This window comes from Rhizobium sp. HT1-10 (assembly GCF_049472505.1).
Lineage (GTDB): Bacteria > Pseudomonadota > Alphaproteobacteria > Rhizobiales > Rhizobiaceae > Rhizobium.
The window spans coordinates 676562-732294 of record NZ_JBCEBQ010000001.1; the positions used below are offsets into that span (position 1 = coordinate 676562).

Sequence of the window (55733 nt, forward strand, 5' to 3'; positions counted from 1 at the left end):
GTCGCTTCGCGTTGGCGGTTCCACATCGAGGCGTAGAGGCCGTTCTGCTCCAGCAGGCCAGCATGGGTGCCGCGCTCGGCGATTTCGCCACTCTTCAGTACGATTATCTCGTCTGCGCCAATGACGGTCGACAGCCGGTGGGCGATGACCAGCGTCGTGCGGTTCTTGGAAACCACGTCGAGCGCAGCCTGGATTTCCTGTTCGGTGGTCGTGTCGAGGGCCGAGGTCGCCTCGTCGAGGATCAGCACCGGTGGCGCCTTGAGGATGGTGCGGGCAATCGCTACGCGCTGTTTCTCGCCGCCCGAAAGCTTGAGCCCGCGTTCGCCGACCTTGGTCTCAAAGCCTTCGGGCAGCATGTCGATGAAATGGCCGATCTGCGCCACCTCGGCAGCGGCAAGAACCGCCGCCTCGTCGGCCTCGGGCCGTCCATAGCGGATATTGTAGGCGATGGTGTCGTTGAACAGCACCGTGTCCTGCGGCACCATGCCGATGGCCTTGCGCAGGCTTTTCTGGGTGACGCTGCGCACATCCTGGCCATCGATGGTGATCGTGCCGCCCTGGACGTCGTAGAATCGGTAGAGCAGCCGCGACAGGGTCGACTTGCCGGCGCCCGATGGGCCGACGACGGCAACCGTTTTCCCGGCCGGCACCTCGAACGAGATCCCCTTGAGGATCGGCCGCGCCGCGTCATAGGCAAAATGGACGTCGTTGAAGGCGATGGCGCCCTGACCGATCACCAGTTCCTTGGCATCTGGCGCGTCCGTCACCTCGGCTTCCACCTCGAGCAGATCGAACATCTCCTCGATGTCGGTCAGGCCCTGGCGGATTTCGCGGTAGACGAAGCCGATAAAATTCAGCGGCACGGCGAGCTGCAGCAGCATCGAGTTGACGAAGACGAAGTCGCCGACCGTCTGCGTGTGGTTAAGTACGGCGTAAGCCGAGAAGATCAGCATGACGGTGGTGCCGAGGCCGAAAATCACGCCCTGGCCGAAGTTCAGCCATCCGAGCGAGGTCCAGACATCGGTGGCAGCCTTTTCGTAGCGCGCCATCGACTTGTCGAAGCGCTTCGCCTCCATCTCCTCGTTGCCGAAATATTTGACGGTTTCGAAGTTGAGGAGAGAGTCGATGGCTTTCGTGTTGGCGTCGGTATCGCTCTCGTTCATCGTCCGGCGGATCGAGATGCGCCAGTCGCTCGCTCGGACGGTGAACCAGATGTAGACGGCGACGGTGACGGCGGTGATGGCGAGGTAGGAAAAACCGTAGCCCCACCAGAAGATCGCCGCCGTCAGCAGGAACTCGACAAAGGTCGGAACGGTGTTGAGGATCGTGAAGCGGACGATGGTCTCGATGCCCTTGGTGCCGCGCTCGATGACGCGCGAAAGCCCGCCCGTCTTGCGCTCCAGGTGGAAGCGCAGCGACAGCTGGTGCATATGCACGAAGGTCCGAAAGGCAAGCTGGCGGACGGCATATTGGCCGACGCTGGCAAACAGCGCGTCGCGCAATTGGTTGAGCGCCAGCTGGATGAGGCGGGTGACGTTGTAGGCGATGACGAGCGCGATGGCGCCCATCATGAAGCTCGGCAGCACGCCGCTCATGTCCATCTTGCCGTTCAGCGCATCGATTGCCCATTTGAAGAAGTAGGGGACGAGCAACAGAAAGAACTTCGAGATCAGCAGGTAGACCGAGGCCCAGACGACGCGCATCTTAAGATCCGTCCGGCCTGCCGGCCACATGTAGGGCCACAGGTTGAGGATGGTCCGGAACGGATTGCTGTCATCCGCCGAAATGGTTTTCTTGCCGTCTGCCATGCATCTCTCCAGCGGCACCGCGGATCTGGGAAGCCGGCAGGTCCGGCCGATCACGGTGTGCGATAAAACCAGCCGTACAGGCATGAATGCGATTGAAGCCGGCCTGGGCGAGTGCGGCACGCATATACTATTTTACATTGGTTCGAAAAGTTTCTTGTTCGCTCAAACGCAAAAGACCGGGCGGAATTTCCACCCGGTCCAGATTGCGCGCAATAGGTCTTGCCCGAGTGCTTAGAGATGCTGGCCCGACATGCGCTTGCGGTGAAGTTCCTCCGAATTCGGCAGGGCATCCTTCGGCAGGCCGAAGACCTGGCCGGGGAGGATCCGATCCGGATTGTGGATCTTGTCTTCGTTGGCAAGATAGATCGTCGTGTAGCGGACCCCGAGCCCGTAGGTGCGGCGCGAGATCTGCCAGAGCGTATCGCCCTGGCGGATAATAACCGCACTCTTGTTGACCGCGAGCGGCGTCTGCTCATATGTCGCGACCCCGGAAGCATCCGTCGAGGCGGAGGCCGGTGCTTGCATAGGGCCAGCGTCGGGCTTCAGCAGCGGCAAGATCAGTTCATCGAGGCGGCCAAGCGCCGCGCCGATGGCTATCGGGTCGCGGGGCAGCGGCTCGAGGAAAGCCAGCGCCTTGGCAGCCCCTTCCGAGGCCGACACCGCCGCCTGCTTCAGGGCGGCGCTGGCGTCGATGGAGGGACGGAAGCCGCTCAGTGCCTTCAGCGCGAACTCCGTGCCCGAACGGGCTGCGGCGAGCTCTTCGGCGCTCGGCTGCTTGCCGCCTTCGAACAGGCTTTTCAACAGCGCAAAGGCGCGGCCGGTGTCGTTGCGGAGCGTGCCAAGCTGGCTCTCGTCGGGCACCGCCGGCGCGCTTTTTTCGGCGTCGCTTGCGGCATTCGACCGGGCGGAGGGCGACTGGGCCGCAACCGTCACCTGGTTGCCGTCCGGTCGGTTGAAGTTGACCGCCGTGCGCAGGATGACCTTGCCGCTGGCATCGAGCCCATCGACCCGGATGGTGTGATCTCCGACCGACAGAGGCATCGGGCCGTCGACGACGAAGTGCCCATCGCCGCTCGCCTTGCCTTCGCCGATCTGCTTGTCGTCGGCATAGGCCCGGACCTTCAGGTTGGCACGGGTAGCCCCGGCAACGAAGACATGGTCATTCTCGATCTCGACAGCGCTGACGACAATGCCGGCCTGATCCGTTGTCGGCGCTGCGGGGACTGTCTTGCCGGTGGAAGGCGCCACCGCAGTTTCATTTGTCGTCGATGGCGACGGCGTCGTCGTTGCAGGCGCGTCTGCACCGGATGCAGCACTTCCAGAAGTCGGGGCCGTCGGGAGGGCTGGCGTCGCGATGCGCGACTGCTTGGCTTCAGGCGCCGTCATGATCCGGCTGGCTTCGCCGGGCTTGGTGACCATGGCGAGCAACTGGGTCGAACCGTCCTTCGGGACGGATACGGTAGCGGTCTCCTCCGACACGACGGATGTACCATCCTTGCTGGTCGCCTTGAGGACGATCTGATGGTCGCCTGCCGGCAGGGGATTATCGAGAACCACGGCGAAATCGCCTCCCGCGCCGACGTCGGTCGTGTTGATGACCTTGTCGCCGTCGAGGATCGACAGTTTCGAGCCAGGCTCCGCACGGCCGGCAATGACGGCAGAGCCGTCCGGCTCGACGCGGAGCACGTCGAATGTCGGCTTGACGGCTGCGACCGGGGCTGGCGGAAGCGGCGTCGGGCTGCCAAGCAGCACGGCGCGAGCGCGATCGATGGCGGCAACGGCATCAGCGATATTTTCGGGCAGCGCCTTGATGATCGTCAGAGCCTTGCCGGCGCCCTGATGGGCGGTATCGATCAGCGCCGATGTCGCCGGTTCCGCATTTTCTGGCTTGGCGAAATCGACGATCGTCTGCAGAGCGCCTGTCGTCTTCGACTTGGCGGCTTCGAAGACATCGCCCGTCGGTCCCTTGCCGTCGGCAAACAGGGCCTTGAGTTCGGCCAGAGCCGTCGTCGCGACGTCCTTCAGGCTGCCAAGCCTGGCGGCGATGTCGGCGGCGTTCGGCGCAGGTGTCGCGACCTGGGTGGCGGGGGCAGGCGCTGGTGCCTCCGCCGGCTTGGGCGCCGGATCGACTGGCTTCGGCGTGCTGTCGGCGATGATGTTTCCGACCTGCGAACTGGCCTTGTTGATCGCGTCGCCGATCGGCTTTTTAGCGGTGCCGATCAGCGGCAGCACGAAGAAGACCATCAGAATGGTCGCAATTACCAACACCAACAGTGCCAGCAAGCCGGCGCGGTTCTTCATCATCCATCATCTCCAGGCGGCGTCTTCGTCGCGCATGATAAAATTGCTAACGATTTCCGCTGCTTTTACAAGCTTGCTCAGTTATCTCAGAGGACTGAGCTACAAGTTTTCCGTTTAAATTTCTTGACTGGGCATCTGCCCCATTGTTGTTTGGCTCTATGAATAGAGAATCTTTGCCAATTCAATCCGTCTGCGTCTATTGCGGCTCCCGCCCTGGACGCGATCCCGCCCACATGGAAGCCGGCCGTGCGCTTGGCAAAGCCATCGCCGAAAGCGGCCTGCGACTCGTCTACGGCGGCGGCACGAAGGGCATCATGGGCGCCGTTGCATCCGGCGTGCTCTCCAACGGCGGGCAGGTGACCGGGATCATCCCGGAATTCCTCGTCGACATGGAGGCGACACGCCATTCGCTGGGCCAGCTCGACGAGTTGATCATAACCCCGGACATGCATACGCGCAAACACCGCATGTTCGAGCGGGCCGACGCCTTCGTCGCGCTGCCGGGCGGCATCGGCACGCTGGAGGAGATCGTCGAGATCATGACCTGGGCGCAGCTCGGCCAGCACGAGAAGCCGATGGTCTTTGCCAACATCAACGGCTTCTGGGATCCGATGATGGAACTGATCCGCCACATGACGGGCGAGGGCTTCGTCCACACCGCCCACCGCGTCCAGCCGATGGTGATCGACGCCATCGCCGACATCATCCCGGCGATCCTGGCCCACTCCGCCGATGCGGGTGCCGACCGCAGCGGCCAGGAAAGCGTCATTTCCAAGATGTGACCACCCCGCGGGCCTTAGCGCCCGCGGCTCTCTCTCAGCATCGACCATGTGTAGAGCAGCAGTCCCGCCCAGATCAGCGGGAAGGCGATCATGCGGGCAATCCCGAGCGGCTCGTGAAAGACGAAGACGGCGAGCAGGAAGACCATCGTCGGCACGATGTACTGCAGGATGCCGATCGTCGACAGCCGCAGCAGCTTGGCGCCGTTGGCGTAGATCATCAGCGGCAGGGCCGTGACGAGACCGCATCCGACGAGCAGGGCGGTGTCGCCAAGGCCGGTGGCATGGAGATGACCTTCGCGGCGGCTCTCGAGATAGACGATATAGGCCAGCGCCGGCAGGCTGAGCAGCAGTACCTCCAGGAAAAAGCCCTGGTTCGGCCCGACCGGCAGCGTCTTCCTGAAAAACGCATAGAGCCCCCAGGAGAAGGTCAGCAGCAAGGCGACCCAGGGCGGCCGCCCCGCATCGACGGCGAGGATGATCACCGCGATGGCGGCCAGCAGGATGGCCACCACCTGCGGCATCGTCATCTTCTCCTTGAGAAGCAGCGCGCCGAGCGCGATGCTGAACAGCGGATTGATGAAATAGCCGAGCGCGGCATCGAGCGAATGGCCGTTGCCGATCGCCCAGACATAGGTGCCCCAGTTGATCGTCACGAGCATTGCCGTCATCGAGGCAAGCGCGATGGTGCGGGGGCTCCGCAGCGCCGCCTTGAGGTCACCCGTCCGTCCAAGGAACAGCAACACCGCGCCGGCGACCGGAACCGACCAGACGACGCGATGGGCGATGACCTCGGCGGCAGGGATATGCGCCAGCGCCTTCATGTAAAGCGGCAGGACGCCCCAGAACAGGTAGGCGGTCAGCGCGAAGGCGAAGCCGCGCGGGCTATCTTCGTTCTTGCGCAGAGGAACAGTCGCATCGGCGGACATGGGGTGTTTCCATATTTTCTTGTTATGGCCCCATAGCCGAAGTGGTGCGCACGCACCAATTCATTTCCTTGACCCACCTATTCGTGGCTCTCACTCTGCGGCGATCTTGCCCGCCATCTGCCGGTTCTTCATCAGCTTGTAGACCACCGAATCCATCAGCGCCTCGAAGGACGCATCGATGATGTTTTCAGAAACGCCGACCGTCCACCAGCGCACGCCGTCGCTGTCGTTTGATTCGATCAGCACGCGGGTGATCGCCTCGGTGCCGCCATTGAGGATACGCACCTTGAAGTCAGCCAAGACGAGATCCTCGATGTCGGCCTGATACTTGCCGAAGTCGCGCCGTAGCGCCAGATCGAGCGCGTTGACCGGACCGTCGCCCTCGGCCACCGACATGATGGTCTTGCCGTCGACGATCAGCCGTACCACGGCCTCCGACACGGTCTTCACCCGCCCATGCGAATCGAAACGCCGCTCGACCATCACCCGGAAACCGTCGATCGAGAAGAATTCGGGGATAGTGCCGAGCGTGCGGCGCGCCAGCAACTCGAAGCTGGCATCGGCGCCCTCATAGGCATAGCCGGAGGCCTCACGCTCCTTGACGATCGAGATCAGCCGATCGAGCTTCGGATCGTCCTTGGCAACGGCGATACCGCGCCGCTTCAGCGCGTTGATGAAGTTGGCCTTTCCGCCTTGATCGGACACCATCACCTTGCGGAAATTGCCGACGCTTTCCGGCGGCACATGCTCGTAGGTGCGCGGGTCCTTCAGCAGCGCCGAGGCATGGATGCCGGCTTTCGTCGCAAAGGCAGAGCCGCCCACATAAGGTGCCTGGTAGTTCGGCGAGCGATTGAGCAGTTCGTCGAAGGCATGCGAGAGGCCGGTCAACCCGATCAGCCTCTCGCTGTCGATGGCGGTCTCGAAGCGGCTGTTATAGGCAGCCTTCAGCGCCAGCGTCGGAATGAGCGCCACCAGATCGGCATTGCCACAGCGCTCGCCGAGGCCGTTGAGCGTTCCCTGGATCTGCCGCACGCCGGCCTCGACGGCGATCAGCGAGTTGGCGATGGCCTGGCCGGTGTCGTTGTGGGCGTGGATGCCGAGCGCTGTGCCGGGCACGCCTTCGGCGATCACGGCCTCAACGATGGCGCGGATTTCAGACGGCTGCGTGCCGCCGTTGGTGTCGCAGAGCACGACCCAGCGCGCGCCGGCCTGATAGGCCGCCCGGGCGCAGGCGAGCGCATAGCCGGGGTTGGCCTTGTAGCCGTCGAAGAAATGCTCGCAATCGACCAGCGCCTCCTTGCCGGCGGCAACGGCCGCTTTGACGCTTTCGCTGATACAGTCGAGGTTTTCCTCGTTGGAAATGCCGAGCGCCACCTCGACATGATAGTCCCAGCTCTTGGCGACGAAACAGATGGCATCGCCGCTCGCCTGCAGCAGCCCCGCAAGCCCCGGATCGTTTGAGGCCGAGACGCCGGACCGCTTGGTCATGCCGAAGGCGACGAAGGACGCGTTTTTCGTGCGCTTCTGGCCAAAGAAGGCCGTGTCGGTCGGGTTGGCGCCGGGATAGCCACCCTCGATATAGTCGAGACCGAAATCGTCGAGCAGGGTCGCGATGGCGATCTTGTCCTCGACGGAAAAATCGACGCCGGGCGTCTGCTGGCCGTCGCGTAGCGTGGTGTCGAACAGGTAGATTTTTTCGCGTGTCATGGGGACCCTCCCGGGAATCGTGCTGCGTGCGGAGGGTTGCCCCCCTCTGTCGGCCGGGCCGACATCTCCCCCACGAGGGGGGAGATCAATCTGTGGTCGGCCCCTTGGCTGCGAGATCTCTCTATCACGAAGCAGCTTTGGGCCACGAAGCAACTTTGGGCTGACTGGAACGAGTTACGCCTTGCCTGCAAACCGATCCGTTGCGCGGATCAGCTGGTCGAGAATGCCGGGCTCGGAATAGGCATGTCCGGCGCCCTCGATCAGGTGGAACTCTGCCGTTGGCCAGGCCTTGTGCAGCGCCCAGGCGTATTTGGCAGGGCAGGGCATGTCATAGCGGCCATGGACGATGACGCCGGGAATATCCTTGAGTCGGCCGGCGTCGCGGATCAGCTGGCCTTCGTCGAGCCAGCCGGCATTGACGAAGAAATGGTTCTCGATCCGCGCGAAGGCGTAGGCAAAATCGTCGGCTTCGAAAGCTGTGCTGGTCGAGGGCTGCGGCAGCAGGGTGATGGTCTCGCCCTCCCAGATCGCCCAGGCCTTGGCTGCGGAAAGGCGAACGTTCTTGTCCTCGTGCGTGAGGCGTCGATGATAGGCGAACATCATCTCGTGGCGCTCCTCCGCCGGGATCGGCGCGATGAACCGCTCCCACTTGTCGGGAAACATTTCCGAGACGCCGAACTGATAATACCAGTCGAGCTCGGCCTTGGTCAGCGTGTAGATGCCGCGCACTACCAGCTCGCTCACGCGCTCGGGAAATTTTTCCGCATAGGCAAGCGCCAGGGTCGAGCCCCAGGAGCCGCCGAACACCAGCCATTTCTCCGCGCCTGCCATCGTGCGCAGGCGTTCGATGTCATCGACAAGGTGCCAGGTGGTATTGGCGTTCAGATCGGCCGCCGGCGTGGACTTGCCGCAGCCGCGCTGGTCGAACAGCGTCACGTCGTAGAGGTCAGGGTCGAACAGCCGGCGATGCGTGGGCGAGATCGTGCCGCCGGGACCGCCGTGCAGGAACACGGCCGGCTTGGCGCCCGGTGTGCCCACGCGCTCCCAATAGATGACGTGGCCATCGCCGACATCGAGATGGCCGGAGGCATAGGGTTCGATTTCGGGATAGAGGCTGCGCAGGTCTGTTGTCATGCTCATGCGTCCTTCGGCGGCCATTCCGCCGTATCGTGGTCAGGGTGTTGATAGCTCTCGACGGACGCAAAGAAGGCCTCCATCTCCGGGCTGCTGTGGGCGGGCTTCTCGAACAGGTGATCGATCCATGGAAGCCGCTTGTCGACGTTCACCTGAACTTGCGGCTCAAGCAGTTCCGGCTGGTCGAAGGCGCCAATCGCCAACTCGACGCCACCTGGATGGAGATAGGCGAGCGGCGTGCCGCATTTGCCGCAGAACCCACGTTTCACTTTTGCCGAGGATCGAAACAGGCTGGGCTGACCGCGCGTCCAGGTCAGGTGCGCCTGGTCTGCCGTGACGAAAGCCCCGAAAAAGTTGCCGAACTGCTTCTGGCACATGCGGCAGTGACAGATCGAGGGACGCCCGAGCTTTTCCGCCCGAAACCGCACCGCTCCGCATTGGCAACCACCGCTTCTTGCCGTCTCAGCCATTCTTCGCCTCCGCCGGCCATTGGGCCGTATCGTGATCGGGATGCTGGTAGGAGACGAGACCATCGAGGAACGGCTCGTCGTCGAGATCCTCGTCGGTCGTGCGCGCCGGCAAGGCATGGATGGTGTCGACAAAGCCGATCTTGCCCTCGGTGCCGAACTGGACGTTCGGTGGTATCGCCCCCGGATCGTCGAAGGCTCCGGCCGCAATGGCCATGCCGTCAGGCGCTTCGTAAGTCAGCGGCGTGCCGCAATCGCCGCAGAAGCCGCGCGCCACGACATTGCTGGACTGGTAGATCTTTCGTGCGCCGCGCGTCCACTGAAATTCGGTCTTCCGCACCGAGACAAGCGGCGCATAATAGGCGCCGAACGCCTTCTGGCACATGCGGCAATAACAGACCGAGGACGTCAGTTCACCCTCGGCGCGGAACCGGATGGCACCGCATTGGCAGCCGCCGGAAAGGCTAAGATGGGTCATCATGTCTCTCCGCTGGTGAGAACGATATGAAGGCAGACGGCGTCTATGTCCTTGAGGATGTCGTCGTTCCAGAAGCGCAGAACTGTCCAACCGTCTTGCTGCAGGCGGATCGTTCGCTGCTGGTCGTAGGAGACGGCCTCCGAGGCGCCGTGCTGGGAACCATCGACTTCCACGATCAGCCGATGGCTCGGGCAGGCGAAATCCACGATGTAGGTGGCGATCGGCATCTGGCGGCGGAAACTGAGACCCATCAGGCGATGGGCGCGCAGCTCGTTCCAGAGTTTCAGTTCTGCGTCGGTGAGGGCTTTGCGCATCTGGCGGGCATTGGCGCGCATTTTCGGCGGGATGGGCGTATGCGGCACGTTACCCCCCTCTGTCACTGCGTGACATCTCCCCCACAAGGGGGGAGATTGGCTGGCGGCACGGTCTTGCCCCGTCACTACCACTGGAGTTTCTGGCAATACTTGCCTGAGATCAAGAGAGGTTACCGTATCCGCATGGACGCTGCCGCACCCACCCAATCTCCCCCCTTGTGGGGGAGATGTCACCGAAGGTGACAGAGGGGGGTATGCCACGGCAGCAGCAGGTGTCACCGCTTGATCTCCCAACTCGTTACCCGCTCGCCTGTCGCAGCGTCCTTGCCGTCCTTCAATTGCACGCCCTTGGCAGACAACTCGTCGCGCACCCGGTCCGCTTCGGCAAAATTCTTTGCTTTCAGCAGTTCGAGCCGCATCTGCACCAGCGCATCGATCGCCGCCGTCAGATCGGCGCCGACGTCCTTTTTCTCGGGCAGCACACCGAGCAGCGCAGCGCTTGCGGCAAACACCGGCAGCACCGCCGGATCGGCATTGGCGGCCTGGGCAAGCGCATGCAATGCCTGGACGGCGGCAACGGTGTTCAGATCGTCGGCCAGCGCATCGACCACGGAGGCATCCGGTGCCGCGTCAGAGGGGCCTGCCACCGGCCACTTGGCGATCAGCCGCTCCGCTTCCTCCAGCCGCTTCACCGAAAAATCGATCGGCTCGCGGTAATGCGTCATCAGCATCGCCAGCCGCAAGACTTCGCCCGGCCATGTCCGACCGCCGAGCTTGTCGGTTTCCAGCAGCTCGGCGATGGTGACGAAGTTGCCGTCGGATTTCGACATCTTGCGGCCTTCGACCTGCAGGAAGCCGTTGTGCATCCAGACATTGGCCATGACAGATGTGCCATGGGCGCAGCGCGACTGGGCGATCTCGTTTTCGTGGTGCGGAAAGATCAGGTCGAGGCCGCCGCCGTGGATGTCGAAGACATCGCCGAGATAGCGGCTGCTCATCGCCGAGCATTCGATATGCCAGCCCGGTCGCCCACGGCCCCATGGGCTTTCCCAGCCCGGCTCGTCGGCATCGGACAGCTTCCACAGCACGAAATCGCCTGAATTCTTCTTGTGGACATCGACGGCGATGCGGGCACCGGCCTGCTGCTCGTCGAGCGGGCGCTTCGACAGCTGGCCATAATCGGCCATCGACTTCGTGTCGAACAGGACTTCACCCGCCGCCGCATAGGCATGGCCCTTCGTCACCAACGCCTCGATGATCTCGATCATCTGGCTGATGTTGTCGGTGGCGCGTGGCTGCACAGTCGGCTCGAGGCAGCCGAGTGCGGCCACGTCCTTTTGATATTGCTTGTCGGTCTTTTCGGTCACCAGTCGGATGGCGGCATTGAGATCCATGCCGGGATACTCGCGCAGCGCCCTCGCATTGATCTTGTCGTCGACGTCAGTGATATTGCGCACGTAGGTCACGTGGTCAGGGCCATAGACATGCCTGAGCAGCCGGAACATCACGTCAAAGACGATGGCCGGGCGAGCATTGCCGATATGGGCGAAATCGTAGACGGTCACGCCGCAGACGTAGAAGCGGACATTGTTCGCATCGATCGGCACAAACACGCTCTTCTCGCGCGTCATCGTATTGTAAAATTTCAGCTCAGGCGTCCCGCCCATGTCCACTCTCCCAGATGCACGATCGAAAAATCGTCGCGGCCGGCGGACCGGGCGTTTCTCATCTTTGCGCAATGGGGAGACGAAAACGGCCAGGCCAGCGGTGCGCTAGCGAATAATTTTCCGGCAGATGATGCAGATCGTCGTTTTCATGGCTGGCTTTATGGCGCGGGATCAGATTTCGGTCAAGAGGAGGGCACGCATCGCGGATGCGGTCGTGCATTTTACTGACGCCCCTAGCGCTGTCTCTGGGCGCTCACCGGTTTGGAAGTCCATTTGCCGCGCGTTCTCGGCGGATCTGGTCGGCGTTTTGACCGATCTGGAGGCTGAGCTTCTCCAGTCCGGATCGCGTAGCTTCCTTCGCCGCCGCTGGTATCGAAGAATCAGGATGCAGCCTGTCCCACTCAAGGACGGACGCAATTGTTCGCTGCAACTGGGGAATGTCGCCAAAGGCCCAGCCGTTGATCTCGGGACCTATCGTTTCGAAGAGGGCGCCGAACAACGCCGGGCCGCCCGATGGATCCTGGTCGGGATAGGCTTTCATGACGGCGCGCGCGCGGAGCTGTCCGGCGTAGTACCAGAACACGGCCTCTTCTTTCCGTCCTGCTTTGAAGAGTGGGGGCGCCTTCATCATCAGTTCGCTTGCCTGAAGCGTCGTCGCCTGCTCTGCACCTTCGGGAAAGCCGGTGTTGTCAGCCAAGGCGATGTAGGGACTGAGCGATAGTCCGGCACAGACGAACCAGATCAGAAGGCGGCGGTTCAGCATTGCGTTCCTTTGGACCGCAGGGCCTGGCCCCGCGTGAAGCGCTGTGACAATTCAACTTGCGCGTTAAGTCGGTAGATCGATCGGGTCTACTCAAAGTCAAGTGCATCGATCACCGTCTTCACGTCGCGGTATCGCAAGCGAAGTTTTCGTTCAGCGCCTTCGACAGCTTCGCATCTCAGCTTTGTCATGGCTGCGATGATCTCGGCCTCCCTGTCCTTGTCGTAGGGATCTTCACCGGCCCAATGGGTGCATTGCGTCCTTCGATCGAGAAAAGCTGCGACGTCGGCTGGATAGGCGGCGCTTTGTCCGGTGATGGCCACCCAGAATAACAGTGAAATCATAGGCGCTCCCGGCGGCAGGCGTGCTGTCAAGCCGCGCGCCGCTCACGATCGACAATGTCGGACGGAACCGTTTCTGTCGAGAGTCGGGCCAGACGCCGAATCCCAGAGATCTATTCCGGCAGCCTATAGTCCACCAGCTTGTTCTCGCGCACCACGAACAGCTTGCCCGTCTCCGTCACCGGGCCCGACCAGTCCCATGATGACATCAGCGACATCTCGGGGATGCTGCACGGTTTCCGGATCTTCGCCCTTGCCTACTAAATCCTTTCTCTGGGCACCTTTGCTTCACCTAGCAAACTACGGTCTTTAGAACTGCTGTTGGAGCCTCGTTCGACCTGACGCTGGACAAATGATCCAATAAAAGCGCCGAGCGTGAGTTTTGTGAGGTCCAAGAAGCTAGAACCGCCGATTATCGTCAGCACCGAAAAAAACAGGGTCAGAAAAATTGTCGCGAGGGGAAGGCCGGTCAGCCCAAGCTGGGTGAAGGTTCCCGTGAACTTCGTCAAGCTACTCAATCTTACATATTGATCGATGGATTCCGTCTTACCTTCGGAAATCAGCGGCGATAAGAGCTCATAATCTTGAGGCGGAATCACAGGAGCAGCTGTAGCGCCTGAGGCCACCGTTAATCTGTAGCCAATATAAGCAAAAATAAGGGCGCATAGCGTGAGTATAATGTAAATTATGTTTGGTACCAAAAGCCTGTAAATTGGTAAATCCCCGGCATTGACCGCGCCAAAAAAATGATTGCCGGTCATATTTTCAAAGGCAGCGAAGAAGCATATTCCCAATATGGAAATTAGAGATATGAAAAACGGTATCTTCGATGCCTTAAGCGTGTCTACATCAATATAGGTGTTTGGTATTTTTGATGATTTATCCGAATCCATAATAAATCTCCCAGTCAATTAAATGACAGGATCTATAGTATACATGAATTCGAATAATACTATCTATTCCGGCAGTCTATAGTCCACCAGCTTGTTCTCGCGCACCACGAACAGCTTGCCCGTCTCCGTCACCTCGGGCCCGACCAGTCCCATGATGACGTCGGCGACAGCGCGGGGATGCTGCACGGTTTCCGGATCTTCGCCCGGCATCGCCAGTGCCCGCATGGCCGTGCGGGTGGCTCCGGGGTCGAGGCTGGTGATGCGCAGCGGCGTGCCCTGTGTTTCTCCGGCCCAGGTCCGTGCCAGCGCTTCGACGGCAGCCTTGGATGCAGAGTAGGGGCCCCAGAAGGGCCGGCATTTGTGGGCGGTGGAAGAGGAGAGGATCACCGCTCGGCCGGCGTCGGAGCGCATCAGCAGCGGCTCGACGGAGCGGATGAGCCGCCAGGTGGCCGTAACATTGATCGTCATGACCTTCTCGAAGACCTTAGCCTCGACATGGCCGATCGGAGAAATCGTGCCGAGCACGCCGGCATTGGCGACGAGGATGTCGAGCTTGCCCCAGCGCTCGAAGATCGAGCCACCGAGCCTGTCGATGGCATCCATGTCGGCAAGGTCGAAGGGAACAAGCGTCGCCCGTCCGCCGGCAGCGGTGATGGCATCGTCCAGTTCTTCAAGCCCGCCGACGGTGCGCGCGCAGGCGATGACATGGGCACCGGCCTTGGCCAGCTCCAGCGCAGTGAAGTAGCCGATGCCGCGCGAGGCACCGGTGACCAGGGCGATCTTGTCCTGCAGGTTGACGCTCATGATGCCGAATTCCGTTTGCGATGTTATGGGCAAGTATATGCCCCATAACGGCAAATCGGTCAAAGCATCAAACGCGGCCCTCAGCCGTTGCCGGCGAGCACAGAGAGCTTGCGGACATTGTTGGTGCTTTCCCGGTCGAGCAGCCGGGTCGGATAGTCGCCGGTGAAATAGTGGTCGGTGAACTGCGGCGCATCCGGATTGCGCGGTGCACCGCCAACGGCGCGGTAAAGGCCGTCGATCGACAGGAAGGCAAGACTGTCGGCCCCGATGAAGGCGCACATGGCTTCCAGGTTTTCATACTGGTTGGCCAGCAGCTTGTCGGCGTCGGGCGTGTCGATGCCGTAGAAATCCGGGAAGTAGATCATCGGGCTCGCGACGCGGATATGCACCTCGCTGGCGCCGGCTTCGCGGATCATCTGGACGATCTTCACCGACGTCGTGCCGCGCACGATGGAATCGTCGACAAGCACGACGCGCTTGCCTTCGAGGATGGCACGGTTGGCCGAATGCTTCAGCTTGACGCCGAAGGCGCGGATGGACTGGGTCGGTTCGATGAAGGTCCGGCCGACATAGTGGTTGCGGATGATGCCGAGTTCGAAGGGGATGCCGCTTGCCTGGGCATAGCCGATCGCAGCCGGCGTGCCGCCATCAGGCACCGGAACCACGAGGTCCGCCTCGACAGGCGCTTCCTTGGCAAGATTGATGCCCATGTTGCGGCGAGCGACATAGACGTTACGGCCGCCGACGACCGAATCCGGCCGGGCGAAGTAGACATATTCGAACAGGCAAAGCCGTTCCGCTTCCGGCTGTTCGGCCTTGCGCGAATCGATGGTGATCGAGCCGTCCGACTGGATCTCGCAGATGATGACTTCGCCGTTTTCGACGTCGCGGATGTATTTCGCGCCGATGATGTCGAGTGCGCAGGTCTCGGAACAGAAGATCGGCTTGCCGTCGAGCTCGCCCATGACCAGCGGCCGGATGCCGATCGGGTCGCGGGCGGCAATGAGCTTGGTGCGCGTCATCGCCAGCATCGAATATCCGCCTTCCATCTGACGGATCGCATCGATGAAGCGGTCGGAGGAGGAGGGGTGCTTGGAACGGGCGATAAGGTGCAGCACGACTTCGGTGTCCGAGGTCGACTGGCAGATGGCGCCGTCGGCGATCAGCATGCGCCGCATCGTCAGGCCGTTGGTGAAATTGCCGTTATGGGCAATGGCGATGCCGCCGACCTCAAGTTCTGCAAACAGCGGCTGGACGTTGCGCAGGATTGTCTCGCCCGTGGTCGAGTAGCGCACATGACCGATGGCGCGGTCGCCGGGGAGGCGGGCGAGCGTTGCCGGATCGGTGTAGTGGTCGCCGACCAGCCCCATGCGGCGCTCCGAATGAAAGCGCTGGCCGTCGAAGACGACCATGCCGGCCGCTTCCTGGCCCCGGTGCTGCAGGGCGTGCAGGCCGAGCGCCGTCAGCGTCGCAGCGTCCGCGTGGCCGAGAATGCCGAACACGCCGCATTCTTCGTGCAGCGTGTCGCCGTCGATGTCGTTATCGAGTGCAGATGAGGGTGACAGGGTCATGGCTGAAGGCCTTTGCTCTCACGGGGTTCGGGCAGCGCGGGGGCTGGGATCCAAAATAACTGAAAATCCGGCCGGGCGAAATGCCGGGCCGGATAATGGTGTCGGGTTCCGTTCAGATGGCGATGCCAGCCGGGCGGGTCAAGGCTGTAAACTCAGTGTCAATTGTTCGTCGCCGGAGCGGCGGGCGTCGTGGTCGGCGAAGCGGGCGCGGCCGGCGTGTCGTCGGACGGAGCGGCGTCGCTGGGCGCCGTGCTGTCGTCGTTCAGCTGCTGCCGTTCAGGCTGGATCTTGTCGATGACGTTGGTGCGGATCATCTGCGCGAATTTCTCCGGCAGCGCGGCTTCCAACTTGACGACCAGCGAATCGAGGAAAGGCTTGGATTTGGCGTTGTTCACCCAGGCCGGGCGATGGGCCTCGTCGACCAGCCAGTTCCAGAAAGCGACGGCTACCACCAACAAGAGCACGCCACGAGCGGCGCCGAACAGGAAGCCGAGCGTGCGGTCGAGCGCGCCGATGCGGCTGTCGATGATGAAATCGGCGATCTTCATCGTAATGAAGGAGATGATGATGAGCGCCACGAGGAAGACCACGGCGGCCGAGCCGACGATGGCGATACGGTCATCGTCCGTATAGTGCTTGGCGTAAGGAACCAGCTTCGGATAAAGGTAGTAGGCCGCCACAGCCGAGCCACCCCAGCTGACGATGGACAGCACTTCCCGCGAAAAACCACGCACCATGGCGAGAACGGCGGAAAACAGCACGACGCCGATAACAATACCGTCGAAAATCGTAATGGGCATTTATAATCCACTCCAAGACCTGCCATGGGCGCCATGGCTACCGTCTGCCTGAATGCGTCTCGCTTCGTCGCCCGGGGCGACAAGAGCTCAGTCTTCGTCTTCCGTCTGCCGCAGCGCGCCCTTCGAACCAGCCACCCTGACGACCATGTCGGTCAGGCTTTCGATCTCGTTCCAGCGTCCGCCACTACCCTTGGGCAGCTCGGCCGAGCCGGAGGGCAGCAGCGCTTGCGCAAAGCCCAGCTTCTCGGCTTCCTTCAGGCGCTGTGCGGTATGACCGACGGGCCTGACGGCCCCAGACAGGCTGACTTCGCCGAAATAGACGCAATCGGCGGGAAGGGCAATACCGGCAAGGGATGAAACCAGTGCAGAGGCAACGGCGAGATCGGCTGCTGGCTCCGAAATCCGATAACCACCGGCAATGTTGAGGTAGACGTCGTGGCTGCCGAGCCGCACGCCGCAATGGGCTTCCAGCACCGCAAGGATCATCGACAGCCGCGACGAGTCCCAGCCAACCACCGCCCGCCGCGCCGTACCGAGCGACGTCGGTGCCACCAGCGCCTGGACCTCAACGAGGATCGGCCTCGTGCCTTCCATGCCGGCAAAGACGGCAGCGCCCGGTGATTTGGAATTCCGCTCGCCGAGAAACAGTTCGGACGGGTTTGCGACTTCACGCAAGCCGATGTCCGACATTTCGAAGACGCCGATCTCGTCGGTCGGGCCGAAGCGGTTCTTGACCGTGCGCAGGATGCGGTAGTGATGGCCGCGGTCGCCCTCGAAATAAAGCACCGCATCGACCATATGCTCGACGACGCGAGGACCGGCGATCTGCCCGTCCTTCGTGACGTGGCCGACCAGCACCATGGTCGCACCCGTCTGCTTGGCAAAGCGGATCATCGCCTGCACACCCGTTCTGACCTGGGTCACCGTGCCCGGTGCCGAATCGGCGAGCTCGCTCCACAGCGTCTGGATGGAATCGATGATCACGAGGTCCGGGCGCTTGCCTTCGGCGATCGTCGCCAGAATATCCTCGACGTTGGTCTCTGCTGCCAACATGACGTCGGTATCTGCCGCCTTGAGCCGCTGCGCCCGCAGCCTGATCTGGGCCACAGCCTCTTCGCCCGATACGTAGACGATCTTGTGGCCACGGCGCGCTAGCGCGGCGGCGGCCTGCATCAGCAGGGTCGATTTGCCGATACCGGGATCGCCGCCCACCAGAACCGCCGACCCGCGCACGAAGCCGCCGCCCGTTGCCCGGTCGAGTTCGGAAATGCCGGTGTAAATCCGCGGTGCTTCCTCGATCTCGCCGGACAGCGCCACCAGCGTCACGGCTCTGCCCTTCTTCGGCACGCGGCCGGGCCCCGAGCCGATGCCGCCCATCGGGTCTTCCTCGACGATGGTATTCCAGGCGCCGCAGGATTCGCACTTGCCCGCCCAGCGATTATGGATCGTGCCGCAGTTCTGACAGATGAATTGAGTTCTGGCCTTGGCCATTAGGAGCTGCTTTCGGTAAAGTCTTCATGCGAGGTGTCTTGATGGCCGTGCAGGATGCGGATGACAAAAAGCTCCTGATCTCTGACGACGAAGTAGATGACTCGCTGGCGATAGGCAAAGCTTCGCATGCCGGGTTTCAGAGTGTCACGACTGACGCCGGTCAGACCAAGTCTGGCGAGCGAACGAACCTTCCGCTCGAGAGTGAGGATGAAGCGGTCTGCGACAAGGGGATTGCTTTCGGCGATATGGCGATATTGCTCGATGAGATCGGCCCGCGCTGTGCCGGACCAGATGAGCCGCCGTTGCTTAATGATCGGACCCCATCTTCGGCGGGTGGGAAGCGGCCATCTGCTGGATGTCCATCAGCAGGTCTTCGGCCGTCCTGTATTCGTACACGCGTCCCGCTTCGACGTCGTCGAGGCCCTCCTGCAGAAGGCGCCGCAGCTCCAACACTTTGCCATCTTTGCTCCCCAGCAGCCTTAACCCAGCGGCGACGACGGCGTCGGCGCTCTCATAAATGCCGGTTTGCACCTGATCTTCGATAAACGCGCGGTCCTGCTCGCTGAGATGGATATCCGTCATCCCGATCTCCTTTTGTTCACGTTTATCACAGCGAAACGATAGAGGAAAGTCCCTCATTCCTCGACTAAATACCGCCGCTGGTGCCTGAGCCCCATGCTGGTCAGCATCTCGTAGCCGATCGTGCCGGCGGCACGCGCAGCGTCGTCGACGAGGATGTTGCTGCCGAACAATTCGACGTAGTCGCCGGCCCGAACAAGACCCTCAGGCAGGTCGGTGACGTCGAAGATCGTCAGGTCCATGGTGATACGGCCAGCGACGGGCACGCGGTGGCCGGCGATGAAGCCGTGGCCGGCCTCGATTCCCGTGCGGCGCAGCGGCACGCCGCCGCTCGACTGGCTGCGCATGTAGCCGTCGGCATAGCCGGCGGAGACGACGGCCAAGCGGCTGTCGCGGGTCAATTGCATGGCGCGGCCGTAGCTGACAGCTTCGCCAGCCTTGACGTTGCGCACCTGCAGGACGCGGGCCTCGGCGGTGGCGACGGGCCGCATCGGATTGGCAACGCCGGGCACGGCCTCGCCACCGTAGAGCGCAATGCCCGGGCGGGTCAGGTCGAAATGATATTCCGGTCCGAGAAAGATGCCGGCAGAAGCCGAAAGGCTTGATTCGATCCCTTCGAAGGCGGCGCTAACCTGCCGAAATGAATCGAGTTGTTGCCGGTTCATCGGCGACGCCGGATCGTCGCCGCAGGCGAGATGGCTGACAACCAGGACCGGCGAGAAACTGGCCGGCCGCGACACGTCGTCGGCCAGCGCCAATGCCTCCGGCACTGTCAGCCCAAGCCGATTGAAGCCGGTGTCTACCTGCAAAGCGCAGGGGTATTCGCCGTATTCGGAGAGTACCGACATCCAGAAGGCCAGTTGTTCCTCGGAGGAGATGATCGGCACCAGGTCGTTTTCGAAGAACAAGCGCTGCATGCCGGGCCAGATGCCGGCAAGCACGAAGATCCGTGCATCAGGCGCATAAAGCCGGAGTGTCACGCCTTCCTCGGCCGTGGCGACGAAGAAGTCGCGGGCACCGGCGATATACAGCGTTTCCCCAACCTCCTCGATGCCGAGGCCATAGGCATCCGCCTTGACGACGGCAGCCGTACGGGCTCGCCCCGAACGGCGCGCCATGTCCTGCCAGTTGGCAACCAGCGCCCCGAGATCGACGGTCAGCCGCAGGCCGGCGGCATCAAAGGCGTCTTGGTCGTCAGCGAAGTCTTCGAAAAGGTCGGTCATGAAACCTCAAATGAACGTGGCCGGAGAGGGGTGTCTCCGGCCATGATAGGGATGATTCCAGTTGAAATGAAGACAGAATGCTGCCGTGTGAAGGAGCAGGCCGCTCAATGCTCTTCGTAGGGCGTGAACGAGCCATCGGCGAGGTCGGCAAAACGGGTGAATTCGGCCTGGAAGGCGAGCTTGACCGTGCCGGTCGGTCCGTGGCGCTGCTTGGAGATGATCACGTCGGCAGTGCCCTTGACCTTGTCGAACAGCTGTTCCCATTCGTTGTATTTCGGGTCGGCCGGATCGCGCGGCTCCTGGTTCTTGACGTAGTATTCCTCGCGGAACACGAACAGCACGACGTCGGCGTCCTGCTCGATCGAGCCCGATTCACGCAAGTCAGAAAGCTGCGGCCGCTTGTCGTCGCGGTTTTCCACCTGACGCGACAGCTGCGACAGGGCGATGATCGGCACGTTCAGCTCCTTGCCGAGCGCCTTCAGGCCCGTGGTGATCTGCGTGACTTCCTGCACGCGGTTCTCGCCGGATTTGCCAGACCCGGTCATCAGCTGGATATAGTCGATCACAAGCACGTCGAGGCCGCGCTGCCGCTTCAGGCGGCGGGCGCGGGCGGCAAGCTGGGCGATCGAGATACCGCCGGTCTGGTCGATGAAAAGCGGCACTTTCTGCATCATCATCGAGCAGGCGACGAGCTTTTCGAAATCGGCATCGTTGATGTCGCCGCGGCGGATCTTAGACGACGAGACTTCCGTCTGCTCGGAGATGATACGCGTGGCGAGCTGTTCCGACGACATTTCCAGCGAGTAGAAGCCGACGACGCCGCCATTCTTGGCCTTCATCGAGCCATCGGCCTGCACCTCGCCCTCATAGGCGGCAGCGATGTTGTAGGCGATGTTGGTGGCAAGCGACGTCTTGCCCATGCCCGGGCGTCCGGCGAGCACGATCAAGTCCGAGCGCTGCAGGCCACCCATCTTGCTGTCGAGCGAGTGGATGCCGGTCGAGATGCCGGAAAGTCCACCGTCGCGCTCCTTGGCCACAGCCGCCATGTCGATGGCCATCGCCACGGCGTCGTTGAAGGCCTGGAAGCCGCCGTCGTAGCGGCCGTTTTCGGCAAGCTCGAACAGGCGCCGCTCGGTGTCCTCGATCTGGCTCTGCGGCGGCATGTCCAGCGGCGCGTCATAGGCGATGTTGACGACATCCTCGCCGATGGTGATCAGCGCGCGGCGGAGCGCCAGGTCGTAGATGGCGCGACCGTAATCCTCGGCATTGATGATCGACACGGCTTCGGCGGCAAGGCGCGCCAGATACTGCGCGACGGTCATGTCGCCGACCTTTTCGTCGGCCTTCAGGAAGGTCTTGATCGTCACCGGATTGGCAATCTTGCCCATGCGGATGATGTCGCCGGCAACCTCGAAGATGCGGCGATGCAGCGGCTCGTAAAGATGGGCCGGCTTCAAAAAGTCCGAGACGCGGTAGTAGGCGTCGTTATTGACGAGGATGGCGCCGAGCAATGCCTGCTCCGCCTCGATGTTGTTCGGGGCTTCGCGATAATGCTGCTCGGTGGGAGAAGTCGCGCCAGTTTTGCGCGCTGCGTCGTTCATGACATCCATCTCGATCCCTCGTCTCTATCTAGCGCGGTGTTCGCCCTTGTGATCCCGGCCGTCAAGGGTGATCAAACGATAATGATCGGGGCAGGGGCGATTCGCGCCGGCTATGCCCGTTGTCCACAGGGTCAAAAAAACGAAAAACTCACATGTTGACGATCGTCAAGACGCAGATCGACGACTCACGCTTAACGCTGCAAAGTTTAACGTGTTTAACACTCGCAAGCAGCCGAATGGGGGCAAGCCTTGCTTGAAAAGACTATAGAAGCCGGTAATCTGAGAAGTGCAAAAACAAGAGAAGCGTGGATCATGCCCGACAAAGCGACAAGCCGTGAATTCTTCGATGAGCTCTCCGCTTTCAACCGAAAGTTACGGTCTGGCTTTGATGCGCTCGTGCGCAAGCGTGGGATGACGCTGGCGAGGGCCCGCGTGTTCTTTGCCTTGGCGGAGAAAGACGGGATCAACCAGCGCGAACTTGCCGAATTGCTGGAGCTCGAGACCCCGACGCTGGTTCGCATTCTCGACGCGATGGAAGGCCAAAAATTCATCGAGCGGCGCCCCGCCGAAACGGACCGCCGCGCCAAGAGGATCCACACGACGGATGCCGGCAAGGTGATTGCGGGCGAGATCGATGCGCTGGCCTCTCGCGTCCGCGCCGAGATTCTTGAAGGCATCTCCGACGCAGATCGGGCTACGGCACTGAAGGTTATTCGCAAGATGGCGGCCAATCTCCCCTACATCGGCAAAGACGAGGTTGCGTGAGCGTCGCCGGCAGCAGTGATGCGGTCGGTGCCGGTCCGAAAGGTCCGGCACCTGCTCCAGCCGCCGCCACGGCACCCCCGATGCCGGCCTGGAAAGGGCTTGCCTATATCCTGTCGTCGGTGATGTTCTTTCTGACGCAGGGCCTGGGGATGAACCTTGCCCTTGCCAACCTCACCCAGATCCAGGGGACCATTGCCGCCACCACCACCGAATCCGCCTGGCTCTCTGCTGCCTACATGGCGCCGAACGTCAGCCTGGCGATCGGGCTGGTCAAGATCCGCATGCAGTACGGCATCCGCAATTTTGCCGAGATCAGCATTTTCGGCTTCGTGCTCGCCTCGGTGCTTAATCTTTTCGTCTCGGACCTGCAGTCAGCGATCATCGTGCGCTTCCTCAGCGGCATTGCGGCTGCACCGCTGTCGACGCTCGGCTTTCTCTACATGCTGGAAGCTTTTCCGCCGGCAAAGAAGCTCACGGTCGGGCTGAGCCTCGCGATGATGAACACCACGCTTGCCGCGCCCATCACCCGCCTGGTCTCGCCCTCATTGCTCGATTTCGGCGAATGGCGCGGTCTCTATACGCTGGAGATGGGCCTCGCGCTACTGGTCATGCCAATCATCTACCTGCTGCCGCTGACGGCGCCGCCGCGGGTCAAGGTGATCAATTTCGGCGACATCGTCGTCTATCTGTTGGTGGCCATCGGCTTCGGCTGTCTCGCCGTCGTTCTCTCCGTCGGGCGCCCCTACTGGTGGTTCGAAGTCCCGTGGTTGGGGGTAGTTCTCGTTGTCTGTATCGCAACGCTGCTGGCAGCGACGCTGATTGACCTCAACCGCGCAACGCCGCTCATCGATATCCGCTGGCTTTTGACCTGGCCGAACGTCCGGATGACCATCGTCCTCCTGGTGTTTCGCATGATCAGCGCCGAGCAGACGTCGATATTGCTGATCTATTATCAGAATATCGGTCTGCTCTACGATCAGTTGCAGATGCTCTACCTGATCATCCTGGTGTTTTCCCTGGTCGGCGGCCTGACTTGCGCGGCGCTGATGAATATCGGCTATGGCTGGCAGATCCAGATGGTCGCCCTGCCGTTGATGATCGTGGCCGCCTTCATGGATAGCCAGGTCACCAGTCTCACCCGACCGGAGCAGATGTATCTGAGCCAGGCGCTAATGGCGGCCGGCATAGCGCTTTTCCTGCCGCCGGCGCTGTCTCCGGGCTTTCGTGCCGCCTTCGCCAAGGGACCCTTTTACCTGGTGACCTTCTTCGTCATCTTCCTTTTCACCCAGAGCATCGGCTCGCTGATCGGGACCGCGTTCTACGGCACGCTGATCACCATCCGCGAGAAATTCCATTCGAGCGTGCTCGTTGAACATGTCTTGCTGACCGATCCGATCGTTGCCCAACGCGCCGCCCAGCTTTCGGCGTCCTACGGCAAGGTCATCGGCGATCCGCAACTGCTGAACAGCGAAGGATTGGCACTGCTCGGCACCCAGGTGACGCGGGAAGCCTATAGCCTCGCCTTCGGCGATGCCTTCTTCGTGGTCGGGGTGATCGCCTTGCTGGCCTTCGTCGTATTGATCCTGCATCGACTGGTCGTCGTCGTCCAAGCCAGAACGGCCGACCCGACCAACGCACCCGCAAGCTGAGGAAAGCTTTCTATGTCCAGACTCGTGCGATCTCCGATCGAAGTCGTTGCCGTCCTTGCCGGCATCGGCGGCATCATGCTGGTGCTCTACGCCTGGCATCTGCCACCGTTCAGGACCTCGGTGGAGACGACGGACGATGCCTATGTCAAAGGCTATGTCACGATCATCAGCCCGCAGGTCAGCGGCTACGTGACCGACGTCCGCGTCAAGGACTATGAGCGCGTCAAGCAGGGCGAGGTGCTGGCTACGATCGACGACCGCATTTACTCCCAGAAACTCGCGCAGGCACGGGCCACCCTCGACGGCCAGAAGGCGGCGCAGGCCAATTCCCGCCAGCAGGAACTTGTCGCCCGCGCCCAGATCACCTCGAGCCAGGCGGCAGTCGACAGCGTCCAGGCCGGCCTGACACGCGCCCAGCTGGCCTGGGAGCGGATCGAATCACTTGTGCAGAAGGGCATCTCCACCACCAGCGATGCCGAGAACGCACAGGCGACGCTCGACCAGGCCAAGGCCGCCGTCGACCAGGCAAAGGCCGCCGTCGAGGTGGCGCGGCAGAACCTGACGACGATCATCGTCAATCGCGCCTCGCTCGAGGCCGGCGTCGCGGGCGCGGAGGCGGCCCTGCGGCTGGCGGACATCGACCTGCAGAATGCCACCATCATTGCGCCGAGGCCCGGCCGTCTCGGGGAGATCGGCGTCCGGCTCGGGCAATATGTGACCGCCGGAACGCAGTTGCTGGCGCTGGTGCCCGACGACGTCTGGATCATCGCCAATTTCAAGGAAACCCAGCTCGACGGCATGCAGGTCGGACAGCCCGTGACGATCTCCGTCGACGCCCTGGGACATCGCCGGCTGAACGGCCATGTCCAGAGCTTCTCCCCGGCCGCAGGCTCCGAATTCGCCGTCATCAAGCCGGACAACGCTACCGGCAATTTCACCAAGGTCGCGCAGCGCGTCGGCGTGCGGGTGGCTATCGACCCCGGCCAACCGGAAGCCGAAAGGTTGGCCCCCGGCCTCTCGGTGGTCGTGTCGATCGACAAGAACTCACAGCCACAGGTACCGGCCAACTAAAGCCTCTGCATGCTCCAAACGAAAAGGCCCGGATCTTTCGATCCGGGCCTTTTCGTCGCCGTGAAGCGAGAGTGCTGACTATTCGTCGTCGCGGTTGCCGTCGGCATCCGGATCGAAGAAGTCTTCCGGACGCAGCGCGTCTTCGTCGATGCCGTAGATGGCGTCGGCCGAAGTGAGGGTTTCGCCCTGCTTCTGGCGTTCGGCTTCTTCGGCCGAACGGGCAACGTTCAGCTCGATGGCGATTTCGACTTCGCCGTGCAGGGCGAGCGTGACGCTGTGCAGGCCGATGGTCTTGATGGGGGTGTTCAGCTCAACCTGGCTGCGGCCGATGTTGAAGCCTTCGGCAGCGAGGATGTCGACGACGTCGCGGGCAGCGACCGAGCCGTACAGCTGGCCGGTTTCGCCAGCCGAGCGGACGACGTTGAAGGACTTGCCTTCGAGAACGTCGGCAACCTTCTGGGCTTCGCTCTTGCGCTCCAGGTTACGGGCTTCGAGCGTTGCGCGCTCAGCTTCGAAACGGGTCTTGTTGGCAGCGTTGGCGCGCAGCGCCTTGCCGAGCGGCAGCAGGTAGTTACGGGCGAAGCCGTCACGGACCTTTACGGTCTCGCCCATCTGGCCGAGCTTGGGAACGCGTTCGAGAAGAATGACTTGCATCGTGGTGTCCTTTCAATTTCAGGTTTTTGGATCGGTATTATCGGGGGATTTCGCACCCTTGCTCGGGGTCAGCGCGATTGCCTTGCGGGTATCGGACAGGCCGAGAACGAGGATGAACAGGGCTGGCAGCACCATGCTGGATGCCAGGTAGCAGAGGACGAGGGCCGGCAGGCGCCAGTCCTTGCCGCGGGTCTTGTAGTGCAGGGCTGCGAACCCGGCGAGCACGAAGCCCGCGCCGAAGGCTCCAAGAACAGTCGCGCCGACCATCGCCGGGATGCCGCCAGTGAAACAGGCAATCAGGCCGGCGAGGAAGATGAAGATCGCATTGCGGTTCATGCGAAGCGCCGAAGGCACATCCTCGCGCGGCCGGAAGTTGCGGCCGGAGGCGGTGACGATCCGGGTCGCGATGTAATAGGCGGTGAAAAGCATGATCACCCAGATGCCGGCCTGCAATGCCGGCAGCATCAGCACGATCAGCGATTTGGTCTGGGCGGTGGCATCCGGGTCCGGCTGGAACGAAGGCTCTTGGGCTGCCAGCGCCGTCATCAGCGCGTCGACCATCTTGTCGGTGAGATCAGGCCCGTAGCCGATCATCACCCCGACGACGATGACGCCGACCGTCACCAGGCCACACAGCTGCACCAGCATGTCGGACAGCGGATACCAGGCGAGCAGGTTGTCGGGTCCTCCGAGTTCGTTGGCGGGGCGTGCAAGATTGGCCAGATGGCTGATCCAGCCGGCCGGCACCAGCGTTACCAGCGTCATGACGAAGGCGAAGGAGGGGGAGATGGCGACCGCACCGAGCACGAAGGCTGTGACGATCGAAATGATCGCAGCCATGTTGCCCCAGCCGAGGCCGGCGATCAAAATGGGAAGTGCCGAGGCGGCATAGAGGACAGCACTGAAAGACGGCTGTGCATTCGCTCCGAGCACAAGCAAGGTCGCGGTAATGCCGGCAAGAATGCCGGTCAGCATCAATCGTGAGTTCAAGGTCTTCAAGTCGCTGTCCTGCTTGTTCAAGCAGTTAGAGGTTCGCTTTTGAGAGAAGTCTCGGAAGCGCAGCCCCAACATGGGTTTCAATTGGTTTCGATCCACGCCCACCGTGGAAGGAAGAAGGGAAGGCATGACTGCCTTCCCTAGAGGTCTTGATCGGTCAGTCGCGATTAAGCGACGACGTAAGGCAGCAGGCCGAGGAAACGGGCGCGCTTGATGGCCTGGGCCAGTTCGCGCTGCTTCTTCTGGGAAACGGCCGTGATACGCGAAGGAACGATCTTGCCGCGCTCGGAAATGTAGCGCTGCAGAAGACGGACGTCCTTGTAGTCGATCCGGGGTGCGTTGGCACCGGAGAAGGGGCAGGTCTTGCGACGACGATGGAACGGACGACGGACCTGCGAAGAGGAGGAAGCTTCAGACATATTCAGATCTCCTTAAACGCGGTCTTCGCGCGGACGGCGCGGACGGTCTTCGCGATCACCACGATCCGGGCGCGGGCCACGGTCGCCGAAGCCACCACGGTCCGGGCGGTCGCCATCACGACGCGGACGATCGTCACGGTCGCGCTTCTGCATCATGGCAGACGGGCCTTCCTCGTGCTTTTCGACGGCAATCGTCATGTAGCGCAGGACGTCTTCCGAGATGCGCATCTGACGTTCCATTTCCTGCACGGCGGCAGGAGGAGCATCGATGTCCATCAGGGCGTAGTGAGCCTTGCGGTTCTTGTTGATGCGATAGGTGAGGGACTTGAGGCCCCAGTTCTCGATTCGCCCGACTTTGCCACCGTTTGCTTCGATGACACCCTTGTACTGTTCTACGAGGGCATCAACCTGCTGCGCGGAAACGTCCTGTCGGGCAAGGAATACATGTTCGTAAAGAGCCATGATGAGCTTTGCCTTTCTTGCGTTTGTGAAACCCGGTATCGGCGGCTAAGCCTCAACGACTGCTCCTGTAAGGGCGAGCCCAAGCAAGAAAGCGTTAATCCGAGACGGTCGAGAGCGGAGACACGGGAGGCTGGAACGCTTCCGTTCCGACGATCTCCCAAAGGAAACCGGCCCTCCGTTCAGCCACCAGCCAGATGACCGGGTTTGCGAACAGGGCGGCTTATACGGGATTCTTGGCGAAAGGCAAGGGAGGGAGCCAAAGGAATGTGGTGAAGTGGCTGCGTCTCCTTCTCCCCGCCGGGGAGAAGGTGGCCCCGAAGGGGTCGGATGAGGGCGCTCCCCACGCGGTGCACGATATGCCGCGCGTCCCCCTCATCTGCCCTGGCGGGCATCTTCTCCCCGTGGGGGAGAAGAGGAAGCAGGCCCGCCTGCTATCAATCCTCAGATCGGCATCGGATACTGGCGATGAACCTTGTCGATCTCGTTCAGCACTTCGGGCGACAGCACCAGGTCAGCCGCGCCGATGTTGATCTTCAGCTGCTCCATCGTGGTCGCGCCGATGATCGCGGCCGCCATGAACGGACGGGTCAGGCAGAAGGCGATGGCCATCGCGGATGGATCGAGGCCGTGCTTGCGGGCAATCTCGAGATAGGCCTTGACGGCCGGCTCCTGCAGCGGCTGCAGGCGACCACCGAGATCGCCGTTGATGGCGCCGCGCGAGCCCTCCGGCTTGGCACCATCGACATACTTGCCGGTGAGCAGGCCGGCGGCGAGCGGCGAATAGGCGAGCAGGCCGACATCCTCATAGTGCGACAGCTCGGCCAGATCGAGGTCGAAATGCCGGTAGAGAAGATTGTACTCGTTCTGCAGGGTGGCGACGCGGGGAAGCCCCTTCTGTTCGGCAAGCGTCAGGTATTTCTGCGTGCCCCAGGTGGTCTCGTTGGAGAGCCCGATGGCGCGGATCTTGCCTTCCTTGACGCATTCGCCGAGCGTCTCGAGGATGTCCGTGATATTGGCGACGGCAGCCTCGCGGTCCTGCGTGAAGGGGTTGTAGTTCCAGGCCTGCCGGAAGTGGAAATGGCCACGGTTTGGCCAGTGGACTTGGTAAAGGTCGATATAGTCTGTCTTCAACCGCTTCAGGCTTGCGTCGAGCGCCAGGCGGATATTGGCGGCATCGGTCCCCTGGCCGCCGCGCAGGTAGTCGCGACCCTTGCCGGCCACCTTGGTGGCGAGTACGATCTTGTCACGCTTGCCGGTCTTCTCGAACCAGGTGCCGATATGCTCTTCGGTCCGACCTTGCGTTTCTGCCGATAGCGGCGTGACGGGGTAAAGTTCGGCGGTGTCGAAGAAATTGATGCCCTTTTCGATGGCGAAATCCATCTGCTCGTGCGCCTCGGCTTCGCTGTTCTGCGTGCCCCAGGTCATGGTGCCAAGGCAGATCTGCGAAATCGAAATGCCTGTTCGGCCTAAATTCTGATATTTCATGGGGAAACCTTGGATCTGGCGGAAATATACGTCCGGGAGGACGGCGGGAATTTAGGACCGAATCTCGTAAGTGCAAGCAGAATTCTGTGGCTTCGATCCACGCGAAACCCCGGCACTGCGCGGTCTGCGCTCTTGACTCCGGGTAAAAGAATGCCGATTGGGAAGCCAAACAAGGACGCCATACAATGACTGTTGCTTTCACATTCCCCGGTCAGGGAAGCCAGGCCGTCGGCATGGGCAAGGATCTGGCCGATCAGTTTCCCGAAGCCCGCGCAGTCTTCGCCGAAGTCGATGACGCGCTCGGCGAAGCTCTTTCCGAGACCATTTTCAACGGCCCCGAGGACAAGCTGACGCTGACGGCAAACGCCCAGCCGGCGCTGATGGCGGTGTCGATGGCGGCCTTCCGGGTGCTCGAAGCCCGGGGCCTCGATCTGAAGAGCAAGGTCGGCTATGTCGCCGGCCATTCGCTCGGCGAATATTCGGCGCTCTGCGCCGCCGGCACGTTCACGCTTGCCGACACCGCCCGGCTGCTGCGTATTCGCGGCAACGCCATGCAGGCAGCCGTGCCCGTCGGCACCGGCGCCATGGCGGCGATCATCGGCCTCGAGCATGACGATGTCGTGGCTGTCTGCGACGAAGCCTCGGCGTTCGGCGCCTGCCAGATCGCCAATGACAATGGCGGTGGCCAGATCGTCATATCGGGCGAAAAAGATGCCATCGAAAAGGCTGCGGCGCTTGCAACCGACAAGGGCGCCAAGCGGGCGATCCTGCTGCCGGTCTCGGCACCTTTCCATTCCAGCCTGATGGCGCCGGCCGCAGACGCCATGCGCGAAGCGCTTGCCGGGGTCTCCATGGCCGCGCCCGCCGTGCCGCTGATCGCCAATGTCCGCGCCGCCCCGATCACTGTTGCAGCCGAGATTGCGGCACTTCTCGTCGAACAGGTCACCGGCCAGGTCCGCTGGCGCGAAACCGTCCAATGGTTTGCCGCAAACGGCGTGACCACTCTTTATGAAATCGGATCCGGCAAAGTGCTGACCGGGCTCGCCAAGCGTATCGACAAGACCGTGACCGGCGTGTCCGTCAATAGCCCCGCCGATATCGATGCCGCGCTTGCCAGCCTCGTCGGCTGACCCCACGCAACACCAGGATTGAGGAAACTCACATGTTTGACCTGACCGGCCGCAAGGCACTGATCACAGGCGCCACCGGAGGCATCGGCGAGGAAATCGCCCGGATGCTGCATGCCCAGGGCGCTATCGTCGGCCTGCATGGCACGCGCGTCGAAAAGCTCGAGGCGCTGGCCGCCGAACTTGGCGATCGCGTCAAGATCTTTCCGGCCAACCTTTCCGACCGCGCCGAAGTAAAGGCGCTGGCGACAAAGGCCGAGGCAGAGCTCGAAGGCGTCGACATTCTCGTCAACAATGCCGGCATCACCAAGGATGGCCTGTTCGTTCGCATGAGCGACGAGGACTGGGACAATGTCATCGAGGTTAACCTGACCTCGACCTTCCGTCTCACTCGTGAGCTGACCCATGCCATGATGCGCCGCCGCTATGGCCGCATCATCAACATTACCTCGATCGTCGCCGTGACAGGCAATCCTGGCCAGGCCAACTACTGCGCCTCCAAGGCCGGCATGATCGGCATGACGAAGTCGCTTGCCCAGGAAATCGCCACGCGCAACGTCACCGTCAACTGCGTCGCACCCGGCTTCATCGAAAGCGCGATGACCGGCAAGCTGAACGACAAGCAGAAGGATGGTATCATGGGTGCCATCCCCATGAAGCGCATGGGGACGGGCAGCGAGATCGCCGCCGCTGTCGCCTATCTCGCATCCAGCGAAGCCGGCTACGTGACGGGGCAGACGCTGCACGTCAACGGCGGCATGGCGATGATCTGAAATAGAAATCGCTGTTGGGGTCATGATTTGTCCCCAACAGCTTGATAGGTCGGCCCCAGGCGTTGATTTTCAGGCTTTGCGACAGACATAAAGCGTGTTAATCGGGCGATGACTGTGAACAGTCGTCCCGAATATGCAGATTCTACATGCCGTTACACTGCGGCTTTGTAGTATCTGAAAGCCGGGTTGAACGGGTTTGCCAACGGCGCTCGAATTGGGGCGCTGCAGGTTGAAAACAGGGTAGGAATGCCAGACGGCATTCTGATCAGGAAATAAGGTCGAGGAAACCGACATGAGCGATATCGCAGAACGCGTGAAGAAAATTGTTATTGATCATCTTGGCGTCGACGCCGACAAGGTTGTTGAAGGCGCCAGCTTCATCGACGACCTGGGTGCGGACTCGCTCGACACCGTCGAACTGGTCATGGCATTCGAAGAAGAATTCGGCGTTGAAATCCCGGACGACGCTGCCGACTCCATTCTCACGGTTGGCGACGCTGTGAAGTTCATCGAAAAGGCTCAGGCGTAATCGCTTGATGTCATCAGAGGGCGGGCTCCTGGAGTCCGCCCTTTTTCGTCCGGCCGACCGGACATTTGACCTAGATTTGCATGGCTTGCGAGAAGACAGGGGCTGAGGGCGATGAGACGTGTCGTTATCACGGGTACCGGCATGGTATCTCCTTTGGGAAGCGGCACGGAGGTGTCATGGACACGCCTGCTCGCCGGTCATAACGGCGCCCGCCTGATCACAGAATTCGAAGTTTCCGATCTGCCGGCCAAGATCGCCTGCCGGGTTTCCGTCGGCGACGGCAGCGACGGCACCTTCAATGCCGACGACTGGATGGAGCCGAAGGAACAGCGCAAGGTCGATCCCTTCATCGTCTACGGCATGGCTGCCGCCGAAATGGCGCTGAACGACGCCGGCTGGCATCCGAAGACCGACGAAGACCAGATCGCCACCGGCGTGATGATCGGGTCCGGGATCGGCGGACTCGAAGGCATTGTCGAGGCCGGCTACACGTTGCGCGACAAGGGTCCGCGGCGTATCTCGCCCTTCTTCATTCCCGGCCGTTTGATCAATCTGGTGTCCGGCCAGGTCTCCATCCGCCACAAGCTGCGCGGCCCCAACCATGCCGTCGTCACGGCCTGTTCGACCGGCGCGCACGCCATCGGCGATGCGGCGCGTTTCATTGCTTTCGGCGACGCCGACGTGATGGTCGCCGGGGGCGCCGAAGCACCGGTCTGTCGGATCGCCATGGCCGGCTTCGCGGCCTGCAAGGCACTGTCGACCCAGCACAACGACGATCCGCAGAAGGCTTCGCGCCCCTATGACAACGACCGCGATGGTTTCGTCATGGGCGAGGGCGCCGGCATCGTCGTTCTGGAAGAACTGGAGCACGCCAAGGCGCGTGGCGCCAAGATTTATGCCGAAGTGGTCGGTTACGGCCTTTCCGGCGACGCCTATCATATCACCGCGCCATCCGAGAACGGCGAGGGCGCATTCCGTTGCATGACCTCGGCGCTGAAGCGGGCGGGCGTCACGGCTGCCGATGTCGATTATATCAATGCCCACGGCACCTCGACGATGGCCGACACGATCGAGCTTGGCGCCGTCGAGCGCCTGGTCGGCGATTCGGCGTCCCGGATTTCGATGTCGTCGACGAAATCGGCGACCGGTCATCTGCTGGGTGCGGCCGGTGCGATCGAGGCAATCTTCTCGGCTCTGGCCATCCGCGACAACATAGTGCCGCCGACGCTCAACCTCGACAACCCGGAGCGCGAAACGGCGATCGATCTCGTTCCGCACACCGCGCGCAAGCGTGACGTCAACATTGCTCTCTCGAATTCATTCGGATTCGGCGGAACCAACGCGTCGCTCGTCCTGCGCCGCTATGAGGCATAGACGCAGGTAATCGGCTGGTCTTGCGCGCGGCCGCGCCGCGCGGGGATCCCGATCCTGTTTTTGCCGCATTGCTTGGCCAAGAGCGGGCGAAGACATGAAGAAGGGACTGCCGGTGAACGACACGAACCAGCATGGGGATATGCCGACCGGCCGCGAAGGCCAGCCGGGGCAGAAGGGACCGATCATTCCGAAGTCCGCCAACGAGGCGCTGCGTCCGGAACGCGTCCCAGAGCCGCCTAAGCGCTCGCGCAAGGCACGCAGCCAGATGGTCATCTTCCTGAACTTCCTGATGACCCTGGTCGTCTTCGTGTTCGGGTTGGGTATTCTTGGCTTCTACTACGTCATCTCCACCTACAACGCGCCCGGTCCGCTGACGACCAACACCAACTTCATCGTGCGCGGCGGGGCAGGGCTCAGCGAGATCGCCACCCGTCTCGAGAACAGCAACATCATCAGCGATGCGCGCGTTTTCCGCTACCTGACAGGCACGCATCTGCACGATGGCGAAACGCTGAAGGCCGGCGAATACGAGATCAAGGCCGGCGCATCGATGAACGACATCATGGAATTGATGAAGTCGGGCAAGTCGATCCTCTATTCGGTCAGCATGCCTGAAGGCCTGACGGTTCGCCAGATGTTCAACAAGCTCCAGGCCGACCCCATTCTTGAGGGTGAGTTGCCGTCCGCACTGCCGGCCGAGGGCGCCCTTCGCCCGGACACCTACAAGTTCTCGCGCGGCACCAAGCGCGCCGAAATCGTCGATCAGATGGCCGCCGCGCAGGTCAAGCTCGTCGATCAGATCTGGGAAAAGCGCGATCCGAACCTGTCGCTGGCCAACAAACACGACTTCGTCGTGCTCGCTTCCATCGTCGAGAAGGAAACCGGCCTTGCCGACGAGCGCGCCCATGTGGCTTCGGTATTTTTCAACAGGCTCGCCAAGAACATGCGGCTGCAGTCTGATCCTACCGTGATTTACGGTCTGTTCGGCGGCGACGGAAAGCCCAGCGACCGGCCGATCTTCCAGTCGGATTTGAAGAAAGAGACGCCCTACAACACCTACATCATCAAGGGCCTGCCGCCGACGCCGATTGCCAATCCCGGCCGCGACGCGCTGGAAGCCACGGCAAATCCCTGGAAGTCGCAGGACCTGTACTTCGTTGCCGACGGCAGCGGCGGTCATGTCTTTGCCGCCACGCTGGAAGAGCATAACGCCAACGTCAAGCGCTGGCGCAAGACCCTTGCCGACAAGGGCGAAAGCAGCAACGATATCGCGGTCGACGGACAGCCCGAAGAAAGCGGCGTTCCGACGCCAGCCAAGAAAAAGTAACTGAAACCGATAACGGAGGCGCGCATGGCATTGCAGTCCATGACCGGATTTGCCCGGCGCGAAGGCACCAGCGGGCGCTATCGTTGGGCGTGGGAACTCCGGTCGGTCAACGGCAAGGGGCTCGACCTCCGTCTGCGCCTGCCGCCGGGCATGGAGCGGCTCGAAGTCGATGTGCGTCGGCTGATTTCCATACAGTTCTCGAGGGGCAACCTGCAGGCAAGCCTGTCACTGTCCGCCGACGAGAACCGCTTCGAGGCAGTGGTCAATCAGAGCGCGCTCGCGACCGTGCTTGCGATGCGCGACCAGCTTGCCGGGATCATCGATCCCGCGCCCCTCAAACTCGATACCCTCATGGCCATCCGTGGCATCGTCGAATTCCGAGAAACGCCTGAGGGCGAGGACGCAGTAGCGAGCCGCGACGCAGATGTCATGGCCGGGCTGGAAGGGGCGATCTTTGATCTGAAGGCGATGCGCGAGCATGAGGGGCAGGCGCTGTCTCGCATACTTCTCGGCCAGGTTTCGACCATCGAGGACTTGACAAATGTCATCGAGCAGGACCCATCCCGGTCGCCGGCAGAAATCGCTACAAAGCTTTCGGCGCAGGTTGCCGCACTGATGGACGCAGCCCCGGGGCTCGACCGGGACCGGCTGCATGCCGAAGCGGCACTGATCGCCACACGGGTTGATCTGCGCGAGGAAATCGACAGGTTGAAGGCGCATGTGGCGGCGGCCCGCGAACTGATGGCGAAGGGCGGACCGATCGGCCGCAAGCTGGACTTTCTTGCACAGGAATTTAACCGCGAATCGAATACCATCTGTTCCAAATCGAATGCGGCAGCTGTGACGTCGGCCGGTATCGAGCTGAAAGTGGTGATCGACCAGTTTCGCGAACAAGTTCAGAATTTGGAGTGAACGATGAATACGGCGAAATCGCCCCTGCTGCCGATCGCCCGTCGGGGGCTGATGCTGGTCATCTCCTCGCCTTCGGGTGCCGGTAAGTCGACCATCGCCCGCACGCTGCTGGCCGACGACAAGCAGCTCAGCCTCTCCGTCAGCGTGACCACAAGACAACGCCGCCCGAGCGAGATCGCCGACGTGCATTACCATTTCGTCTCGCAGCGCGAGTTCGAGCGGATGCGTGATTCCGACGCTCTGCTCGAATGGGCTGAGGTACACGGCAATTTCTACGGCACGCCGCGCGAGCCTGTCGAGACGGCGATGGCTGAGGGCCGAGATATGCTGTTCGATATCGACTGGCAGGGCGCCCAGCAATTGCAGGACAAGATGTCCGCGGACGTGGTCTCGGTGTTCATCCTGCCGCCGACGATGACGGAGCTGCAGTCGCGGCTGCATCGTCGTGCCGAGGATTCCGAAGAGGTCATCGCCACGCGGCTTGCCAACTCGCGTGCCGAGATCGAGCACTGGCGGGAATACGACTATGTGCTGATCAACGAGGATCTCAACACCGCTTTCGATTCGGTGCAGTCGATCGTCAAGGCCGAACGCCTGCGTCGCGACCGGCGTCACGGCATGTTCGATTTCATCCGCGGATTGCTGGAAGAAGTACCGAAGCTTTAAAGGCAGTTTGCCAAGCGGCAGAATTCCTCGACCGACAGCGTTTCGGCCCGACGCGTCGGGTCGATCTCGGCGCGGGCAAGGAGCGCCTCTCCGCCCAAAGACTTGACGCTCTGGCGCAGCATCTTGCGGCGTTGCCCGAACGCCGCTTCCGTCACCCGCTCCAGCTTGGCGACCGAACACGGGATCGGATTTTCGCGCGGGCTCAGGTGGATGACGGAGGAGGTGACCTTCGGCGGTGGCGTGAAAGCCTGCGGCGAGATGTCGAAGGCCGCGTAGGTCTCCGTACGCCAACCACAGAGCACACCCAGGCGCCCGTAATGATTATCCCCTTCGGCCGCGATAATCCGCTGGCCGACTTCCTTCTGGAACATCAGCGTCAGTGACTGCCAGAAAGGCGGCCAGGCCGCCGGCAGAAGCCAGTTGACCAGCAATTGGGTCCCGACATTGTAGGGAAGGTTGGCGATCACGCGGACCGGGCCGTCGCTCGCCAGCGAGGCGAAATCGATCTTCAGCGCATCACCCTCGATGACTTCCAAACGCCCTGGATAATGTGCGGCGATTTCCGCCAGCGCTGGCAGGCAGCGGGGGTCGCGCTCGATGGCGATCACCTTCTTGGCGCCCAGTGCCAGGATGGCCCGTGTCAATCCACCCGGACCTGGCCCGACCTCGATGACGGTGACGCTTTCGAGGTTGCCGGCCGTTCGGGCCACGCGCTGCGTCAGGTTCAGATCGAGAATGAAATTCTGCCCGAGCGCCTTGCGCGCATCGAGCCCGAACCGCTCGATCACATCGCGGAGCGGCGGAAGCCCGTCCAGGGCCGCCATCAGGCAGTCTCTCCGGCGACCCGTGCAAGATCGTCGGCAAGCCGCAATGCGGCGACCAGACTATGGGCGTTGGCGATGCCCTTGCCGGCGATCCCGAAGGCTGTGCCGTGGTCAGGGGAGGTGCGCACGAAAGGCAGGCCGAGCGTCACGTTGACCGAATCGTCGAAGCCGAGCGCCTTGGCGGGGATGAGCGCCTGGTCGTGATACATGCAGATGGCAACATCGTAGCGACGCCGTGCCTCGTCGTGGAACATGGTGTCTGCCGGCAACGGCCCAAAGGCGTCAATTCCCTCGGCGCGCAGGACCTCGATGGCAGGATGGATGATCTCCTGATCTTCCTTGCCAAGTGCGCCATCTTCACCCGCATGCGGATTGAGACCGGCGACCGCAAGGCGCGGATGGGCAATCCCGAAGCGTCGCCTCAGATCGGCTGCAGCAATACGGCAGGTCTCGATGATTAGCTCTGCGGTCAGCGACGACGGGACGTCCTTCAGCGGAATGTGGATGGTCACCGGAATGGCCCGCAACTTCGGGCCCGCCAGCATCATCACCGGCATCACGGTCTTGCCGGTCGCCTTGCCGGCGAGATCGGCCAGGAATTCGGTATGGCCTGGGAAGCCAAATCCCGCTTCGTAGAGCACGGACTTGGCAATTGGGTTGGTCACGACAGCGCTGGTCTCGCCATCCACCGTAAGCTTCACCGCGAGCTCGATCGCAGCGATGGTGCCCCGTGCCGTGGCCACATGCGGAATGCCTGCGGCCACATCGACGCCGGCCGGAACGGCGAGCACCGGCAAAGCATCGGCAAAGACCGCGCAGGCAGTGGCCGCAGTAGCAATCTGCAGGGGTACGGTGAGTTCGAGCAGGTGCGCGCGCACGGCAAGGGCTTCAGGGTCGCCGATGAACAGAAACGGCGGCAGGGAGAGCTCCTTGCGCCTCGTCCAGGCATCGAGGGTGATGTCCAGTGCAATGCCGGCGGGGTCGCCCTGCGTCAGGGCAAGAGGTCGGGTCGGGAGCGGCGCCATCGACCGAAATCAGCGATAGACGATCTGCGCCTTGGAGCGCAGTTCATCCACGTATTTCTTCTCGTTACCAGTCATCTCGCCTTCGGCGTTCTTTCCGAGGTCCTCCTGGCGGAAGACGGCCGCTGCTGCGATATCGTCGCTCACCTGGCGCTTCGAGCAGATCGCCAGATATTCCACTCCGCGATCCGTCACCAGTGCGGAAGTGGTGCTGCCCGTGGTAGCTTCGAGCAGCGGCTTCCACTGAGCAGGCAATTCCGGCGCCAGAACGCGCCCGAGATCGCGGACGGAAACGTCATGCATTGTCGCGGCAAAAACCTTTGCCTGATCGCAGCCCGGGAACTTTGCTCGCGAGGCCTCGGCCTCAGCCTTGCGCTTGCCACCAATCGCCGCCTTCTTGGAAGCGGGTACAACGAAGATTACCTGCTTCAGGAAGTATTCCGTGGTGGTCGTCTTGTCCTGGTTCTGCGTCATCCGGGTGATTAGCTCATCCTGAGACAGCTTGTTGCCGGAACCGAAGCGGGCGTTGAGTACCCGCGGCCAACTCATCTGGATGGCGATGTAGCCCTTGAAGTGCTGGGCGGTGACGCCGGTCTTGGTCAGGACCTCGTTCAGCTGGGCGACAGACATCTTGTTGCTGGCGGCAAACCGCGCATAGGACGCGTCCACGTCAGAGGTCGAAACCGACATGCGGACGCGCTGGATTTCCTGGCGCTTCAGAAGCTCGGTCACCAGCTGCTCGCGAGCGAGCTTGGGAAGGTCGCCGGTCTGATGCTGCAGGCGCATGAAGTTCGTGCGCTTGGCGATATCGCCGCTGGTGATAACCTCGTTGTTGACGAGGATCTTGACTTCACTGGTACCGGACGCCACGCCCTGAGGTGCGCCGCGCTGCGGTCGGGCAGCCTCGGCCATTAGGGGAAGGGATGTAACCATGGCCAAGGCGACAGCACCCGTCAAAATGGCGCGCACCGGGTTTTGTCCAGCAAACATCAACTATCCCTCTCAAGGTCCTGGCTTGGCGATCGCGTCAGGGACGCTGTAGCCAGATGCCAACATTTGTATCGACCATCTACAGCAAGGCAGACGAATTGCACAATCCTTGCGGCGAAACAATGACGCGCTTTTCGCGGCAATTGGAGAGTTGTTTGGGGGAGGTGTCGGTGACCGGATGCGAAGTCCGGTCACCGGAGGTCTTCTGCCTAGAATGTCGTGTCCGAGGCGCTGCCGACATTGATGTCGCCGAGCGTCCGGAAGGTGATCTTGGCACCGATCGACCAATCACTGGCGGTAAGGTCCGAGTTGTCGCTTTTCGAAAGATAAGACAGGCTGAAGATCGTGCATTCGTCCGAGTAAGACAGGCCGATGCCGCGACGCGTCACATTGTCCTTGTTCAGGTCGTAGCTGACCGTCCCGAACACCGCCCAGTAGTCTTTGAAATTGATCTGGGCGCGGGTCTGGATTTCATCCTGGTCGGACGTGAACCCATAGGTCGGCTGTGCGGTGATGTGGGTGTAGGTCACCGAGGTCTGGAAATCCGCATTGGCATAGCCAAGTGTCGAATCGCCGCGCTTGAAGGTCATGTCCTTGTGATCGAGGCGATAGGAACCCGTCAGCGAGAGACCCTGTGGCGTCGACAGAGAGGCCATGGCGACATAGTCGGAGACGCTGTCCTCGAGGCCCGATTCGGCACCGGCATTGACCAAGTCCGACGTGTCGAACGAGTTCTGTCCGACCAACTGGTAGGACTGCCCGACGATGCTTGTCAGCTTGTAACCGCTGTCGAAGCTGCCGGTATAGCGAATGCCGACATTGGCGCGTGTGCCGCCTTCGATCCGGTCGAAGCCCGAGAACTTGTCGCGGCTGAAGAGGTTGCTGGCGTCGAACACGAAGCTTTGCGCGTCCTCGTTCGGCAAGCGACCGGCCAGGCTTTCGTTGGGGCGGGCATAGAGCTGCGCGATCGGCTCGAACACGTGGGTGCTGTTCGCCGTCGAGACCATGATTGGATATTTGGCCTCGATGCCGGCTGTCAGCATGCCCTGGGCGGCAGTGGCGCTGTCGTCGTAATTGCCGCTGTAGCTGGCGGAAGGCGAGTCCATTCCAAGCCCATAGGCATCGCCACGCGCTGCCATCAGCGGAGTCAGGAGCAGGCCGCCCTGAGTGGCGAACGTACGCTGCCACTGCAGTTCCGTTGTTAAGCGGCTTGTATCCCCTTTTAGTCCCTGAAAGCGATTGGTCGTAAGATCGTCAAGGGTCACCGCGCGAACCGCGTTTTCCCGGCGCGCGATGTTGGTGAAGTTCATCGTTGCGGAGAGTTCGCCGCCGTAGACCGGCTTCGGATCGACGTAATGATAATCGATGACGGGCGCAGCGATGGCCTGTTGCTTCTCGCTGTCGCTGTTGTCGTTGGCATCCTGAACGTCGTAGTAGAAGCCGCGCATATCGAAGTAATTGCGCTTGCCGAGACCTGTCAGGTAAATCTGATTGGTGTGGGTGCTTTCGTCCAGGCCCTTAAGTCCGTAGGTCCTGGCAAAGTTGTTGTCCGTCTGGGCCATGACGTCCCAACCGAAACTCCAGCGAGGATTGATCTGGAAGTCGCCCTTCGACGCAACCAGACCGCGGCCCTTTGCTTCGGCATCGCTCGTATTGGCGGTGAATTCCTCGGGCTTGTTCTGGTCGATACCTGCGGCGCGGATCGTGTAGGTACCGTTTTCCAGCCGCTGACGGAATTCAGCCTCGAGCATGAAGCCCTGGGTCGTGTATTCCGTGCCAGTAACCGTGGCGTCCATGCTCGGCGAGATAACGTAGTAATACGGAACCTTTGCGCCGAAGCCGAGATGCTGCTCAACGCTGAAGCTTGGGAACAGGAAGCCCGACTTGCGCTTGACCGTGTTGTCCGGGACTTCAATCCACGGGATGTAGGCGATCGGGAGGCCGAAAAGTTCGAAGCGGGCATGCGTCAGGCGAACCGTGTGGGTAACGCCGTTCTGCACGACGCGCTGCGCCTTCACCTGCCACAGCGGTGCCTTGCCGAGCTTCGTGCAGGCGAGGCAGGCGGTGTAGATACCCTTGGTCAGGATCATCTGCGTACCGCCGACGCGCTCTGCTTTTTCGGACGCGAGTCGGGTGTTGTCCGGCATTTCGATGCGCAGCGAATCGACGAAGCCATCCGAAAAACTATCGGTGACGTCCATCTTGTCGCCGTACATGCGGTTGCCGTCGGGGGTGATCAGCTCGACATTGCCGATCGCCGTCATCCGGCCGGTCTTCTGGTTATAGACGACCTGCTGCGAGACCATCTTGTAGCCGCCGTAGTTGATCTGCACCGCGCCGTTGGCGGTGACGATCTCGCTGTCTTTGTTGTAAATCAATTCATTTGAGGAGAGCACCAGCTTTGCGTCGGCCGGAACATTGACCTTTGCAGTTTTCATTGGCGAGGCGTCCTGGCCGAATACGGCAGGTGCGCTCGCGACGTAGGCACCCAGCACTGCCAAGATGGCAGCCGAGAGCTTTCTGATCTGTTTGCGGTTAGTGACCGCCACTAGCCATCCTCCTGATGAAGCAGGATCGTTGCGCCGAGAGCCAAAGCGACGATCACGGGAATCCATGTCGCCACGAAGGGAGGCACAACGCCACTGCTTCCGAATGCCTTTACAAGCACGTTGACGACATAAAGCACGAAGCCTGCGAGTATTCCACCCAGAATCACGGAGCGTGACTGGTTGAAACGACTGAATTTAAGCGAAACGGTTGCGGCGATGAGGGTCATTGCCACCATGAGGAAGGGCTGTGAAAGCAGTGAGTTAAACTGCGTCTCCAATGCCTTGGTTGAAAGGCCGAAGCTTTCGGCGATCTGAATTCGATTAGAAAGATCATAAAAAGCAATGGTTTCAGGCTGAGCCAACCGCTGCGAAACGAAGTCCTGCTTCAGATTGGTACGCACGCGCACCGAATTCTTGTGAGCAGGAATTTCACCCGGAGCACGCTCTACAACGTTGTTAAGAACCCAGTAACCATCTTCCAACTTGGCAGAGGTCGCGTCCTGCCGAAGCACGACATCGCCCTGTGGATTGAAGTGGATGAAAATCGCGTTCATCAGCGTCATGCCGTTGTCGACGACCGATTTCGCCCCGATGATCACGTCATCGTCGCGGGCGATCTGGCGCAGCCACGGAACAGACAGCTTGTTGTGGTAGGACGGATCGCCGCGAAGCTCGGCTTCGAGCGCGTCGGCCTGACGCTGTCCGGCTGCGGCGATCGGGTTGAGCACCAGCATCGTCAGCAGCCCGACAATGAAGGCACCCAGCACGAAAGGTGTCATGAACTGCCACACGGAGATGCCGGCAGCTCTGGCAATGACAAGCTCGTAGCGGCGGTTCAGGGCGATCAAGGTCGTCATGCCGACGAACAGCACGAGGAACGGCATCGTCTGCTGCAGAATCAGCGGCAAACGGACGGCCGTCATCAGCAGACCGATGCCGACGCTATAACCGGGAAGTCCGGACAGTCGACCGGCATTTTCGCTGAAGTCGGCGAGGAAGACGATGGCGGTTACGCCGATGAAGAACCAGAACGTGGTTATTGCATAGCGCAGAAAGAAATAGCGGTTGAGCGTTCCGAAAATCATGCGTTGCCTCCGCTCGATTTTCCGCCGGAAGAGGGCAGCCGCGCCTGAGCCCAGAGCCACCATCCGCTGACGCGGTTGCGCAAGCTCATCGGCATGGTGCGCTTCTTCGTGCGCGACAGCAGATAGGTGCAGATCAGAATTGCCCCGATGTTGATGCCGTAGAGCACGCCGATGAAATAAGGAGCCGCCTCGATCTGGTTGGCCGCATAGAAGTCTGCCCAGCGCAGCCCGAAGGAGATGGTCAGCGCCGAAACCATCGGATGCAGGCGGGCCTCTCTATGGGACCGGGCGTCGCCGGCAATGACGAGTGAGATCAGTGCGAAAATCGCCGGCAACATCCAGTCCGTCAGGCGGCGGTGCAGTTCGGCGCGATATCCGGTCGGCTTTGCCTTGTAATCGGCGTCGTTCGGATCGGGGCTCAGCAGGAAGGGCAGGCTTCTGTCGCCGGACCGAAGATTGGCCTGGCCGCGGCTCTGGCTGAGGTCCGAAAGGTCGAAGGCATAGGAATCGAATTTGATGACGGAGACGTTGCCGTCGACGGTCTTGCGGTGCACTTCGCCGTCATGCATCAGCAGGGACTTGCCGCTCGGATCGACGGCACCTTCCTTGGCATAATAGATGAGGTCGAAAGCTGGATCTCGGGAATCGGCAACGAACAGGCCCTTCAGGATACGGCCCGACATGCGCTGTGAAATTTCCACATAGAGGCCGTCCTCGATACGCCGGAAATTCTTCTCTTCGATAACGGTCGAGAGCAGGTCGGCATAGGCAGCAGCAACCATGTCACGGGCCGCGACGCGCGCCTTCGGCTCGACCATGTTGTCGACAGCGAAGGAGAAGATGCTGACAGCAACGGCAAGAAGCATGATCGGCCGAATGATGACCATCCGGTTTGCGCCGGCGGCTTCCATCACAGTCAGTTCCGAGTCCGTATTCATCGCCGTCAGCGTCTGGGTAATGCCGATGACGAGGGCGAAGGGCAGGACGACCGGGATGATGGTCGGCAGGATAAGCGTCGCCAGCGTCGCGAACGATCCCATCGACTGGCCGCTGTCTGTCACCAGGTTGATTCGCTGCAGCACCTGGGTGGTCCAGATGATGGCGAGAACCGGCAGCAGGGCCACCAAGAACATCAGGCCGACACGCCGTGTTATATAGGATTCGAGTAGTTTCATGCCGACCCTTGATGCGACGCTTCAATGAAACCCGCAGGCCCCAGAGTTCTCCTCCTCTACGCTGTTTGATATTTTTTTGCGACAAGCCGATTGCGAAAATTTCCTTAATTTCGCGAAATATTTCGAAGGTGTGTCGTTTGTGATCGAGGCGGATTATCCGTCGCTGAACAAGCTTCACATTTGCGCCATGGTCGGCGCGATTTTCGTGAGGGAGCGGGATACTCGGGTTGCCGAAAGGGAATCGAATAGCTGCGGACGGAGCATTGGTGCGTCCGGGATCGCTCTGCCAAAGCTTGTATTCCACCGCGAAAACCTGAATGATCGCCGTCAGAAGCCCGCCATCGGGCCCATCGTGGAGTTAAAATGTCTGTGAATTTCGAGATTTCCTTCGCCCCCTCGGCACGACCGACGACAGGGCTTGCCGTCGTCTTAATGGCTGCCGACAGCGATCGCGCGGCTGGGGTCGAACAGGTCGATCCAGCCGGCATCATCGGCAAGGCCGCGCGCATTGCCGGCTATTCCGCAAAGCTGCTGAAGACGCTCGATATCGTCGCGCCAGAGGGATCGCCGGTCGAGCGCATCCTGGTTGTCGGCGCCGGCAAGGCTGGGGCAGCCACGCCGCATGACTGGCTGAAGCTCGGCGGCGTTGCCGCTTCCCGTATCAGAAAGGCGGAAACGGCAGCGATCTTCCTGGATGCGCCCGGTGCAGAAGTCAGTCCGAAAAATGCGGCCGATTTTGCGCTCGGCATGTTGATGCGCGCCTATAGCTTCGACACCTACAAAACCAAGAAGGGCGACGACGAGGACAAGGCCGACAAAGCCGTCAAAGTGGTGATCGTAACCTCAGGCGCTGCCGAAGCGGACGTTCTGTTCGGCGATTCCGAGGCTGTGGCTGCAGGCGTCAACCTGGCGCGCGATCTGGTCAACGAGCCGCCGAACGTGCTTGGTCCGGTGGAGTTCGCCGCGAAGGCGCAGGAACTCGCAAAGCTCGGCGTATCCGTGGAAATCCTCACCGAACGCGACATGCGCACACTTGGCATGGGGGCGCTGCTCGGCGTGGCCCAGGGGTCTGTGCGGCCGCCCCGCATCGCCATCATGCAGTGGAACGGTGGCCAGCCTGGCGAGGCGCCGATCGCCTTCATCGGCAAGGGCGTCGTCTTTGATACCGGCGGCATCTCCATCAAGCCGTCGGCCGGGATGGAGGACATGAAGGGCGACATGGGCGGTGCGGCTGCCGTCATAGGCCTGATGCACACGCTGGCCGCCCGTGGCGCCAAGGCCAATGTGGTCGGTGTGCTCGGCCTGGTCGAGAACATGCCCGATGGCAACGCCCAGCGGCCCGGCGATATCGTGACCTCGATGTCCGGGCAGACGATCGAGATCATTAACACCGATGCCGAAGGTCGACTCGTTCTGGGCGACGCCATCTGGTACACAAACGATCGATTCAAGCCGCGATTCATGGTCAATCTGGCAACCCTCACAGGAGCGATTGTCGTTGCCCTCGGCAGTCAGCATGCGGGCCTGTTTTCCAACGACGACACGCTGGCGGAGCGCCTGACGGCGGCGGGTCTTGCCACCAACGAGCGCCTTTGGCGGATGCCGCTCGGCAAGGACTACGACAAGCTGATCGACAGCAAGTTTGCCGACATGAAGAACAGCGGCGGCCGCCAGGCAGGCTCGATCACCGCCGCCCAGTTCATCAAGCGCTTCGTCAAGGACACGCCCTGGGCGCATCTGGACATCGCCGCGACCGCGCTTGGCTCGCCTCTCGACGAGATCAACCAGTCCTGGGGTTCCGGCTTCGGCGTCCGCCTGCTCAATGAGCTCGTCCGGGCGCACTACGAATCGTGACCGGCGGAAGCGGGGCCAATCGATGACCGAGGTGCTGTTCTATCATCTGACGGAATCGAAGCTCGAGGACGCCCTGCCGCCGCTGCTCGACAAGAGTGTCGAGCGCGGCTGGCGGGTGGCGGTGCAGGGCCGGGATGCGGCAATGCGCGACAGGCTCGACAGTCACCTGTGGACCTTCCGGGAGGACAGTTTCCTGCCGCACGGCACCGATGAGGGCGATAGTCCGGAGCACCAGCCTGTGCTGCTGACCCTTTCGGCCGACAACGTCAACGACGCCAAGGTGCGCTTCTTCGTCGACGGCGCCGAAGCCACGGCGATAGAGTCATACGACCGCGTGGTCTTCATGTTCGACGGATACGATCAGTCGCAGCTGGAAGGTGCCCGGGCCCAGTGGAAGAAGCTGAAGGGTGAGGGGCACAAGCTCACCTACTGGCAGCAGACCCAGGAAGGCCGCTGGGAGAAAAAGGCCTGATCCATAGGCCCAAACTGGTGAACAGCCGTCTCATCCTTCCTCATCCCCGTGCTCGTTACAGGGATCCAGCGCGCCCCAGTCATTGAGCGCGAAAAGGCTTTTTAGAAACCTATTCTCACGGCGCAGACGCGCCGTGACGGTGGCGGGGATGAAGGACTTAGCCGATGAATACAAAGATCATCGGCTAAATCCCAGTCATCGATGATGCACGCGAGGCCCCCGAATGGGGATCAGCCAGCAATTAATCGTGGAACGCTTCGACGAACTTGCGCTTGCCGAGCATGAACGCATCCGCCACATGGCGGAGCGGCGCGAGGTCGACGTCGGAAGTGCCGGCTTTGACGATTTCGGCAAAGCGCCGGTAAAGCGACGGATATTCCGCCTCCGGCTCTGCGAGCTTCAATTCTTCATCGACGAACAGCTTGGCCCCGCCATCGGCCAGCCGCATCGTGCCAGCGTCAGTCTCGACGATGATGTCCCAGCTTTGCTTGCCGGTCTGGCGCCAGTCGAGTTCGGCGTGGACCGGGACATCGGTCGCGTCCTTGAAGTGCAGGTCGGCGGCGATGGGAGCGTCGCGGTTTTCCGGGAATTCCAGCGTTGCGCTTGTCAGGAAGATGGCGCGCGGCAGGATGTGGGTGACGATCGACAGGGCGTTGATGCCCGGGTCGAACACGCCGAGCCCGCCCGCCTGCCAGATCCAGTCCTGGTTCGGATGCCAGTGGCGCACGTCTTCCTTCCAGATGACATGCATGCTGTTGATCTTGGTCGATGCGAGAAACGCCTTGGCCGCCTCGACGCCCGGTGCGTAGCGCGAGTGCCAGCTGGCAAACAGCGACACGCCCTTGGACTTGGCCAGTGCTTCGAGATCATGGACCTCGCTCAGCGTCGCGCCGGGCGGCTTTTCGAGGAACACATGCTTGCCGGCCGACAACGCCTTGTAGGCGGCCTCATAGCGATACTGTGGCGGCATGCACAGCGACACGGCATTCATGTCGGGCACTGCGGCGATCATGTCTTCGATCGCCGTAAAACTCTGCACGCCATCGACGGTGCCATTGCGGCTCGCGGTTGCGATCAGGCTGTAGTCGCTATTGGCTGCGATTGACGGCAGATGCTGATCGCGGACGATCTTGCCGACGCCGACGATGCCGAGCTGGATGGGGGCCGAAGGATTGGAGGACATGGGTTTGCTCGCGTTCCGGTGTTTCACTCAAAAGTATGATTATTTTGAACCGTTTGTATCAGAAAGCCGGCCGCGAGCAAGGCCGGCTTTCCTCCTGGAGACGGTCTAGCGAGACATTTTGAGGTCGGCCATGGCGATGGCATTGCTCGGGGCTGAGCTGTGCCCGAAGCGAACCGTAACGACCTTGTAGCCCTCCTTCTCGAGCCGGGTCAGCAGGCTCGGCAGCATCAAGGCGGTGCGCTGGTGGATGTCGTGCATGAGGATGATGCCACGGCCGCGACGATGCAGTTCGTCCATCGTTCGCTGCAACACGGCGTTCGGCTTGACGCTGAAGTAGTCCTTGCTGTCGACGTCGACATCCATGACGATCATGTCGCGCTCGGCGATGGCGGAGCGCAGGCTTCGGGTGTCGGCTAGATAGGGAAAGCGGAAGAAATTGACGTCGGTGCCGACAGCCTTCGAAACGGCATTCTCGCCTTTGACCACCTCGGCCATTGCCTTGTCGAAACTCATGCCGGCAAGATCGGCATGACGATAGGTGTGGCTGCCGATGGTGTTACCGTCTTCCCGAACCTTGCGGGCGATGGCGGGATGGGCTGCTGCCATTTCGCCCACCATCATGAAGGCGCCCTTGACGCCAAACTGGTCGAGCGTTGCGAGGATCTTCTCGGTCTTGCCCGGCATTGGACCATCGTCGAAGCTGAGAACGACTTCCTTGTCGGCCAGCTTGAGGTCGTGGAGCGACGAGACAGTCAGCGTGCGCCCAGCCAGGTGATGCCAGTATCCGCCCCAGGCTGCCGGCTCCATGGAAACCGGGTCGTTCGCTTTCAACGGTACCTTTGCTGGCTCACCGGCGGCATAAGCCGTCTTCAGCGACGCCACCGTCGTCGGTTTCGTCGCGCAACCGGCGAGCATCAGGCTGGCCAGGAGGCCGGCAATAAGGGGATGTAATGACATGGGAATCGCTCAATCGCGGGAGGAATATTGAGACGATATTTTCCGATTATGGTTAACGAGAAGTTGACAGGATTTGCGCCGGTGGGGCTCATCGCTGGTTGTTTTCGTGCATCTTCGCCGCTGTTGCCGATTGGCACCATAGGCCGAGCGCGGGCCCTCGATAACGGGGCAGATCGTGCACAACGCGCGCCATTGATGGAGGGCGCGGAGAGGGGCCAGTCCGGCCCTTCTGAGTGGCCGCCGCCAACAGGCGCGCGGCCAACGGAACGCAAATCCTCAGCCAGCCATGGCTGCTTCATACTCGTCCGACAAGATCATCCACTGCTCTTCGCTCTTGGTGATCTTGGCCATGATATCGGCCCGTTCCTTGACCTTGGCCGCAGCCTTGTCCGGGAACTTGTCGTAGATTTCCTGGTCTTCGAGTTCTTTGTCGAGGGCCTGAATCTGCTTCTGTAACTTTTGCGTCAACGCCTCGACATCGTTGATCTTTTTCTTCAACGGCGCGTTAGCGGCGCGCTTGTCGGCGTTGGCCTTGCGCTGCTCGGCCTTGTTGGCCTTGTCTTCCGGGCTCTTCTTGCCGCCCTTGCCGCCGCGCGAGGCGGCGACGATGGTGGTGCGATAGTCCTCGAGGTCGCCGTCATAGTTCATGACGGTGCCGTCCTTGACCAGCCACAGCCGGTCGGCGGTTGCTTCTATCAGGTGGCGGTCATGCGAGATCAGGATGACGGCGCCGGAATATTCGTTCAGCGCCTGGATCAGCGCATTGCGGCTGTCGATGTCCAGATGGTTGGTCGGCTCGTCGAGGATGAGCAGGTTCGGCGCATCGAATGCGGCAAGCCCCATCAGCAGGCGGGCCTTTTCGCCACCCGACAGATCCTTGGCGGCAGTTTCCATCTTGGCGGTGGCAAGGCCCATCTGGGCAACACGCGCGCGCACCTTGCCTTCGGTGGCACCCGGCATGCGCCGGCGCACGTGTTCGACGGCGGTCTGCTCGGGAATGAGGTCGTCCAGCTGGTGCTGGGCGAAGAAACCGATCTTCAGGCCAGACGCCGTCTTGACCGATCCCGGCGAACCGTCGAGCCGACCGGAGATGAATTTGGCGAAGGTCGACTTGCCGTTGCCGTTCGAGCCGAGCAGCGCGATGCGGTCATCGGTGTCGATGCGCAGCGTCAGGTGCTGCAGGATCGGCTTGCCCGGCGTATAGCCAACCGAGCCGCTCTCGATGGCGATGATCGGCGAGGCGGCTTCCTTCTCCGGATCCGGGAACTTGAAGCCCTGGACATTGTCCTCGATGACTGAAGACACCGTGCCCATGCGCTCTAGCGCCTTGACGCGGCTCTGCGCCTGGCGGGCCTTGGAGGCCTTGGCCTTGAAGCGGTCGATGAAGGACTGCAGGTGCTTGCGCGCCGCATCGTTCTTGACCTTGGCCTTGGTCTGCAACTCGTTGGCCTCGGCGCGCTGGCGCTCGAACTGGTCGTAGGAGCCGCGATAGAAGGTCAGCTTCTGCTGGTCGAGGTGTACGATGGCGTTGACTGCCGTGTTGAGCAGGTCGCGGTCATGGCTGATGATGATAACGGTATGCGGATAGCGGCTGATATAGTCCTCCAGCCACAGCGTGCCTTCAAGGTCGAGATAGTTGGTCGGCTCGTCGAGCAGCAGCAGGTCCGGCTCGGAGAAAAGCACGGCGGCAAGCGCCACGCGCATCCGCCAGCCTCCCGAAAAGCTGGAAGCAGGACGCATCTGCGCCTCGGCGTCGAAGCCGAGGCCGGCAAGGATGCTGGCCGCCCGCGATTCCGCCGAATGCGCGCCGATGTCGGAGAGCCGCATATGGATTTCACCGATGCGGTTCGGGTCGGTGGCCGTGTCGGCTTCGGCGAGCAGCGCCTCGCGCTCCTTGTCGGCCTTGAGCACGATTTCCAGCAGAGGCTCTTCCGTGCCGGGCGCTTCCTGGGCGACCTGGCCGATGCGGGCATTCTTCGGAATGGAGACGTTGCCGGTCTCGCTTTCCATGTCGCCGGTGATGATCTTGAAGAGCGTCGACTTGCCGGCGCCGTTCTTGCCGACAAAGCCGGCCTTGATGCCGGCCGGCAGAGCGATGCTCGCCTGGTCGATGAGAAGGCGCCCGGCAATGCGGGCGGAGATGTTGTTGAGCGTGATCATGGGGCGGTTTTGACCGAACTTGCCTTGGATGGCAAGGGTGTGCGCTGCAATAGCGCCTGTGGGGTCGCAAACGCCTGACCGGCCTTTAGTTGCGGGCGCTGCTCATGAACAGCTGCACGGGGCGGCGGCGATTGGTCTGCGCACTGACGAGTGCCGCTTCGGCATGGGCCATCAATTGGGCTGCCGACGACGCGTCGACGCTGAGCGCGATGCCGGCCGAGATGGTCAGGCAGCCCGGATCGTTTTTGTCGGAGCTCGCATAGATCAACGTTTCCTCGACCGATGCACGCAGGCGTGCAGCGATCGCCCGGGCTCCATCGGTATTGACGTCGGTGACCAGGAAGCAGAAATCGTCGCCGGGCATACGGACAACGAGGTCGTTCTTCTTGATGCTCTTTCTGAAAAGCTGCCCGAGCTTCTTCAATAACGTCTTGGCCGCCTGCGGGCCGAACTTGGCGTTGAAGGCGCGGAAGTCGTCGATATCGACCATGATCAGCGCTATGCCCTGCGCGCTATCCGTCTCGTAAAGCTCTGTCAGCTGGTTGATCATGGCGATCTGGTTCGGCAGTCCGGTCACGCGGTCGGTGGCCGCCGCGCTCCGGATGGCCGCATTGCCTCTTTCCAGCGTGTCAATCTTCTCCATCTCGTCCTTCAGCCTCTCCGTCAGCTCCGTTTCATAGAGCATCAGGTTGGTGAGCGAGGCGTTGAGGAAATCCATTTCGGCCGAAAAGGCGGCAAGGCTCTGCATCGGGTCCTCGTTGACCGATTGCGTCACCGTCTCGACCGTATGCACGAAGTTCTGCTTGCGCTTCAGTCCTTCCGAAAGCTGCTCCGCCACGTCGCGCAGCATCTTGGCCGTATCGGCCTGCGATTTTTCGGCCACCAGACCGCAATGGCTGACAAGGCGAAATTTGAGGCCGATCTCGTCGAGCATCGCCTGCGAGGGGTGGGTTCCGAGCATGGCAATCTCGTTCGACATACTGCGATCGGCGCCATAGAGGGCTTCGTGGAAAAGCTGGTAGTTGCGGGGAAGCCCGCGGACGCCGAGCTTGGCCATGTAGTGGCCGACCTTCTGCAGATCGGCCGGGCCGACGGCGGTATTCGCGTTGGTCGAGACGGCGCTCGCCTGCTGGGGCTTCATCACTCTATCCTCGTCGCAGTTGCGATCGCCCTGTCCGGCCTCGCTTTCCTTCACGATAAGTGGGCCTCCGGGTTAAAGCCGGTTTAAAATAGGCGACGGCGTGTCCATTTCGACGAACTGACATCTTCGGCAGTTAACGCCCGGTTGACTGCGCCGGACTGTGACGCTCCCGTGAAATTGCCGCATACCCCTTGTTTTCAGGCGATAGGGCGGTTAAAGACCGCCAACTTTGCCGAAAAAATAAAGGAATGGACCTATGGCCACTGAACGCACTTTTTCGATGATCAAGCCTGACGCAACAAAGCGTAACCTGACGGGCGCGATCATCAAGATATTCGAAGACAATGGCCTGCGAGTTGTTGCCTCCAAGCGCGTCTGGATGAGCAAGCGCGAAGCCGAGGGCTTCTACGCTGTGCACAAGGATCGTCCTTTCTTCGGCGAACTGGTTGAAGGCATGATCTCCGGCCCGACCGTCGTTCAGGTCCTCGAAGGCGAAGGCGCCATCCTCAAGAACCGCGAACTGATGGGCGCGACCAACCCGGCCAACGCTGCCGACGGCACGATCCGCAAGCTGCATGCTTTGTCGATCGGCGAGAACTCGGTACACGGTTCGGATGCTCCGGAAACCGCTGCCGAAGAAATCGCCTACTGGTTCGCCGGTACCGAAATCGTCGGCTGAATCCAGCCGTCGGCAAATTCGCCGAAGTGATTGAATGATAAGAAAAAGCCGGGTCCTTCGCGTCCCGGCTTTTTGCATGTCTGTCACCCGGCCGCCGGACATTTTTCCGGCGTGAAGTCGATCCGGCCATTCTCTTTGAGGAGGTCCGGGTTGATGCTGTAGACCGGCCCGACCACCAGCGGCTTGGCGGCCAGCACCGACTGGTCCTCATCCGAGATTACCTCGGTGCGGATCGTCTGCAAGGTCTTGCCATCGGCATCGACCAGCCGGATGTTGACCGCATAGGGCCGGTCCTTGCGGACGCAGTGGACGGCCGGACTTTGCAGCGTGATCCTGTCCCAGAAGGGAAAGATCTTCTCCCGCACCACGAGCGGATCGCCGCCCATCGGGTTCTCGAATTCGGCAATCGCAAAGCTGCCCTGCGGGATCTCAGCCTTGCGGGCGAGGTTGATCAGGTACGTTGCGGTCGAGACCCGGTAGTTGAAGACGAAATGCCGGCCATTCAGCTCCGTCGGTCCTTCATCGACCTGCCGCTGGCATCCGGTGATTGCCGCCGGAATGAGGACGATCCACATTATGGCAACAGCTGTTCTCATGCCCTCGCTCCCTGCTTCCTGCGTTGATAGTGCCTGGTGGCCTTGGCCCGGTTGCCGCAGACCGCCATGTCGCACCAGCTGCGGCTGCGGTTCTTGCTGCGGTCTATGAACAGCCAGCCGCAATTGCCACAAATCTTCATGCGCTCCTTTTCCGGCGCCGAGAGCAGCCGCAATGTCGAATGCACGGTGGCCGCGTCGAGGCATTCGGGAGAGGCTGCCCCGCGCAGCACAGCAGCCAGGAGCTCCAGCAGATCGGCCAGCAGCGCGTCGGTCGATGTTTTGAGGACGGAGGCGCGGAAATAGGCATCGATCGCTTCCCGCAGCCGCAGGAATGCCGGCCTGTTGTCCGGTCGCACCGGCGCGATCTCGCCGAACAGCGCCCGCTCGGCGCAGAAGCGTACTGCCGCCTGCGGGAAATCTTCCAGCTGGGCAGGCGTCGCGAAGCGATCGATGCGCTGTCCCGCATCGTGGCGCAGCACGACGCTGTTGGCGACATCAAGCGCAAGGGCGCCGCCCGAGAAGCGGTGAGGGGTCCAGGAAAAGCTCATGACAAAATATAACTGGTAAAGAGCATTTTGCCAGTTATTATTTTCTCGAGTCGGAGGAGGCGTGGATGGCTTATCTGCTGCAGCAACTGGCGAATGCCGTCCCGGTCGCCGCGCTCTATGCTGCCTTGGCCTTTGGCTATGCGGTTGCCTTCGGAGTTACGAGGCGGGCCGATATCACCTACGGCGCGCTGTTTGCCTTTGCCGGGCAGATGCTGCTGTTGTTCACCGATGTCGGCTATAACAGGCTGATCCTCGTCCTGCCGGCAGCGCTCGCATTCGGGGTCTTGCTGGCTTTCCTCTATACGACGGGCGCAGGCCTGCTGATCGGTCGCGTGGTCGTCCGCCCGCTGGTAGCGCGATCCCCGAACACGGTCATCGTCGCGGCCTTCGGGGTGCTGATCGTGCTGATGGAAACGGCATGGCTGGCATTGGACACGCGCACTGTCTGGTTGCCGCCGTTCTTCAATACCCGTGTCGTCTTCTGGACAGATGGTGCCTTCGAGGTAACGCTCACGCAGATACAGCTGTTCAACACAGCCGTGATGGCGGCGCTCGTCCTGATCGGGGCCGGTGTGCTGCGCTATACGACCTGGGGACGCATCTGGCGGGCCGTCACCGACGAACCCCTTGCGGCCGAACTCTGTGGTGTCAGCGCCGAAAAGGTTTTCCTCGTCGCCTATGGCAGCGCCGCCCTGGTTGCCACGGTCTGCGGCCTGCTGTCGACATCCTACTACGGCACCATGGATTTTGGTGCCGGCCTGATATTCGGGCTTAAGGTGCTGATGGTCGCCGCCGTCGGTGGCTACGGTAATCCGCTGAAATCGGCAGGCGGTGCAGCCGTCCTCGGCGCGACGGAAACGTTGTGGAGCGCCTATGGACCGTTGATTTGGCGCGATCTGGTGATCTTTTCGCTACTGGTCCTGCTTCTGGTGCTGAGCCGCCGGGAGCGGATCATTCCTTGAGCCTAGCCGGCCGGCGTCCACTTGTTGCGTGCTGCGTCGTCGGCATCGCGGCCGGCGACCCAGTCGCCGGCCTTGCCGCCCGCGCCATGTTCCTTCTTCCAGAACGGGGCGGATGTCTTCAGGAAATCCATGACGAAATTGGCGCCGTCGAAAGCAGCCTGCCGATGGCTGGAGGCTGCGATGACAAGCACGATGTTTTCGCCGGGCGCGATACGGCCGAAGCGGTGGATGGCTGTGAGGCCCTGCAGCCCGAAGCGCTCGATGGCGATGGAGGCGATGCGCAGCATCTCGGCCTCGGCCATGCCGGGATAATGCTCCAGCTCCAGCGCCTCTAGGCTGCCGCCTTCGTCGCGGCAGAGCCCGGAAAAGGTAACCACCGCGCCGATCTCATGACGTCCCGCCGACAGGGCCGCGACCTCCGCCTGCAGGTCGAAATCCTCGTGCTGCACCCGGATGGTCGGCGAAACGGTATCGGCATCGCTCATCAGATCAGCCCCCGGTCATCGGCGGAAAAAGGGCGATCTCGCGGGCGCCGACAATGCTTTCGTCGTGCTCGACATGCTCCATATTGACGGCGATTCGGATGGCGTCGGGGAACGCGAGCGCCATCTCGTACTCCTCTCCGAGGGTCTTCAGATGGGCCAGCAGGTCGGCGCCTGTGATGACCTCGGCCGGAAGCGACAGTTCATCCTCGGCGCGGCCGATCCGCTCGCGAACCCAGGCGAAATAGACGAGCTTGGTCATCAGTCCTCGTCCACCATGTGCTTCAGCCCGACGCGGAAATAGTCGTAGCCGGAATAGATCGTCAGGATGGCCGAGATCCACAGCAGCCCGATGCCGATCTCGGTGGTATGCGGCAGGATCTCGTCGCCCGCCGGACCCGCCAGCAGGAAGGCGATCGCCACCATCTGCGCCGTCGTCTTCCACTTGGCGATGCGCGTAACCGGCACGCTGACGCTGACCTTCAGCTGCGCCAGATATTCGCGCAGCCCCGACACCAGGATTTCGCGGCAGAGAATGATGATCGCAGCCCAGAGCGACCAGCCGGCTATGGTCTGGTCGGCGGCGACCAAGAGCAAGATTGAGGCGATCAGCAGCTTGTCGGCGATCGGATCGAGCATCTTGCCGATATTGGAAGTCTGGTTCCAGATGCGGGCAAGGTACCCGTCGAGAAAGTCGGTGATCGAGGCGATGACGAAGATCCACAGCGCGACCCATCGCGCCGTGTTGCTGATCGACAGCTTTCCCTCGACGAAGAAGCAGATCACGATCAGCGGCACCGCCAGGATGCGACCGTAGGTGAGCAGGTTGGGGATGTTATATGCGCGCGATGCCATGGAAATCGTTTCGTTTGGAGCGTACGGATAAATGACGATCTCTGATCTATACCGTCAACATTGTTTCAGTTTTTCCGCGCTCATTGCGTGGATTTTGCGACCTGCTGCTCTTATTTCGCGGCGTCCTCGTGAAAGTGATTATAGACGAGCCGCGCCACAGTTTCCGAGATGCCCTCGACGGCCAGGAGATCGGTGAACCCGGCCCGCGAGACGGCCTTGGCGGTGCCGAAATGCTGCAGCAGGGCCCGCTTTCGCGAGGGGCCGATGCCGCCGATCTCGTCGAGCGGATTCTTGACGAACTCCTTCTTGCGACGCGCCCGGTGCGAGCCGATGGCAAAGCGGT

General features: G+C 61.7%; 57 protein-coding genes and 1 pseudogene (2 of these 58 running past the window's edge). 16 read left to right on the top strand and 42 right to left on the bottom strand.

Going from position 1 to position 55733, the window contains the following annotated elements:
• Together VH564_RS03375 and VH564_RS03380 are read right to left on the bottom strand one after the other, a co-directional pair.
• Positions 1–1808: the 5' portion of an ABCB family ABC transporter ATP-binding protein/permease gene (locus VH564_RS03375; protein WP_423338391.1), read on the bottom strand. It extends 79 nt beyond the left edge of the window; only the first 1808 of its 1887 coding nucleotides appear in the window; it begins with the start codon at positions 1806–1808; its stop codon lies beyond the left edge, outside the window.
• A gap of 231 nt (positions 1809–2039) precedes the next feature.
• Positions 2040–4112, bottom strand: a complete 2073-nt coding sequence (locus VH564_RS03380; RefSeq protein ID WP_423338392.1) for an Ig-like domain-containing protein — start codon at positions 4110–4112, stop codon at positions 2040–2042.
• A 155-nt stretch (positions 4113–4267) separates the two neighbouring features.
• Between VH564_RS03380 and VH564_RS03385 the strand changes: the two genes are divergently transcribed.
• Entirely contained in the window at positions 4268–4891 is a 624-nt protein-coding gene (locus tag VH564_RS03385; protein WP_423338393.1) for a TIGR00730 family Rossman fold protein, read from the top strand.
• Positions 4892–4905: 14 nt separating this feature from the next.
• On the opposite strand, the gene rarD is transcribed toward VH564_RS03385, so the two are convergent.
• The 19 genes and pseudogenes from rarD to VH564_RS03480 all read right to left on the bottom strand — a co-directional run bounded on the left by rarD (position 4906) and on the right by VH564_RS03480 (position 21647).
• The gene (rarD, locus tag VH564_RS03390) at positions 4906–5817 is read right to left on the bottom strand and encodes an EamA family transporter RarD (RefSeq protein WP_423338394.1); all 912 of its coding nucleotides are present in this window, start codon (positions 5815–5817) and stop codon (positions 4906–4908) included.
• Between the two features lie 90 nt (positions 5818–5907).
• On the bottom strand, positions 5908–7524 hold the full coding sequence (gene cimA / locus VH564_RS03395; protein WP_423338395.1) for a citramalate synthase: 1617 nt from the start codon (positions 7522–7524) through the stop codon (positions 5908–5910).
• 174 nt (positions 7525–7698) lie between these two features.
• Entirely contained in the window at positions 7699–8658 is a 960-nt protein-coding gene (gene pip, locus VH564_RS03400) for a prolyl aminopeptidase (RefSeq protein ID WP_423338396.1), read from the bottom strand.
• A gap of 2 nt (positions 8659–8660) precedes the next feature.
• Positions 8661–9128 carry a GFA family protein gene (locus tag VH564_RS03405; RefSeq protein WP_423338397.1) on the bottom strand — a complete coding sequence of 156 codons (468 nt, stop codon included), beginning with the start codon at positions 9126–9128 and terminating at the stop codon, positions 8661–8663.
• Positions 9121–9603, bottom strand: coding sequence for a GFA family protein (locus VH564_RS03410; protein WP_423338398.1), 483 nt, complete (start codon positions 9601–9603; stop codon positions 9121–9123). Before VH564_RS03410 ends, VH564_RS03405 begins: the two co-directional genes overlap by 8 nt.
• Positions 9603–9965 carry an endonuclease domain-containing protein gene (locus tag VH564_RS03415; protein WP_423338734.1) on the bottom strand — a complete coding sequence of 121 codons (363 nt, stop codon included), beginning with the start codon at positions 9963–9965 and terminating at the stop codon, positions 9603–9605. Before VH564_RS03415 ends, VH564_RS03410 begins: the two co-directional genes overlap by 1 nt.
• A gap of 227 nt (positions 9966–10192) precedes the next feature.
• Positions 10193–11584, bottom strand: a complete 1392-nt coding sequence (gene cysS / locus VH564_RS03420; protein ID WP_423338399.1) for a cysteine--tRNA ligase — start codon at positions 11582–11584, stop codon at positions 10193–10195.
• A gap of 253 nt (positions 11585–11837) precedes the next feature.
• On the bottom strand, positions 11838–12281 hold the full coding sequence (locus tag VH564_RS03425) for a hypothetical protein (RefSeq protein ID WP_423338400.1): 444 nt from the start codon (positions 12279–12281) through the stop codon (positions 11838–11840).
• A gap of 152 nt (positions 12282–12433) precedes the next feature.
• A complete protein-coding gene (locus VH564_RS03430) occupies positions 12434–12688 on the bottom strand; it encodes a hypothetical protein (protein ID WP_423338401.1) in 255 nt (84 codons plus the stop codon).
• 110 nt (positions 12689–12798) lie between these two features.
• A pseudogene (locus tag VH564_RS03435) lies at positions 12799–12937 on the bottom strand (oxidoreductase); the annotation flags it as partial.
• An 8-nt stretch (positions 12938–12945) separates the two neighbouring features.
• Positions 12946–13578, bottom strand: a complete 633-nt coding sequence (locus tag VH564_RS03440) for a hypothetical protein (RefSeq protein WP_423338402.1) — start codon at positions 13576–13578, stop codon at positions 12946–12948.
• A 63-nt stretch (positions 13579–13641) separates the two neighbouring features.
• Positions 13642–14382 (bottom strand): SDR family NAD(P)-dependent oxidoreductase, encoded by a 741-nt coding sequence (locus tag VH564_RS03445; protein ID WP_423338403.1) that lies wholly within the window; start codon positions 14380–14382, stop codon positions 13642–13644.
• A gap of 80 nt (positions 14383–14462) precedes the next feature.
• Positions 14463–15953, bottom strand: a complete 1491-nt coding sequence (gene purF / locus VH564_RS03450; RefSeq protein WP_423338404.1) for an amidophosphoribosyltransferase — start codon at positions 15951–15953, stop codon at positions 14463–14465.
• Positions 15954–16111: 158 nt separating this feature from the next.
• Positions 16112–16753, bottom strand: coding sequence for a CvpA family protein (locus VH564_RS03455; protein ID WP_423338405.1), 642 nt, complete (start codon positions 16751–16753; stop codon positions 16112–16114).
• 87 nt (positions 16754–16840) lie between these two features.
• Entirely contained in the window at positions 16841–18244 is a 1404-nt protein-coding gene (gene radA / locus VH564_RS03460; RefSeq protein WP_423338406.1) for a DNA repair protein RadA, read from the bottom strand.
• Complete coding sequence (locus VH564_RS03465; protein WP_423338735.1) at positions 18244–18558, bottom strand: type II toxin-antitoxin system RelE/ParE family toxin; 315 nt, start codon at positions 18556–18558, stop codon at positions 18244–18246. The genes radA and VH564_RS03465 overlap by 1 nt, the downstream gene beginning before the upstream one ends.
• Entirely contained in the window at positions 18551–18826 is a 276-nt protein-coding gene (locus tag VH564_RS03470) for a type II toxin-antitoxin system ParD family antitoxin (RefSeq protein WP_423338407.1), read from the bottom strand. The genes VH564_RS03465 and VH564_RS03470 overlap by 8 nt, the downstream gene beginning before the upstream one ends.
• A 53-nt stretch (positions 18827–18879) precedes the next feature.
• Positions 18880–20046, bottom strand: a complete 1167-nt coding sequence (alr, locus tag VH564_RS03475; protein WP_423338408.1) for an alanine racemase — start codon at positions 20044–20046, stop codon at positions 18880–18882.
• A 104-nt stretch (positions 20047–20150) separates the two neighbouring features.
• On the bottom strand, positions 20151–21647 hold the full coding sequence (locus VH564_RS03480; protein WP_423338409.1) for a replicative DNA helicase: 1497 nt from the start codon (positions 21645–21647) through the stop codon (positions 20151–20153).
• A gap of 312 nt (positions 21648–21959) precedes the next feature.
• Here VH564_RS03480 and VH564_RS03485 point away from each other — a divergent pair, with 312 nt between their 5' ends.
• From VH564_RS03485 to VH564_RS03495, 3 genes are all read left to right on the top strand, one after another.
• The gene (locus tag VH564_RS03485; RefSeq protein WP_423338410.1) at positions 21960–22412 is read left to right on the top strand and encodes a MarR family winged helix-turn-helix transcriptional regulator; all 453 of its coding nucleotides are present in this window, start codon (positions 21960–21962) and stop codon (positions 22410–22412) included.
• Positions 22413–22492: 80 nt separating this feature from the next.
• A complete protein-coding gene (locus tag VH564_RS03490) occupies positions 22493–24061 on the top strand; it encodes an MFS transporter (protein WP_423338736.1) in 1569 nt (522 codons plus the stop codon).
• A 12-nt stretch (positions 24062–24073) separates the two neighbouring features.
• Positions 24074–25132: an HlyD family secretion protein gene (locus VH564_RS03495; protein ID WP_423338411.1), complete on the top strand. Its 1059-nt coding sequence runs from the start codon at positions 24074–24076 to the stop codon at positions 25130–25132.
• A 78-nt stretch (positions 25133–25210) separates the two neighbouring features.
• Here VH564_RS03495 and rplI read toward each other — a convergent pair whose 3' ends face one another.
• The 5 genes from rplI to VH564_RS03520 all read right to left on the bottom strand — a co-directional run bounded on the left by rplI (position 25211) and on the right by VH564_RS03520 (position 29148).
• Positions 25211–25786 (bottom strand): 50S ribosomal protein L9, encoded by a 576-nt coding sequence (rplI, locus tag VH564_RS03500; RefSeq protein WP_142829700.1) that lies wholly within the window; start codon positions 25784–25786, stop codon positions 25211–25213.
• An 18-nt stretch (positions 25787–25804) separates the two neighbouring features.
• Positions 25805–26761 carry a DUF2232 domain-containing protein gene (locus tag VH564_RS03505; RefSeq protein WP_423338737.1) on the bottom strand — a complete coding sequence of 319 codons (957 nt, stop codon included), beginning with the start codon at positions 26759–26761 and terminating at the stop codon, positions 25805–25807.
• 188 nt (positions 26762–26949) lie between these two features.
• On the bottom strand, positions 26950–27201 hold the full coding sequence (rpsR, locus tag VH564_RS03510) for a 30S ribosomal protein S18 (protein WP_111220447.1): 252 nt from the start codon (positions 27199–27201) through the stop codon (positions 26950–26952).
• A 12-nt stretch (positions 27202–27213) separates the two neighbouring features.
• Complete coding sequence (gene rpsF, locus VH564_RS03515; protein WP_111158624.1) at positions 27214–27663, bottom strand: 30S ribosomal protein S6; 450 nt, start codon at positions 27661–27663, stop codon at positions 27214–27216.
• 441 nt (positions 27664–28104) lie between these two features.
• Positions 28105–29148, bottom strand: coding sequence for an aldo/keto reductase (locus tag VH564_RS03520; RefSeq protein ID WP_423338412.1), 1044 nt, complete (start codon positions 29146–29148; stop codon positions 28105–28107).
• A 185-nt stretch (positions 29149–29333) separates the two neighbouring features.
• Here VH564_RS03520 and fabD point away from each other — a divergent pair, with 185 nt between their 5' ends.
• The 7 genes from fabD to gmk all read left to right on the top strand — a co-directional run bounded on the left by fabD (position 29334) and on the right by gmk (position 35856).
• The gene (gene fabD / locus VH564_RS03525; protein WP_423338413.1) at positions 29334–30278 is read left to right on the top strand and encodes an ACP S-malonyltransferase; all 945 of its coding nucleotides are present in this window, start codon (positions 29334–29336) and stop codon (positions 30276–30278) included.
• A 32-nt stretch (positions 30279–30310) separates the two neighbouring features.
• Positions 30311–31048 carry a 3-oxoacyl-[acyl-carrier-protein] reductase gene (gene fabG / locus VH564_RS03530; RefSeq protein ID WP_423338414.1) on the top strand — a complete coding sequence of 246 codons (738 nt, stop codon included), beginning with the start codon at positions 30311–30313 and terminating at the stop codon, positions 31046–31048.
• 292 nt (positions 31049–31340) lie between these two features.
• Entirely contained in the window at positions 31341–31577 is a 237-nt protein-coding gene (locus tag VH564_RS03535) for an acyl carrier protein (RefSeq protein WP_003502080.1), read from the top strand.
• Positions 31578–31688: 111 nt separating this feature from the next.
• Positions 31689–32951: a beta-ketoacyl-ACP synthase II gene (gene fabF / locus VH564_RS03540; protein WP_423338415.1), complete on the top strand. Its 1263-nt coding sequence runs from the start codon at positions 31689–31691 to the stop codon at positions 32949–32951.
• 94 nt (positions 32952–33045) lie between these two features.
• Positions 33046–34278, top strand: a complete 1233-nt coding sequence (gene mltG, locus VH564_RS03545; protein ID WP_423338416.1) for an endolytic transglycosylase MltG — start codon at positions 33046–33048, stop codon at positions 34276–34278.
• A 24-nt stretch (positions 34279–34302) separates the two neighbouring features.
• Positions 34303–35190: a YicC/YloC family endoribonuclease gene (locus tag VH564_RS03550; protein WP_423338417.1), complete on the top strand. Its 888-nt coding sequence runs from the start codon at positions 34303–34305 to the stop codon at positions 35188–35190.
• 3 nt (positions 35191–35193) lie between these two features.
• Positions 35194–35856, top strand: coding sequence for a guanylate kinase (gene gmk / locus VH564_RS03555; protein ID WP_423338418.1), 663 nt, complete (start codon positions 35194–35196; stop codon positions 35854–35856).
• Here the strand turns inward: gmk and rsmA are convergent.
• The 6 genes from rsmA to VH564_RS03585 all read right to left on the bottom strand — a co-directional run bounded on the left by rsmA (position 35853) and on the right by VH564_RS03585 (position 43501).
• Entirely contained in the window at positions 35853–36680 is an 828-nt protein-coding gene (gene rsmA / locus VH564_RS03560; RefSeq protein WP_423338419.1) for a 16S rRNA (adenine(1518)-N(6)/adenine(1519)-N(6))-dimethyltransferase RsmA, read from the bottom strand. The genes gmk and rsmA overlap by 4 nt on opposite strands.
• Entirely contained in the window at positions 36680–37705 is a 1026-nt protein-coding gene (gene pdxA, locus VH564_RS03565; RefSeq protein ID WP_423338420.1) for a 4-hydroxythreonine-4-phosphate dehydrogenase PdxA, read from the bottom strand. The genes rsmA and pdxA overlap by 1 nt, the downstream gene beginning before the upstream one ends.
• 9 nt (positions 37706–37714) lie before the next feature.
• Entirely contained in the window at positions 37715–38692 is a 978-nt protein-coding gene (locus tag VH564_RS03570; protein ID WP_423338421.1) for a peptidylprolyl isomerase, read from the bottom strand.
• Between the two features lie 209 nt (positions 38693–38901).
• Positions 38902–41241, bottom strand: coding sequence for an LPS-assembly protein LptD (locus VH564_RS03575; protein WP_423338422.1), 2340 nt, complete (start codon positions 41239–41241; stop codon positions 38902–38904).
• A complete protein-coding gene (lptG, locus tag VH564_RS03580; RefSeq protein ID WP_423338423.1) occupies positions 41241–42326 on the bottom strand; it encodes an LPS export ABC transporter permease LptG in 1086 nt (361 codons plus the stop codon). The genes VH564_RS03575 and lptG overlap by 1 nt, the downstream gene beginning before the upstream one ends.
• The gene (locus VH564_RS03585) at positions 42323–43501 is read right to left on the bottom strand and encodes an LptF/LptG family permease (protein WP_423338424.1); all 1179 of its coding nucleotides are present in this window, start codon (positions 43499–43501) and stop codon (positions 42323–42325) included. The genes lptG and VH564_RS03585 overlap by 4 nt, the downstream gene beginning before the upstream one ends.
• 76 nt (positions 43502–43577) lie before the next feature.
• On the opposite strand from VH564_RS03585, the gene VH564_RS03590 reads away from it, so the two are divergent.
• The 3 genes from VH564_RS03590 to VH564_RS03600 are packed head-to-tail and all read left to right on the top strand — an operon-like array spanning position 43578 to position 45827.
• Complete coding sequence (locus VH564_RS03590) at positions 43578–43874, top strand: hypothetical protein (protein WP_423338425.1); 297 nt, start codon at positions 43578–43580, stop codon at positions 43872–43874.
• Positions 43865–45355, top strand: coding sequence for a leucyl aminopeptidase (locus tag VH564_RS03595; protein WP_423338426.1), 1491 nt, complete (start codon positions 43865–43867; stop codon positions 45353–45355). The genes VH564_RS03590 and VH564_RS03595 overlap by 10 nt, the downstream gene beginning before the upstream one ends.
• A 22-nt stretch (positions 45356–45377) precedes the next feature.
• Entirely contained in the window at positions 45378–45827 is a 450-nt protein-coding gene (locus VH564_RS03600) for a DNA polymerase III subunit chi (protein ID WP_423338427.1), read from the top strand.
• Between the two features lie 241 nt (positions 45828–46068).
• Here the strand turns inward: VH564_RS03600 and VH564_RS03605 are convergent, their stop codons facing one another.
• The 4 genes from VH564_RS03605 to VH564_RS03620 all read right to left on the bottom strand — a co-directional run bounded on the left by VH564_RS03605 (position 46069) and on the right by VH564_RS03620 (position 51268).
• Positions 46069–47010 (bottom strand): Gfo/Idh/MocA family protein, encoded by a 942-nt coding sequence (locus tag VH564_RS03605; protein ID WP_423338428.1) that lies wholly within the window; start codon positions 47008–47010, stop codon positions 46069–46071.
• Positions 47011–47115: 105 nt separating this feature from the next.
• A complete protein-coding gene (locus tag VH564_RS03610) occupies positions 47116–47967 on the bottom strand; it encodes a polysaccharide deacetylase family protein (RefSeq protein WP_423338429.1) in 852 nt (283 codons plus the stop codon).
• 276 nt (positions 47968–48243) lie between these two features.
• Complete coding sequence (locus tag VH564_RS03615; RefSeq protein ID WP_423338430.1) at positions 48244–50127, bottom strand: ATP-binding cassette domain-containing protein; 1884 nt, start codon at positions 50125–50127, stop codon at positions 48244–48246.
• Positions 50128–50212: 85 nt separating this feature from the next.
• Positions 50213–51268: a diguanylate cyclase domain-containing protein gene (locus VH564_RS03620; protein ID WP_423338431.1), complete on the bottom strand. Its 1056-nt coding sequence runs from the start codon at positions 51266–51268 to the stop codon at positions 50213–50215.
• A 256-nt stretch (positions 51269–51524) separates the two neighbouring features.
• On the opposite strand from VH564_RS03620, the gene ndk reads away from it, so the two are divergent.
• Positions 51525–51947 (top strand): nucleoside-diphosphate kinase, encoded by a 423-nt coding sequence (gene ndk / locus VH564_RS03625; RefSeq protein ID WP_423338432.1) that lies wholly within the window; start codon positions 51525–51527, stop codon positions 51945–51947.
• A gap of 83 nt (positions 51948–52030) precedes the next feature.
• Here the strand turns inward: ndk and VH564_RS03630 are convergent, their stop codons facing one another.
• Together VH564_RS03630 and VH564_RS03635 are read right to left on the bottom strand one after the other, a co-directional pair.
• Positions 52031–52543, bottom strand: coding sequence for a hypothetical protein (locus VH564_RS03630; RefSeq protein ID WP_423338433.1), 513 nt, complete (start codon positions 52541–52543; stop codon positions 52031–52033).
• Positions 52540–53091: a CGNR zinc finger domain-containing protein gene (locus VH564_RS03635; protein WP_423338434.1), complete on the bottom strand. Its 552-nt coding sequence runs from the start codon at positions 53089–53091 to the stop codon at positions 52540–52542. Before VH564_RS03635 ends, VH564_RS03630 begins: the two co-directional genes overlap by 4 nt.
• A gap of 65 nt (positions 53092–53156) precedes the next feature.
• Here VH564_RS03635 and VH564_RS03640 point away from each other — a divergent pair, with 65 nt between their 5' ends.
• Positions 53157–54053: a branched-chain amino acid ABC transporter permease gene (locus tag VH564_RS03640; protein WP_423338435.1), complete on the top strand. Its 897-nt coding sequence runs from the start codon at positions 53157–53159 to the stop codon at positions 54051–54053.
• A 2-nt stretch (positions 54054–54055) separates the two neighbouring features.
• On the opposite strand, the gene VH564_RS03645 is transcribed toward VH564_RS03640, so the two are convergent.
• From VH564_RS03645 to uvrC, 4 genes are all read right to left on the bottom strand, one after another.
• Positions 54056–54538, bottom strand: a complete 483-nt coding sequence (locus tag VH564_RS03645) for a molybdenum cofactor biosynthesis protein MoaE (RefSeq protein WP_423338436.1) — start codon at positions 54536–54538, stop codon at positions 54056–54058.
• 4 nt (positions 54539–54542) lie between these two features.
• Positions 54543–54797 (bottom strand): molybdopterin converting factor subunit 1, encoded by a 255-nt coding sequence (gene moaD, locus VH564_RS03650; protein ID WP_423338437.1) that lies wholly within the window; start codon positions 54795–54797, stop codon positions 54543–54545.
• Positions 54797–55390 carry a CDP-diacylglycerol--glycerol-3-phosphate 3-phosphatidyltransferase gene (gene pgsA / locus VH564_RS03655; RefSeq protein ID WP_423338438.1) on the bottom strand — a complete coding sequence of 198 codons (594 nt, stop codon included), beginning with the start codon at positions 55388–55390 and terminating at the stop codon, positions 54797–54799. Before pgsA ends, moaD begins: the two co-directional genes overlap by 1 nt.
• Positions 55391–55500: 110 nt before the next feature.
• A protein-coding gene (gene uvrC, locus VH564_RS03660) for an excinuclease ABC subunit UvrC (RefSeq protein ID WP_423338439.1) crosses the window boundary here: on the bottom strand, positions 55501–55733 show its final stretch. It continues 1807 nt past the right edge of the window; 233 of the gene's 2040 nt are visible here — the last part of the coding sequence; its start codon lies off the right edge, out of view; its stop codon occupies positions 55501–55503.

What these genes read in the sequence shown, in the direction of transcription:
- rarD (WP_423338394.1), bottom strand. Translation starts at nt 5,817, where the DNA reads ATGTCCGCCGATGCGACTGTTCCTCTGCGCAAGAACGAAGATAGCCCG.
- VH564_RS03570 (WP_423338421.1), bottom strand. Translation starts at nt 38,692, where the DNA reads ATGTTTGCTGGACAAAACCCGGTGCGCGCCATTTTGACGGGTGCTGTC.
- VH564_RS03430 (WP_423338401.1), bottom strand. Translation starts at nt 12,688, where the DNA reads ATGATTTCACTGTTATTCTGGGTGGCCATCACCGGACAAAGCGCCGCC.
- cysS (WP_423338399.1), bottom strand. Translation starts at nt 11,584, where the DNA reads ATGGGCGGGACGCCTGAGCTGAAATTTTACAATACGATGACGCGCGAG.
- VH564_RS03615 (WP_423338430.1), bottom strand. Translation starts at nt 50,127, where the DNA reads ATGATCACGCTCAACAACATCTCCGCCCGCATTGCCGGGCGCCTTCTC.
- VH564_RS03495 (WP_423338411.1), top strand. Translation starts at nt 24,074, where the DNA reads ATGTCCAGACTCGTGCGATCTCCGATCGAAGTCGTTGCCGTCCTTGCC.
- ndk (WP_423338432.1), top strand. Translation starts at nt 51,525, where the DNA reads ATGGCCACTGAACGCACTTTTTCGATGATCAAGCCTGACGCAACAAAG.
- VH564_RS03410 (WP_423338398.1), bottom strand. Translation starts at nt 9,603, where the DNA reads ATGACCCATCTTAGCCTTTCCGGCGGCTGCCAATGCGGTGCCATCCGG.
- VH564_RS03385 (WP_423338393.1), top strand. Translation starts at nt 4,268, where the DNA reads ATGAATAGAGAATCTTTGCCAATTCAATCCGTCTGCGTCTATTGCGGC.
- mltG (WP_423338416.1), top strand. Translation starts at nt 33,046, where the DNA reads ATGAAGAAGGGACTGCCGGTGAACGACACGAACCAGCATGGGGATATG.
- VH564_RS03480 (WP_423338409.1), bottom strand. Translation starts at nt 21,647, where the DNA reads ATGAACGACGCAGCGCGCAAAACTGGCGCGACTTCTCCCACCGAGCAG.
- VH564_RS03605 (WP_423338428.1), bottom strand. Translation starts at nt 47,010, where the DNA reads ATGTCCTCCAATCCTTCGGCCCCCATCCAGCTCGGCATCGTCGGCGTC.
- VH564_RS03630 (WP_423338433.1), bottom strand. Translation starts at nt 52,543, where the DNA reads ATGAGAACAGCTGTTGCCATAATGTGGATCGTCCTCATTCCGGCGGCA.
- VH564_RS03635 (WP_423338434.1), bottom strand. Translation starts at nt 53,091, where the DNA reads ATGAGCTTTTCCTGGACCCCTCACCGCTTCTCGGGCGGCGCCCTTGCG.
- gmk (WP_423338418.1), top strand. Translation starts at nt 35,194, where the DNA reads ATGAATACGGCGAAATCGCCCCTGCTGCCGATCGCCCGTCGGGGGCTG.
- fabD (WP_423338413.1), top strand. Translation starts at nt 29,334, where the DNA reads ATGACTGTTGCTTTCACATTCCCCGGTCAGGGAAGCCAGGCCGTCGGC.
- radA (WP_423338406.1), bottom strand. Translation starts at nt 18,244, where the DNA reads ATGGCCAAGGCCAGAACTCAATTCATCTGTCAGAACTGCGGCACGATC.
- VH564_RS03470 (WP_423338407.1), bottom strand. Translation starts at nt 18,826, where the DNA reads ATGACGGATATCCATCTCAGCGAGCAGGACCGCGCGTTTATCGAAGAT.
- VH564_RS03405 (WP_423338397.1), bottom strand. Translation starts at nt 9,128, where the DNA reads ATGGCTGAGACGGCAAGAAGCGGTGGTTGCCAATGCGGAGCGGTGCGG.
- VH564_RS03595 (WP_423338426.1), top strand. Translation starts at nt 43,865, where the DNA reads ATGTCTGTGAATTTCGAGATTTCCTTCGCCCCCTCGGCACGACCGACG.
- fabF (WP_423338415.1), top strand. Translation starts at nt 31,689, where the DNA reads ATGAGACGTGTCGTTATCACGGGTACCGGCATGGTATCTCCTTTGGGA.
- VH564_RS03440 (WP_423338402.1), bottom strand. Translation starts at nt 13,578, where the DNA reads ATGGATTCGGATAAATCATCAAAAATACCAAACACCTATATTGATGTA.
- pgsA (WP_423338438.1), bottom strand. Translation starts at nt 55,390, where the DNA reads ATGGCATCGCGCGCATATAACATCCCCAACCTGCTCACCTACGGTCGC.
- VH564_RS03380 (WP_423338392.1), bottom strand. Translation starts at nt 4,112, where the DNA reads ATGATGAAGAACCGCGCCGGCTTGCTGGCACTGTTGGTGTTGGTAATT.
- VH564_RS03520 (WP_423338412.1), bottom strand. Translation starts at nt 29,148, where the DNA reads ATGAAATATCAGAATTTAGGCCGAACAGGCATTTCGATTTCGCAGATC.
- pdxA (WP_423338420.1), bottom strand. Translation starts at nt 37,705, where the DNA reads ATGGCGCCGCTCCCGACCCGACCTCTTGCCCTGACGCAGGGCGACCCC.
- VH564_RS03505 (WP_423338737.1), bottom strand. Translation starts at nt 26,761, where the DNA reads ATGCTGACCGGCATTCTTGCCGGCATTACCGCGACCTTGCTTGTGCTC.
- rpsR (WP_111220447.1), bottom strand. Translation starts at nt 27,201, where the DNA reads ATGTCTGAAGCTTCCTCCTCTTCGCAGGTCCGTCGTCCGTTCCATCGT.
- purF (WP_423338404.1), bottom strand. Translation starts at nt 15,953, where the DNA reads ATGACCCTGTCACCCTCATCTGCACTCGATAACGACATCGACGGCGAC.
- VH564_RS03535 (WP_003502080.1), top strand. Translation starts at nt 31,341, where the DNA reads ATGAGCGATATCGCAGAACGCGTGAAGAAAATTGTTATTGATCATCTT.
- VH564_RS03610 (WP_423338429.1), bottom strand. Translation starts at nt 47,967, where the DNA reads ATGTCATTACATCCCCTTATTGCCGGCCTCCTGGCCAGCCTGATGCTC.
- pip (WP_423338396.1), bottom strand. Translation starts at nt 8,658, where the DNA reads ATGACAACAGACCTGCGCAGCCTCTATCCCGAAATCGAACCCTATGCC.
- rsmA (WP_423338419.1), bottom strand. Translation starts at nt 36,680, where the DNA reads ATGGCGGCCCTGGACGGGCTTCCGCCGCTCCGCGATGTGATCGAGCGG.
- VH564_RS03490 (WP_423338736.1), top strand. Translation starts at nt 22,493, where the DNA reads ATGCCGGCCTGGAAAGGGCTTGCCTATATCCTGTCGTCGGTGATGTTC.
- VH564_RS03550 (WP_423338417.1), top strand. Translation starts at nt 34,303, where the DNA reads ATGGCATTGCAGTCCATGACCGGATTTGCCCGGCGCGAAGGCACCAGC.
- VH564_RS03640 (WP_423338435.1), top strand. Translation starts at nt 53,157, where the DNA reads ATGGCTTATCTGCTGCAGCAACTGGCGAATGCCGTCCCGGTCGCCGCG.
- VH564_RS03455 (WP_423338405.1), bottom strand. Translation starts at nt 16,753, where the DNA reads ATGCCCATTACGATTTTCGACGGTATTGTTATCGGCGTCGTGCTGTTT.
- VH564_RS03485 (WP_423338410.1), top strand. Translation starts at nt 21,960, where the DNA reads ATGCCCGACAAAGCGACAAGCCGTGAATTCTTCGATGAGCTCTCCGCT.
- lptG (WP_423338423.1), bottom strand. Translation starts at nt 42,326, where the DNA reads ATGATTTTCGGAACGCTCAACCGCTATTTCTTTCTGCGCTATGCAATA.
- cimA (WP_423338395.1), bottom strand. Translation starts at nt 7,524, where the DNA reads ATGACACGCGAAAAAATCTACCTGTTCGACACCACGCTACGCGACGGC.
- moaD (WP_423338437.1), bottom strand. Translation starts at nt 54,797, where the DNA reads ATGACCAAGCTCGTCTATTTCGCCTGGGTTCGCGAGCGGATCGGCCGC.
- VH564_RS03585 (WP_423338424.1), bottom strand. Translation starts at nt 43,501, where the DNA reads ATGAAACTACTCGAATCCTATATAACACGGCGTGTCGGCCTGATGTTC.
- VH564_RS03645 (WP_423338436.1), bottom strand. Translation starts at nt 54,538, where the DNA reads ATGAGCGATGCCGATACCGTTTCGCCGACCATCCGGGTGCAGCACGAG.
- fabG (WP_423338414.1), top strand. Translation starts at nt 30,311, where the DNA reads ATGTTTGACCTGACCGGCCGCAAGGCACTGATCACAGGCGCCACCGGA.
- VH564_RS03600 (WP_423338427.1), top strand. Translation starts at nt 45,378, where the DNA reads ATGACCGAGGTGCTGTTCTATCATCTGACGGAATCGAAGCTCGAGGAC.
- VH564_RS03445 (WP_423338403.1), bottom strand. Translation starts at nt 14,382, where the DNA reads ATGAGCGTCAACCTGCAGGACAAGATCGCCCTGGTCACCGGTGCCTCG.
- VH564_RS03620 (WP_423338431.1), bottom strand. Translation starts at nt 51,268, where the DNA reads ATGAAGCCCCAGCAGGCGAGCGCCGTCTCGACCAACGCGAATACCGCC.
- rpsF (WP_111158624.1), bottom strand. Translation starts at nt 27,663, where the DNA reads ATGGCTCTTTACGAACATGTATTCCTTGCCCGACAGGACGTTTCCGCG.
- rplI (WP_142829700.1), bottom strand. Translation starts at nt 25,786, where the DNA reads ATGCAAGTCATTCTTCTCGAACGCGTTCCCAAGCTCGGCCAGATGGGC.
- alr (WP_423338408.1), bottom strand. Translation starts at nt 20,046, where the DNA reads ATGACCGACCTTTTCGAAGACTTCGCTGACGACCAAGACGCCTTTGAT.